Annotated in this window: 48 protein-coding genes and 1 pseudogene (1 of these 49 running past the window's edge); 33 read left to right on the top strand and 16 right to left on the bottom strand. The window is 65.1% G+C overall.

The genetic code is table 11. From position 1 onward, the window contains the following. Positions 1 to 1,105 carry the final stretch of a non-ribosomal peptide synthetase gene (locus NA11_RS12210; protein WP_069161966.1) on the top strand. Its footprint begins 3,983 nt before the window's first position, so 1,105 of the gene's 5,088 nt are visible here — the last part of the coding sequence; its start codon lies beyond the left edge, outside the window; the stop codon is at positions 1,103 to 1,105. 127 nt (positions 1,106 to 1,232) lie between these two features. Here the strand turns inward: NA11_RS12210 and NA11_RS12205 are convergent, their stop codons facing one another. Together NA11_RS12205 and NA11_RS12200 are read right to left on the bottom strand one after the other, a co-directional pair. Continuing rightward, positions 1,233 to 2,603, bottom strand: coding sequence for a SagB family peptide dehydrogenase (locus tag NA11_RS12205; protein WP_069161965.1), 1,371 nt, complete (start codon positions 2,601 to 2,603; stop codon positions 1,233 to 1,235). Positions 2,604 to 2,630: 27 nt separating this feature from the next. Continuing rightward, complete coding sequence (locus NA11_RS12200) at positions 2,631 to 3,614, bottom strand: ABC transporter substrate-binding protein (protein WP_069161964.1); 984 nt, start codon at positions 3,612 to 3,614, stop codon at positions 2,631 to 2,633. A 172-nt stretch (positions 3,615 to 3,786) separates the two neighbouring features. On the opposite strand from NA11_RS12200, the gene NA11_RS12195 reads away from it, so the two are divergent. The 5 genes and pseudogenes from NA11_RS12195 to NA11_RS47160 all read left to right on the top strand — a co-directional run. Further along, positions 3,787 to 5,580: an MFS transporter gene (locus tag NA11_RS12195; RefSeq protein WP_084654548.1), complete on the top strand. Its 1,794-nt coding sequence runs from the start codon at positions 3,787 to 3,789 to the stop codon at positions 5,578 to 5,580. Positions 5,581 to 5,630: 50 nt separating this feature from the next. Beyond that, positions 5,631 to 6,695, top strand: coding sequence for an MAB_1171c family putative transporter (locus NA11_RS12190; RefSeq protein WP_069161963.1), 1,065 nt, complete (start codon positions 5,631 to 5,633; stop codon positions 6,693 to 6,695). A gap of 50 nt (positions 6,696 to 6,745) precedes the next feature. Beyond that, a complete protein-coding gene (locus NA11_RS12185) occupies positions 6,746 to 7,834 on the top strand; it encodes an MAB_1171c family putative transporter (RefSeq protein ID WP_069161962.1) in 1,089 nt (362 codons plus the stop codon). Then, entirely contained in the window at positions 7,831 to 8,949 is a 1,119-nt protein-coding gene (locus NA11_RS12180; protein WP_069161961.1) for an MAB_1171c family putative transporter, read from the top strand. The genes NA11_RS12185 and NA11_RS12180 overlap by 4 nt, the downstream gene beginning before the upstream one ends. After that, positions 8,949 to 9,764: pseudogene (locus NA11_RS47160) on the top strand (DUF6545 domain-containing protein); the annotation flags it as partial. The gene NA11_RS12180 and the pseudogene NA11_RS47160, both read left to right, overlap by 1 nt. 114 nt (positions 9,765 to 9,878) lie before the next feature. On the opposite strand, the gene NA11_RS12170 reads toward NA11_RS47160, so the two are convergent. Both NA11_RS12170 and NA11_RS12165 read right to left on the bottom strand, forming a co-directional pair. Continuing rightward, positions 9,879 to 10,808 (bottom strand): ABC transporter substrate-binding protein, encoded by a 930-nt coding sequence (locus tag NA11_RS12170; RefSeq protein WP_084654547.1) that lies wholly within the window; start codon positions 10,806 to 10,808, stop codon positions 9,879 to 9,881. A 49-nt stretch (positions 10,809 to 10,857) separates the two neighbouring features. Then, a complete protein-coding gene (locus NA11_RS12165; protein WP_069161958.1) occupies positions 10,858 to 11,298 on the bottom strand; it encodes a nuclear transport factor 2 family protein in 441 nt (146 codons plus the stop codon). Between the two features lie 199 nt (positions 11,299 to 11,497). Between NA11_RS12165 and NA11_RS12160 the strand changes: the two genes are divergently transcribed. Then, a complete protein-coding gene (locus NA11_RS12160) occupies positions 11,498 to 11,845 on the top strand; it encodes a type VII secretion target (protein WP_141717542.1) in 348 nt (115 codons plus the stop codon). Positions 11,846 to 11,871: 26 nt separating this feature from the next. Then, positions 11,872 to 13,371 (top strand): hypothetical protein, encoded by a 1,500-nt coding sequence (locus tag NA11_RS12155; protein WP_141717541.1) that lies wholly within the window; start codon positions 11,872 to 11,874, stop codon positions 13,369 to 13,371. Positions 13,372 to 13,419: 48 nt separating this feature from the next. On the opposite strand, the gene NA11_RS12150 is transcribed toward NA11_RS12155, so the two are convergent. Beyond that, a complete protein-coding gene (locus NA11_RS12150; protein WP_084654550.1) occupies positions 13,420 to 15,456 on the bottom strand; it encodes a M13 family metallopeptidase in 2,037 nt (678 codons plus the stop codon). A gap of 80 nt (positions 15,457 to 15,536) precedes the next feature. Continuing rightward, positions 15,537 to 17,588, bottom strand: a complete 2,052-nt coding sequence (locus NA11_RS12145; RefSeq protein ID WP_369691124.1) for a M13 family metallopeptidase — start codon at positions 17,586 to 17,588, stop codon at positions 15,537 to 15,539. A 311-nt stretch (positions 17,589 to 17,899) separates the two neighbouring features. Between NA11_RS12145 and rplN the strand changes: the two genes are divergently transcribed. The 8 genes from rplN to NA11_RS12105 all read left to right on the top strand — a co-directional run bounded on the left by rplN (position 17,900) and on the right by NA11_RS12105 (position 21,901). Next, positions 17,900 to 18,268, top strand: a complete 369-nt coding sequence (gene rplN / locus NA11_RS12140; RefSeq protein WP_069161981.1) for a 50S ribosomal protein L14 — start codon at positions 17,900 to 17,902, stop codon at positions 18,266 to 18,268. A 1-nt stretch (position 18,269) separates the two neighbouring features. Then, a complete protein-coding gene (rplX, locus tag NA11_RS12135; protein WP_069161954.1) occupies positions 18,270 to 18,587 on the top strand; it encodes a 50S ribosomal protein L24 in 318 nt (105 codons plus the stop codon). 1 nt (position 18,588) lies between these two features. Beyond that, positions 18,589 to 19,155 (top strand): 50S ribosomal protein L5, encoded by a 567-nt coding sequence (gene rplE, locus NA11_RS12130; RefSeq protein WP_069161953.1) that lies wholly within the window; start codon positions 18,589 to 18,591, stop codon positions 19,153 to 19,155. Between the two features lie 4 nt (positions 19,156 to 19,159). Further along, positions 19,160 to 19,345, top strand: a complete 186-nt coding sequence (locus NA11_RS12125) for a type Z 30S ribosomal protein S14 (RefSeq protein WP_014981705.1) — start codon at positions 19,160 to 19,162, stop codon at positions 19,343 to 19,345. Positions 19,346 to 19,604: 259 nt separating this feature from the next. Next, complete coding sequence (locus NA11_RS12120; protein WP_069161952.1) at positions 19,605 to 19,916, top strand: WXG100 family type VII secretion target; 312 nt, start codon at positions 19,605 to 19,607, stop codon at positions 19,914 to 19,916. Positions 19,917 to 19,926: 10 nt separating this feature from the next. Continuing rightward, a complete protein-coding gene (locus NA11_RS12115) occupies positions 19,927 to 20,229 on the top strand; it encodes a WXG100 family type VII secretion target (RefSeq protein ID WP_069161951.1) in 303 nt (100 codons plus the stop codon). Continuing rightward, on the top strand, positions 20,226 to 21,689 hold the full coding sequence (locus NA11_RS12110; protein WP_069161950.1) for an ADP-ribosyltransferase: 1,464 nt from the start codon (positions 20,226 to 20,228) through the stop codon (positions 21,687 to 21,689). Before NA11_RS12115 ends, NA11_RS12110 begins: the two co-directional genes overlap by 4 nt. Before the next feature lie 8 nt (positions 21,690 to 21,697). After that, a complete protein-coding gene (locus tag NA11_RS12105) occupies positions 21,698 to 21,901 on the top strand; it encodes a hypothetical protein (protein WP_069161949.1) in 204 nt (67 codons plus the stop codon). A gap of 276 nt (positions 21,902 to 22,177) precedes the next feature. Here NA11_RS12105 and NA11_RS12100 read toward each other — a convergent pair whose 3' ends face one another. Further along, on the bottom strand, positions 22,178 to 22,384 hold the full coding sequence (locus NA11_RS12100) for a hypothetical protein (protein WP_069161948.1): 207 nt from the start codon (positions 22,382 to 22,384) through the stop codon (positions 22,178 to 22,180). A gap of 704 nt (positions 22,385 to 23,088) precedes the next feature. Here NA11_RS12100 and rpsH point away from each other — a divergent pair. The 9 genes from rpsH to map all read left to right on the top strand — a co-directional run bounded on the left by rpsH (position 23,089) and on the right by map (position 28,650). Continuing rightward, a complete protein-coding gene (gene rpsH / locus NA11_RS12090; RefSeq protein WP_069161946.1) occupies positions 23,089 to 23,487 on the top strand; it encodes a 30S ribosomal protein S8 in 399 nt (132 codons plus the stop codon). Between the two features lie 15 nt (positions 23,488 to 23,502). Further along, positions 23,503 to 24,042 (top strand): 50S ribosomal protein L6, encoded by a 540-nt coding sequence (gene rplF / locus NA11_RS12085; protein WP_069161945.1) that lies wholly within the window; start codon positions 23,503 to 23,505, stop codon positions 24,040 to 24,042. 2 nt (positions 24,043 to 24,044) lie between these two features. Then, positions 24,045 to 24,452: a 50S ribosomal protein L18 gene (gene rplR / locus NA11_RS12080; RefSeq protein WP_069161944.1), complete on the top strand. Its 408-nt coding sequence runs from the start codon at positions 24,045 to 24,047 to the stop codon at positions 24,450 to 24,452. A gap of 31 nt (positions 24,453 to 24,483) precedes the next feature. Continuing rightward, a complete protein-coding gene (gene rpsE, locus NA11_RS12075) occupies positions 24,484 to 25,149 on the top strand; it encodes a 30S ribosomal protein S5 (protein WP_069161943.1) in 666 nt (221 codons plus the stop codon). Continuing rightward, positions 25,149 to 25,328, top strand: a complete 180-nt coding sequence (gene rpmD / locus NA11_RS12070; protein WP_014981721.1) for a 50S ribosomal protein L30 — start codon at positions 25,149 to 25,151, stop codon at positions 25,326 to 25,328. Before rpsE ends, rpmD begins: the two co-directional genes overlap by 1 nt. Before the next feature lies 1 nt (position 25,329). Beyond that, positions 25,330 to 25,773 carry a 50S ribosomal protein L15 gene (gene rplO, locus NA11_RS12065; protein ID WP_069161942.1) on the top strand — a complete coding sequence of 148 codons (444 nt, stop codon included), beginning with the start codon at positions 25,330 to 25,332 and terminating at the stop codon, positions 25,771 to 25,773. A gap of 179 nt (positions 25,774 to 25,952) precedes the next feature. Then, entirely contained in the window at positions 25,953 to 27,281 is a 1,329-nt protein-coding gene (secY, locus tag NA11_RS12060) for a preprotein translocase subunit SecY (RefSeq protein WP_069161941.1), read from the top strand. Further along, complete coding sequence (locus tag NA11_RS12055; RefSeq protein WP_069161940.1) at positions 27,278 to 27,823, top strand: adenylate kinase; 546 nt, start codon at positions 27,278 to 27,280, stop codon at positions 27,821 to 27,823. The genes secY and NA11_RS12055 overlap by 4 nt, the downstream gene beginning before the upstream one ends. Positions 27,824 to 27,852: 29 nt before the next feature. Next, positions 27,853 to 28,650 (top strand): type I methionyl aminopeptidase, encoded by a 798-nt coding sequence (gene map, locus NA11_RS12050; RefSeq protein WP_069161939.1) that lies wholly within the window; start codon positions 27,853 to 27,855, stop codon positions 28,648 to 28,650. A 547-nt stretch (positions 28,651 to 29,197) separates the two neighbouring features. Here the strand turns inward: map and NA11_RS12045 are convergent. The 4 genes from NA11_RS12045 to NA11_RS12030 form a co-directional block, all read right to left on the bottom strand. Then, positions 29,198 to 29,992, bottom strand: a complete 795-nt coding sequence (locus NA11_RS12045) for a class I SAM-dependent methyltransferase (protein WP_069161938.1) — start codon at positions 29,990 to 29,992, stop codon at positions 29,198 to 29,200. A gap of 40 nt (positions 29,993 to 30,032) precedes the next feature. Beyond that, positions 30,033 to 30,461 carry a DUF4254 domain-containing protein gene (locus NA11_RS12040; protein WP_069161937.1) on the bottom strand — a complete coding sequence of 143 codons (429 nt, stop codon included), beginning with the start codon at positions 30,459 to 30,461 and terminating at the stop codon, positions 30,033 to 30,035. Beyond that, a complete protein-coding gene (locus tag NA11_RS12035; RefSeq protein ID WP_069161936.1) occupies positions 30,458 to 30,916 on the bottom strand; it encodes a DNA-directed RNA polymerase subunit beta in 459 nt (152 codons plus the stop codon). The genes NA11_RS12040 and NA11_RS12035 overlap by 4 nt, the downstream gene beginning before the upstream one ends. A gap of 203 nt (positions 30,917 to 31,119) precedes the next feature. Next, complete coding sequence (locus tag NA11_RS12030; protein WP_245745838.1) at positions 31,120 to 32,646, bottom strand: hypothetical protein; 1,527 nt, start codon at positions 32,644 to 32,646, stop codon at positions 31,120 to 31,122. A 228-nt stretch (positions 32,647 to 32,874) separates the two neighbouring features. Between NA11_RS12030 and NA11_RS12025 the strand changes: the two genes are divergently transcribed. Both NA11_RS12025 and NA11_RS12020 read left to right on the top strand, forming a co-directional pair. Further along, positions 32,875 to 35,154, top strand: a complete 2,280-nt coding sequence (locus NA11_RS12025; RefSeq protein WP_141717539.1) for a WXG100-like domain-containing protein — start codon at positions 32,875 to 32,877, stop codon at positions 35,152 to 35,154. Positions 35,155 to 35,207: 53 nt separating this feature from the next. Next, positions 35,208 to 35,531, top strand: a complete 324-nt coding sequence (locus NA11_RS12020; RefSeq protein WP_069161933.1) for a hypothetical protein — start codon at positions 35,208 to 35,210, stop codon at positions 35,529 to 35,531. Positions 35,532 to 35,621: 90 nt separating this feature from the next. Here the strand turns inward: NA11_RS12020 and NA11_RS12015 are convergent, their stop codons facing one another. The 4 genes from NA11_RS12015 to NA11_RS12000 all read right to left on the bottom strand — a co-directional run bounded on the left by NA11_RS12015 (position 35,622) and on the right by NA11_RS12000 (position 48,313). Next, positions 35,622 to 35,936 (bottom strand): hypothetical protein, encoded by a 315-nt coding sequence (locus NA11_RS12015; RefSeq protein ID WP_069161932.1) that lies wholly within the window; start codon positions 35,934 to 35,936, stop codon positions 35,622 to 35,624. A 93-nt stretch (positions 35,937 to 36,029) separates the two neighbouring features. Then, a complete protein-coding gene (locus NA11_RS12010) occupies positions 36,030 to 36,812 on the bottom strand; it encodes a hypothetical protein (protein WP_069161931.1) in 783 nt (260 codons plus the stop codon). 46 nt (positions 36,813 to 36,858) lie between these two features. Next, a complete protein-coding gene (locus tag NA11_RS12005) occupies positions 36,859 to 47,799 on the bottom strand; it encodes a C2 family cysteine protease (RefSeq protein ID WP_069161930.1) in 10,941 nt (3,646 codons plus the stop codon). 10 nt (positions 47,800 to 47,809) lie between these two features. Further along, the gene (locus tag NA11_RS12000) at positions 47,810 to 48,313 is read right to left on the bottom strand and encodes a YbaB/EbfC family nucleoid-associated protein (RefSeq protein ID WP_069161929.1); all 504 of its coding nucleotides are present in this window, start codon (positions 48,311 to 48,313) and stop codon (positions 47,810 to 47,812) included. A gap of 349 nt (positions 48,314 to 48,662) precedes the next feature. Between NA11_RS12000 and NA11_RS11995 the strand changes: the two genes are divergently transcribed. Genes NA11_RS11995 through NA11_RS11985 form a run of 3 tightly spaced genes read left to right on the top strand, consistent with a single transcriptional unit; the run spans position 48,663 to position 52,506 of the window. Then, complete coding sequence (locus NA11_RS11995) at positions 48,663 to 50,408, top strand: hypothetical protein (RefSeq protein WP_069161928.1); 1,746 nt, start codon at positions 48,663 to 48,665, stop codon at positions 50,406 to 50,408. After that, positions 50,405 to 51,232, top strand: coding sequence for an ESX secretion-associated protein EspG (locus NA11_RS11990; protein ID WP_069161927.1), 828 nt, complete (start codon positions 50,405 to 50,407; stop codon positions 51,230 to 51,232). Before NA11_RS11995 ends, NA11_RS11990 begins: the two co-directional genes overlap by 4 nt. After that, a complete protein-coding gene (locus NA11_RS11985) occupies positions 51,226 to 52,506 on the top strand; it encodes a hypothetical protein (protein ID WP_069161926.1) in 1,281 nt (426 codons plus the stop codon). The genes NA11_RS11990 and NA11_RS11985 overlap by 7 nt, the downstream gene beginning before the upstream one ends. A 22-nt stretch (positions 52,507 to 52,528) precedes the next feature. Here NA11_RS11985 and dtd read toward each other — a convergent pair whose 3' ends face one another. Next, on the bottom strand, positions 52,529 to 52,960 hold the full coding sequence (gene dtd, locus NA11_RS11980) for a D-aminoacyl-tRNA deacylase (RefSeq protein ID WP_069161925.1): 432 nt from the start codon (positions 52,958 to 52,960) through the stop codon (positions 52,529 to 52,531). A gap of 76 nt (positions 52,961 to 53,036) precedes the next feature. Between dtd and NA11_RS45590 the strand changes: the two genes are divergently transcribed. The 3 genes from NA11_RS45590 to NA11_RS11960 all read left to right on the top strand — a co-directional run. After that, on the top strand, positions 53,037 to 54,983 hold the full coding sequence (locus NA11_RS45590) for a hypothetical protein (RefSeq protein WP_167837624.1): 1,947 nt from the start codon (positions 53,037 to 53,039) through the stop codon (positions 54,981 to 54,983). Then, positions 54,980 to 55,801: an ESX secretion-associated protein EspG gene (locus tag NA11_RS11965; RefSeq protein WP_069161922.1), complete on the top strand. Its 822-nt coding sequence runs from the start codon at positions 54,980 to 54,982 to the stop codon at positions 55,799 to 55,801. Before NA11_RS45590 ends, NA11_RS11965 begins: the two co-directional genes overlap by 4 nt. Before the next feature lie 137 nt (positions 55,802 to 55,938). Further along, positions 55,939 to 57,671, top strand: a 1,733-nt coding sequence (locus tag NA11_RS11960) for a WXG100-like domain-containing protein (RefSeq protein WP_141717536.1), incomplete at its 3' end; no start/stop codon positions are given.

Genomic DNA, 57,671 nt, shown 5'->3' with positions numbered 1-57,671 from the left:
CCGCAACGGCGAGAGCACCACTCGGGTTGTCCCCGCGGCTATCTGGCAGCTCGCCAAGGCGCGGGCGGAGGAGGCCGGTGCGACCGACTTCATGCTCTGCCAGGCCATGAGCGCCATCACCCTGCACCTACTCGGTGGCGGCGACGACTTGGCCATCGGCGCCGCCGTCGCCAACCGGCTCGACGAAACGACCAATGACCTCATCGGTCTTTTCGCCAACATGGTGGTGCTGCGCAACGACCTCTCCGGCGACCCGACACCACGCACCGTGCTCGGCAGGGTCAGGGACGCGGCGCTGGACGCGATCACCAGACAGGGCGTGCCGTTCGAGCGGTTGGTCGAGGCGCTCAATCCGCCGCGCACGCTGTCACGCAACCCGTTGTTCCAGGTGGTGATGCACTTCCGAGATCGGATGCGGCCCAACGAATTCAGTGCGGACGGCGCCACGATCGTGACCAGTATTGCCAAGCACTACGAGGTCTCGTTCATGGACTTCCACTTCGACTACACGGCGGAGGCCGACGGGAGCCTGACCACCCGCATCGTGGTGAACTCCGATCTCTACCGGCCCGCCACCGGTGCGGTGTTCGCCGACGTGCTCGCGCGGGTGATCGAGGCCGTCGCCACCGAGCCCGATCAGCTGGTCAGCGAGCTCGACGTGCTGCCTGCGGGCTGGGACACTGCTACCTCCGTTGTGCGACAAGCCGGTACGGATGCCGCGGCTGCCGCGGACAGCGAAATCGTCAGCGGACCACCGCAGACCGATACCGAACGCACCTTGGCGACGATCCTCGAAGAGTTGCTCGAGATCACCGACATCGATCGGGCGGACGGCTTCTTCGCGCTCGGCGGCGACAGCGTGATCGCGATCCAGTGGGCGACCAGGGCCGGCGAAGTCGGCTTGCCGATGGCTCCGCAACTGGTCTTCGAGCACTTCACCATCGCGGAATTGGCTGCCGCGGTGGACGATGCGATCGCGAATCCGCCTGCTGAGACGGAAGCGGACGAGGCGCGTGCCGACCGCCATCACGCACCGATGTCTGCGTCCGGGCTCGACGAGGACGCATTGGCGGCGCTGCGCGACTCCTGGTCGGCGCAACGCTGAATGATTGTGCCGTAAGGCATGATCGGCGGCCGGTCTCGGTTCCGGCCGCCACCACGAAACGAGGTCCCGACATGCGTCGGGACCTCGGTTTCGTGGTCTGCCTATGGGTTTTGCTGCCCGGATGGCCTCAGCCCGGTGCGGGTGCACCGAGGATCATGCTGCCGACGCTGCACTCCGCTAGCTCGTCGACACCGGCCGCGGTGGCGAAAGCTGCAGTGTCGCCGAACCCTTGGGCGCATGCGCCGAGGCCCATGGCGGTCGCCGCCAGGTAGATCGTCTGCATCAGGACACCGACGTGCTTGAGCATCGCGGCGTAGGCGACTTGTTCGTAGGTCCACATCACCCGGCCGGACCTGGCCGCCATCACGAGCAGCAGTTGCGGCTCGGCGCCGTCGCTCACGGTCGCCGACGTCGATTTCAGCAGGCGAACCACCGCAGACGAATCCGCTGCGGCGACGGGCCGAAGCACATGGTCGAACGAGTCGTAGTGGTACATCCCCGGTGGCAGGCCCGCGACATTGCGCACCACCGGGTAGAGCTCGAGCTCGTAGACGCTGCCGCCCGACGGGTAGGGCCGCGAGACCAGGACTTCGTCCTCGCCTGCGGGCCGGGTACTTCGGGTTCGTGCTGTGCGATAGAGCAATTCGGCCAGCTGATCGAGTGTCATCGGTCGGGCGTCGTCGAACGACCTGGTCGACACCCGGTCCTCGATGACGGTCGTCAACGTCGGGTCTGCGAGCCGTTTGGCCGCCAAGTCGGGCGTGGACAGCGCGACGGCCTCGCCCGGATAGTTCGCTTTGCGGGCGGGTGGCTGCGGGAACTGTCCCTTGCCCCACTTGGTCGGGCCGAAGTGCTCCCAGGTGACGATGCGTTCGCCGAGCGTGCTGCGGCGATGGAACCACAGATCCGGCGCGTTCCAGCTCCGCGTGCGGAAGGCCTGGTCCTCGGCGTCGACGGCCAGGAAGCCGCACCAGTAGAGGTCCGCGGCGAACTGCTCGACGATGCCGTCCGGTAGGGCAGTGCCGGCGAGTGGCCCGTCGAGCAGTGCGAGCAGTCGCGCATCGTGGATGCGCAGATCGCCCCAGCTCATCGGGTGTTCGAGCACGAAGCCCTCGGTATCACGATGCAGCACAGCGAATTTCGACAACGTTGCCGATGCGGGCAGCGGAGCAGGCGGTCGCGGCGTCGGCTGTCCGAACGGGCGGATGCTGTAGAGGTCACGCGCGCCGTCGCGCACCGTGACCGTCAGCCAGCCGCCGGTGGTGAGCCGGTCGATCAGGCCTGCGACGTCGGCGCCGCCTGCCGCCGTTGCCAGCTCTGGCAGCGTCGCTGGGCCGCGGTTCAGTGTTTTGAGCGCTTGGAGTTGCCCGGCGGCGAGGCCGGTCAGCTTCTCGTTGCGTGGCGGATTCAGCAGTACTGCGGCCACCGGTGTCGTCAAACAGGTGACATCGTCACGCAGCGCGAACCTGGTGTCGTCGGGATAAGTGACGGTGGGCAAACGACATACCTCCGCGTACCGTGTCGCCTACTTCGCCGCTGCGGCGAACGCGGGAGCGAGCTTGTCCAGGATGTAGACCGTCGACAGCGAGGTCGGCTGGTTGATCGCGGTGATCTCCTGCGTGGTGAGGAATACCACCGACCCCTTCTTCACCGCGGGCAGGTCGTTGTATCCCGGCAGCTGCTTGTACGCGTTCTCCAAGCCGGGGGAGTAGCCGGCCAACAGCAGGTCGGCGGTGAGCTGGTCGGCGCGCTCCGGCGAGAGCTGCAGCCTGCCACCGCTGGAGGGTTGGTCGGTGAGGTTCTTCGGGATGCCCATGCCCAGCTGGGTGAATACCTTTGCGGAGCCGTCGTTCACGTCGGTCAGCACCATCAGCATGGTGGGACCACCGAACCAGGTGCTCGCGAAGGTCTTGCCCTTCAGGCCGGGATTGGCTGCGGCGATCGCCTCGACCTTCTTGTCCACGTTCGCGATCACGGCGCTCGCGTCGGCCTCCTTGTGCAGCACCTTGCCGAGGGCGGTCACCTGGTCCTGCCATGGGTTGACGGCGGCTTTGCCGAGGCCGGGCACAGTCGGTGCGATCTTGGACAGATCGTCGTAGTTCTTGCCCTGGTCGCCGATGAAGGCGTCGACCAGAATGAGGTCAGGCTCGAGCGCGGCAACCTGTTCGGCGATATTGCCGGTGGCGCTCAGCACTTTCGCGGACTCGAGCGACTCCGGTTCCCAAGGCGGTGTGTTCTGCGAGACGATCGCGATGTTGTCGATGTAGCCGACCGGAGTCACGCCGAGCGCCAGTGACGCGTCGAGCCACTGGTTACCGAGCGTGACGATCTTCTTCGGGGTGCCGGAGATCGTGGTTTCCCCGCGCGCGTGCTTGATCACGACCGACTGGTCACCTGACCCCGCATCGTCACTCGACGATCCGCACGCGGTGACGCCGAGGGCGAGCGCGCCGGCCAGCACGGCAACGGCCGCGCGCGTCCAACTGCGGGATGCTCGAACACTCTTCATCGTTGAATCTCCTTCATCGGGGACCGACCCCGACTCGGCGCCCCTGCGAGCCGAACCTGGAATTTAGTCAGCCAAGGCTAACCTATTTTGTCCAGGCTGAGACCCCTCGGTCTTGATCGTTACATCAGCTAACTATATAGTTTGCGTAGATAACCATTCGCGAGGGGCTGCCGTGACGATTCCATCCACAGATCTCGATCTGGGCGAAGTGTCGACCATCCGCCGCAGGCTGCGGTACGACCGCGACCATCCGCACTACAAGTGGATCGTGCTGACCAACACCACACTCGGGGTGTTGCTCACCGCGATCAACTCGTCCATCGTGCTGATCTCGCTGCCCGCGATCTTCCGTGGCGTCGGACTGAACCCGCTCGAGTCGGGCAACGTCGGCTACCTGCTGTGGATGCTCATGGGGTACCTCCTCGCGACCGCCGTTCTCGTGGTGATGTTCGGCAGGCTCGGCGACATCTTCGGCCGGGTCCGCGTGTACAACATCGGCTTCACGGTGTTCGCGTTCTGCGCGCTCGCGCTGTCCTTCGATCCGTTCCACGGTGGCGCGGGCGCGATGTGGATCATCATCTGGCGGGTGATCCAGGGCGTCGGCGGCGCGATGCTCACCGCGAACTCGGCGGCCATCCTCACCGACGCATTCCCCGCGAAGCAGCGCGGCACCGCGCTCGGCATCAATATGGTTGCCGCCGTTGCCGGTTCGTTCCTCGGCCTGATCATCGGCGGCGTGCTCTCGGAATGGGATTGGCGCGCGGTGTTCTGGGTGAGCGTGCCGATCGGCATCATCGGCGCGATCTGGTCCTACCGCTCGCTGCACGAGGTCGGCATCCGGTCGGCGGGCAAGGTGGACTGGGCGGGGACCATCACCTTCGGGCTCGGCCTCACCGCGTTGCTCACCGGCATCACCTACGGCATCCAGCCCTACGGCGGGCATGCCACCGGATGGACCAGTCCGTTCGTGCTCGGCTCGGTAGTTGGCGGCCTCGCACTGCTGGTGGCGTTCTGTGTGGTCGAATCCAAGGTCGCCGACCCGATGTTCCACCTCGGCCTGTTCCGCAATCGCGCCTTCGGGTTCGGCAACTTCGCCAACCTGATGGTGTCCATCGGACGCGGCGGCATGCAGTTCATGCTGATCATCTGGCTGCAGGGCATCTGGTTGCCGTTGCACGGCTACAGCTTCGAATCGACACCGCTGTGGGCAGGCATCTATCTGCTCCCGCTGACCGTGGGATTCCTTGCCGCAGGACCACTTTCGGGGTGGCTGTCGGATCGCTACGGATCGCGGCCGTTCACCACCGGCGGCGCCGCGCTGGCCGGAGTCACCTTCGTGCTGCTGCTGATCCTGCCCGTGGACTTCAACTACTGGATCTTCGCGGCGATCATCGTGCTCAACGGCATCGGAAGCGGGCTGTTCTTCTCGCCGAACACCGCGGCCATTATGTCGAGCGTGCCCGCCGCGCAACGCGGCGCGGCCTCCGGCATGCGCGGCACGCTGTTCAACGGCGGCAACGCGTTGTCCATGGGCATCTTCTTCTCGCTGATGGTCGTCGGGCTCGCCGCGAGCCTGCCCTCGGCGCTTGACACCGGGCTGCGTGCCCAGGGCGTTTCCGCCAGCGCCGCGGGTGAGCTGGCCGGCATGCCACCGGTGGCCAGCATGTTCGCCGCCTTCCTCGGCTTCAACCCGATCAAGGAATTGCTCGGGCCCACCGGGGAATTGGACAAGCCAGGAGTGAACGCCGACACCCTGACCGGTCAGGAGTTCTTCCCGCACCTGCTCACCGGGCCGTTCCACGCCGGCCTCGTCGTCGTTTTCGTCGCGGCCGCGGTGATGATGTTCCTGGCTGCCGTCGCCTCCTACTTCGCGGGCGACAAGTACGTGCACGACGAGGGGGCCGAGCTCGCCGAGGCCGACGAGTTGGCTGCCGAGCGCAGGGGCGCGCCCGTTCCCGCAGGATGATCGCCGTCGGAGTTGATCGGCCATAGCCGTCGGCTTTACTGTCGACATCGATGACCGCAATTCCGTATTGGATCGTGATACCGGCCGTTGTCCTGGCCATCACGGTTGTCGTCGGACGTTGGGTTCTGGTCAACGACACGGCCATGGACCGTCGCATCAATCGTGGGCTGACCTGGTACGTCGTCGCGATGGTGCTGTATGGGTCGATCGCGGCACTCGACATGGACGATCTCGCGGAACGGTTGTTCCTCGGCTGCGGCGTGATGATCGGTGTCAATGTCGTCGGCTTCGCGCGCACGCTGAACGGCGGTGACGCGCACACCGAGCCGCGCGGGCAACGGTGGTACGACCTGATCGCCGCAGTGGTGGCGGTGACGGTGTTGGTCGGCCCCGCGTGGGTGTTCCCCACCGTGTGGGTGGCTTTCGAAGTGCTGATGGTCTTCTCGGCCGTATTGATCGCGCGCGCATGCATTCGGGACTTGCGGGTCGAGGGTGGCACGCCCGCCGAGAAAATGGCGTACTCCTGCCTGCTCATCGTGGTCATCTACTGGATGTGTTCCGGCACGCTCGTGATCGTGCGCGCGCTGTCCGGGATCGCACCGCAGGATCCGGGCATTGCTTGGGTGGTGATGGCCTCCGCGAGTTTTGTGGTCCTCGCCGCGCTGATCGCGGTTCCCGTGGTAATCGCCCTCGCGGCCAGGATGGGATGGGACCGGAACGGGCGTGCCTGTCGCAGGCTGAGACCGCTGTGGCTGGACCTGACCTCGGTGGTGCCGGAGGTGGTGCTGCGCCAGGAGCGACCCCGCGAGCCCGGCTCTCGCCTGTACCGCATGACGGTCGAGATCCGCGACGCCGTGCTCCACCTCAGCAGGCACCATCTCCCCGATCCCGGTGTCGGACATGACCTTCGAGCGATGACTGTCAGCGCCTACGCGCTCTGGCTCGCACACGCCGTACAGAGCAAAGCCGACGGCAATGCCGCGGTGGTCGATCCCGCGCGTGCCGTCCCGCTGCCCGACACGCGAGACCACACCACAGAACTGCGGAGTTTGCTCCGCCTAGCACGCGAGTGGCCGACCGCCCGCGCTCGCGCTGCGGCGCTCGCCACCCGCTGAACAACGCTTCTGCTTGGCGGGATTCTCGCCCGGTCCTATTGTCAGTGGCAATGAATTCCGCGCCATCGCTGCTCGTTGCGGCGTTCGTTGTCCTCGTTGGTCTCATCGTGGTCGGCCGATGGCTGTTCGTGCACGAGACCATTACCGACCACCTGATCAACCGCGCCTTGGCCTGGGATGCCGGTGCGCTGCTCCTGTTCTGCTGCTGCGCAGCCGTCGGCTACCGCGACCTCGGGCAGCGCCTGTTCCTCGGCGTCAGTGCGATGGCGCTGTCGAAATGCATCGGATGTGCGCGCTTGTTCGACGGCGCTGACCCGCGGCTGGTGGACGAACGCCAACGCAGATACGACGTCCGCGCCGCAGTGCTCGGCGTGTTCGTGATTCTCAGTGCCCTCGCCGAAGTGGCGGGCGTGCACATGCATCGCCTCATCGATTGGGAGGCGATCGTGTGGGCGATCACCGAAGTATTCATCTTCTGGATCGGACTGCTGCTGGTCCGATGCTGTCTGCGCGAGCTCCGCGCAGCGTCCCCGACACCCCGAGAAAGGTTGACCTACTCGGCCCTGCTCTTTCTCGGCTGTTACGACATCGTCTCCTCGGCCTACACCTTCATGGCGACCGCGACCGGCACCGCACCCGGGTATCCGGGGACGCTCATGGCCGTAGCCTCCCTTGTCGCCGTCGTGTTGTTGGTCTTGCTGCTCGCGGTACCGCTGTTCGAGGCCTTGCTGGTGCGCGCGCATCTGGACTTCGACGGTAGGCAGTGCCGCCGTTTGAATCCGCTGTGGCGTGACCTCACCGCAGCCGTCCCCGAGGTGGTGCTGCACACGGAACGGCCGCGTGGTTCGAGCTCGAGGCTGTACCGGATGACCGTCGAAATCCGTGACGCACTGCTGCATTTGAAGCAGTTCACCGCCGAAACGGGTGCGGTCCGCACCGATGACATCAGGGCCTATGCAGTGGACATCGCCGAGGCCGCACAGCGGCGGCGGCAGGGTATCCAGGTCCTCAACCCTGGCACGGTCATGCACCTGCGAGCTGATGATCGTGCGGACGAGCTCCGCAATCTTCTCGCGCTGTCTCGCGAGTGGCCGCGGGCCCGCGCCACCGTCACCGGCAGCGTCACCAGCCTGCGATGAATTCCGCGCCGCCACTGCTCACCGGGACGATCGTCCTCCTTGTCGGTTTCGTCGCCGTGGGTCGGTGGCTGCTGGTGAACGAGACTGCCGTCGACAAACTGATAAACCGCATGTTGGCATGGGATATCGGCGCTGTTGTCGTGTCTTTCGTCGCGGCAGGCTTCGACCATCCCGAACTCGGACAGCGACTGTTCTTGGGCATCGGTGCGCTCGCACTGTCGAACGGCTTCGGCTGCGCCGTCCTGCTCGATGGTGCCGATCGGCGGCCGGTCAACGTCCGTCAGCGCCGATACGACGCCCGCGCAGCGGTATTCGGCGTAGTTGTTGTGCTCTGTGCGCTCGGCGACGAACTCGGCCTGCACCTGGATCACCTCGTCGACTGGGTGGGAATCCTCTGGGCGACAACCGGGGTGTGCATGGTTTGGGCTGGTGCGCTTCTCGTACGAGCGTGTCTGCGTGAACTGTGCGCTGCGGGCATGGCGACCAGGGAAAAGCTGGCGTACTCGGCGCTGCTTTTCTTCGGCGTCTATGTTGTCGTCGCCTCGGCTGTCGGCTTCGTACGGATCGCGTCCGGCACTCCTCCCGGGGAGCCGGGGATCGTCGCGGCCATCGGCTCATTCATGGCCCTCGCGGTGCTCGCGTTGTTGGTGGCGATCCCTTTGGTCGAGGCGTTGATCGCCCGAGCACATCTGGATTTGGAGAGCAGACAGTGCCGGCGTTTGCGCCCACTCTGGCATGACCTGACCAGAATCGTCCCCGAGGTGGTGCTGCCCACCGATCGCCCGCGTGGTTCGAGCTCGAGGCTGTACCGGATGACCGTCGAAATCCGCGACGCGCTACTGCATCTCAAACATTTCACGCCCGACAATGGCGCGGCGTGCACCGACAACGCCCGCGTTTACGCACAACAGATCGCCGAGGCGCTGCAGCGGAAACAGCAGGGCATTCCGGTCTCGGCAAGGGACACCTCCGTCCCCTTTCCGGCCACCGACCAAACGAGTGAGTTGCGCAATCTGCTTGCGCTGTCTCGCGAGTGGCCGCGTGCCCGCGCCGCAGCGAGTCGGGCCAGCGCATCGCGTGGGCTGATCTCTGCTGATCGAGGGTGTGGTGAGTGATGAATTCCGCGCCGCCACTGCTTGCCGGGGCGGTCCTTCTGCTCGTAGGTCTGGTGACAGTCGGCAGATGGTTGCTTGTCGATACGACCGCTGCCGACAACCTGATCAATCGCGCGTTGACATGGAATCTGGGTGCGGCAGCCCTCTGCGCCGTCGCGGCTGTGCTCGATCGTCCCGACCTCGGACTACGACTGTATTTGAGCGTCGGTGTGCTGGCGCTGTCGAACGGCATCGGGTGCGCAATCCTGCTTGCCGGCGCCGATCCGCGGCTGACGCGGGTGCGCCAGCGCCGATACGACACGTGCGCTGCCCTATTCGGTGCAGTCGTCGCGATCTATGCGTTCGGCAACGAGATCGGCGTGACACTGCCGGTCGGCGCCGATTGGGACGCGATGCTCTGGTGGATCGTCGAGGTATTCATCGCCTGGTTCGGGCTGCTCTTCGTGCGGGCGGCCCTGGCCGAATTCCGTGCCGGAATGACCGCTGTGCGGGAGAAGCTGACATATTCTGCGCTGCTGTTTTTCGGCGCCTACTGCACCGTTTCCGCGGTGCGGATGGCAGTGGGCATCGTCGCAGGTGTTCGTCCTGGACAACCGGGGATCTTCTGGTCTGTGGGAACTTTCGTTGCGCTGGCCTTGATTGCGCTGCTGATCGCGATACCGATGTTCGAGGCGTTGCTGGCGCGGTTCGATATGGATCGGGAAGGTAGGCAGTGTCGTCGCCTGCAGCCGCTGTGGCGCGACCTGACCGCGGCCGTTCCTGAAGTGGTGTTGCCCATAGCGCATCCGGACCGGGGCGGATCGTCCTCCCGTCCGGCATGCCGCTTGCGTCCGTTGCACTTCCGGCCGTCGATCGATCAGCCGAGTTGCGTTACCTGCTCGCCCTGGCCCGCGAGTGGCCGCGCGCTCGCGCCGCCGCGGCGGACCGGATCACCGCATCGCAAGGGTGAGTGCGGGTTTCAGCTTTTCGAGGAGGTAAGGGGCGGACAGTGCTGTCGGCTGTTGGAGGGCGGCCAGTTCTTCGGTGGTGAGGAGGACGACGGATCCTTTGCGGGCTGCGGGGAGTTCGGTGTAGCCGGGGAGCGTGGGGTAAGTGTCGGCGAGTCCGGGGGAGTAGCCGAGGAGTAGGACGTCGGCGGAGAGTTCGTGGATCTGGTTCGGCGGGAGCGACATTCGCCCCTTGGTGGCAAGGGGTTCAGGAAGGTGCAGGCCGAGCCGGGGGAGCGTGCCGCCGAAGTCGTCGTTCGGGCCTGCCAGCACGAGGAGTTGGGTGTCGCTCGTCAGCCAGCTGGTGCAGTAGGTCGCGCCGTGCAGCTTCGGCACGGCTGCGACGATGTCGGCGAGGGCCTTGTCGAACTGGTTGACGAGCTTGTCGGCGGTTTGTTGCTTGCCGAGTATCCGGCCGAGAGTGGGTAGCTGTTCCTGCCAACCTCCGGTCAGTCCTGCGACTGTCGGTGCGATGCCTGCCAGATCGTCGTAGTTCTTCCGATCGGCGAACATGCCGTCGAGCAGGATCAGGTCGGGTTGCCGTGCCGCGATCTGCGCAATCACATTCCCTGCCGGATCGATCAGGCTCGGCGGCTCGAGCTTCGGTAACCAGGGCGGCGCGGTGCCGGGCAGCGGGGCGAATGCGCCGATCGGGGTCACCCCGAGCGCCAGTGTGTTCGCTGTCCACTGGTCGCCGAGGGTGACAACTTTTTTCGGCAGTCTGTCGATTGTGGTGGTGCCCATCGTGTGGTGCACCGTGATGGACTCGTAGCGATCTGCCACATCCCGGGTCGGCGAGGTGCAGGTAGCGGCGACGTACACCAGCGCGCCGATGCTCACCACCAGCGTCGCGACGCGGGCACCGGACCACACAGTCGACCCTCCTCGGTGAGGAATAGGGGTCAGCCTATGCCGAATCGTCCTATGCGAGCGGCGGCACGCAGATATTCGCGATGGCCGCGGTGTCCCAGTAGAAGGGATGTACCTCGGTGATCCGCTCGTCCTCGATCGAGATCGTTTGCAGGATGGGAAAAGTCAGCTCGCGGCCGGTCGCACGGGCTCGGGCGTGGACGCGCGTGTGCACTACCGCGGTGGCGCCGGTCGCGAGGAACGCCTGCTCGAGCAGGTCGAAAGTCGTCCAGGTCTCGGCCATCGAGAGGAAGAACTGTTCCATGCCTGCATGACCACGCCACGTGCCGCCATAGGGCAGACCGTCGGCTTGGTGCAGCACTACGTCGGTGGCGAAGAAGGGGGCGAGCAGGTCGAACGAGGCCTTGCCCGGCCCGCCCGCGGCCAGGTATTCGGCCTCGGCCGCGTACATGCCGGTCAGTACGGTCGTCGGGTCGGTGGTCGGTCGTGTCATGCGATCAAGTGTGTCCAGTGGCGCTAGGCCGGGACCGGCGGTAATCCGACGTGACGCTCTTTCGGAATGGTTGCCTCGAAACGGGCTTTGGCAGAGATCAGGCAGTCAGTGCGTATCGCACGGTTATGCCTGCTCTCTGTCCTGTTGCCAGACTTGACGGGTCGAGGCGGTCGGCTAGGCTGAGCCGCATCCTTCGGTCGTGGTATGGAGTTGCCGCGATCATCTGACAGGGAAATTCGGAGGGGGCTGGGGGATGCAAGTCAATCCCGATGAGCTGCGCGCGCTTGCCGCATCGATGGATCAAATCGGTGCGCAGATGAATGCGTTGACGGTGACCGCGAAAACCTCCGAAGCCGGTGCGGCGCTACCGGGTACGGCGATCGGCACCCAGGTCGTCAACGCAGGCGAGTATGCCGAGGCGGTCTGGAAGCAAATGGCGACGCGGTGTAAACGCGTCTCCAATATCGCCAAAGGCGGCGCAACGAATTACGAAGTCAGCGACGAGGATTTCCGGAGCGGTCTCGCGGCAATGGATGGTGGACAGTGAAAAGCGGTACCCCAACCCTGTCGCAGGTGCGCGATTCGTGGAAGCCGTGGCAGCTCGGCGAAGCCGGCGAGGAGATGAAACTCCGCAACACCGAGTTCGTCACCTACCTCGAGGCGATGGGCACGCAGATCCGCGACGCAGGCACCCATTGGAGCGGCGACGCCTACTGGTCGGCCTATGACCGAATCGCGGGCGACCGGGACGTCGGGAAGTCGGTGTCCAACGAAATCGGCGACCTGGCAACCGCATTGGTGACCGCGGGCAGCGACCTGACCAGCTACCGGCAGGTGGTGCTCGACAAGGTCTTTGCCGCAACCGAGGCCGGGCTCACGGTCAGCGACGACTGGAAAGTCACTGCGGCCGAAGGAAGTTCGGGCGGCGACGAGGACGCGTTCACCCATCAAACGGCCATCACCACCGCGTTGAACCAACTGCTGGACATCCAGACCCAGTCGGAAACCGCGATCCAAACCGCGGCATCCGAGGTGCAGACCCAGGGCGAGCGGATCGGCACGGGTGATCCGATCGACGAGACCACCAGCGACGATTCGCAGAGCTTGCTGCAAGGACAACCGAAGAGCACTGTGGCGACCGAGGAACAGCCTACGGAGACCACGCAGCAGAACACGGTGCCCGCGGCAACCCAGGTCAGTCAGACGGGTGAGCAGACCGGCGAGCAGAGCAAGCAGACGGGCGAGCAGAGCAAGCAGACCGGCGAACAGACCGGTGAACAGAGCAAGCAGACAGGCGAACAGAGCAAGCAGACAGGCGAACAGAGCAAGCAAACGGGCGAACAGACCGGCGAGCAGACTGAACCCGCAGAGGAAACCACCGCCAACACCGATAAAGGCACCGCAGGCGTATGGCGCCCCGGCGATATCTCGGATCTGGTCTCCGCGGCCAGCAAGATCACCGGGACGGTGCCCAACCTGATCACGTCGCTGACCGGCCTCGATGATGACCTCGACGACATCATCAAAGCGGGCGGCGAAGCGGTCAAGAGTGGTGCCGACGGGATAACGAGCGTGGTCAGCGCGGTCGACAAGGCTGTCGATTCGGTTCCGGGTGCTACGCCGGTCGACCAAACGGCAGCCGGGGATCCGTCAGCGGCGAAGCCCGCCGGGGACCCGTCAGCGGAGAAGCCTGCTGGGGACCCGTCCGCCGAGAAGCCTGCCGGAGAGCAACCGGCGCAGAAGCCGCAGACCGGAGAGCAATCGGCTGAAAAGCCGCCGACCGGAGATCAACCGACGCAGAAGCCGCACACCGGAGAACAGTCCGCGGAGAAGCCGCCCACTGGCGATCAGCCGGCTGCGAAGCCCGCCGAGGGAACACAAGCCTCGTCCGTCACTGCGCCGACCGACACCCCACCCACCGGTCCTCAGCTATCGACCATCAGCAACCCCGGCACACCCAATGGCGGTCTGATGGGCGCAATGCCAGCACCGCAGCGCTCCGAATCCGATTCCGAACACACCCGCACCGTGGACGTTTCCGCCGCGCAGATCAGCGAAACTCAGGAAGCCTGATAGCCGAACGGTCCGGTGGCACATCCACCACCGGACCGTCCCTGCCGATCAGAACGTGACGCGCTGGTCCTGCGCCATGAACAGCTTGTCGGTCTCCTTGACCCCGAAGGTGTCGTAGAACTCGGGGAGGTTGCGCACCACCTGATTGCACCGGAACTCTGCGGGGGAGTGCGTATCGGTGGCGAGATACCGCACCGTCAGCTCGGTGGTCTGCTTCTCCCGCCAGCTGCGCGCCCACGAAAGGAACATCGTCCGGTAGTCGGGATTGTCGATGCCGCGCCGCTTTTCGGACCTCCGGAACGCCGCCAGCGTGATCTGCAGCCCGCGCAGATCGGCGAGATTCTCGCCGACGGTGAGTTCGCCGTTGATGTGCTGGTTCGGCTCGAGCCCCTCGGGCACCAGCACGTTGTACTGGTCGATGAGCTGCTTGGTTTTGGCGTCGAAGGCCGCCCGGTCCTCGGCGGTCCACCAGTCGCGGCGATTGCCGTCCCCGTCGTATTTCGAGCCCTGGTCGTCGAATCCGTGCCCGATCTCGTGGCCGATGGTCGCGCCGACCGCGCCGAAGTTGACGGCGGGTTCGGCGTCCTTGTCGAAGAACGGCGCCTGCAGGTAGGCGGCGGGGAACACGATCTGATTGGTGGTCGCCTGGTAGTACGCGTTGACCGTCTGCGGCGACATGCTCCACTCGGTCTTGTCGACCGGGCCGCCGAGCCGGGCGAAGGCGCGCTTGACCTCGAAGTCGTTGATGGCAAGCAGTGATTCGATCAGCTTGCCCCTGGTGATCTTCAGCTTCGAGTAGTCGACCCACTTGTCCGGATAGCCGATCTTGGGGTCGATCTTGTCGAGTTTCGCGATGGACGCGGTCCTGGTCGCAGGCGACATCCACGACGAGTTGGTGAAGTTCTCGCGGTAGGCGGCGACCACATCGTCGAGCATTTCCTTCGCGCGCTGCTTGGCTTCAGGCGGAAAGTACCTGTCCACGTAGACTTTTCCGAGTTGCTCACCGAGCTTGTCGTCGACGATGCCGACGCCGTACTTCCAGCGCTCCGGCCGCTCCTCCTGACCGTTGAGCACCTTGCCCTTGAAGTCGAAGTTCGCGTCGTTGATGGCCTTCGGCAGGTACGGCGCGAAGTCGCGGAGCACGCTCAGCTTCAAATAGTCGCGCCACGTGGCGATGTCGACCTCGGTCCACAGCTGGCCCGCCGCCGTGACGAAGGACGGCTGGCCGACCACCATCGTCTCGAACAGCTGCTTGGGCCGGTCGGTGTTGCCCGCCAGCCACGGGTCCCAGTCGAATCCCGGTGCGAGAGCGGTCATATCGGCCCACTTGTACACGTTGTACGTGGCGTCGGCATCACGGTTGCGTACGTTGTCCCAGTGCGCGGGGGCGATGCGCTTCTCCAGGTCGAACACCCGCTGCGCCAGGCCCGCCGGATCGGGCAGACCGGCGCCCGCCGCGATGCGTTCGAGGAACACCCGGTACTGCGCGAGCGTCTCGGCGTGCTCCGGTTTCCGGTAGTACTGCTCGCCGAGCCCGAGCCCCGACTGGCCGATCGAGGGCACGTAGGCGTTCGAGTTCTTCCGATCGACGGTGATGCCGAGGCCGATCAGTCCGCCGATCGGCAACTCGGCCATCACCTTTGCCAGGTCGGCCTTGGTGGTGGCGGCGTCGACCTTGGCGAACATCGGGGCCAAGGGGGTCATCCCGAGTCGTTCGATCTCGTCCCAATCGACCCTGGCGTCGTACAGATCCCGGATCTGCTGCTCCTCGGAGCCGTCCTTCGGATCCTTGATGCTCTCGACGATTTCGCGCAGTTGCTGCTGGGTGCGCTCGAAGGCCTCGCTGGTCGACCCGAAGGCGACCTTGTCCGGCGGTAGCTGGTACTCGCGCAGCCACTTCCCGTTGACGTGCCGATACAGATCGTCCTGCGGCCGGATCGCCTGGTCGGCGCCGCCGAGATCGACTCCGGCCAGCTGCTTCGCCGTTTCGGTGTCGTTCGAGCAGGAAGCCAGCGCCGCGGCGGCGGGGACAAGGCCGAGCGCGATCAGAAAGGCACGACGGTCCAGCCGTCCGAGACGTGTCACGAAGATTCCTCTCTCGATGCGACTGCGCCGCATCCTCGTCGAGCAGAGTTTGTTCGCCCGAGGCTACCCGTTCGCGCAGATCAGAGGGTGACGCGTTGGTCGGTGGCGAGGAAGAGTCGATCGCCGTCCTTGACGCCGAATGTCGAGTAGAAATCAGCGATGTTGCGCACCACCTGGTTGGCGCGAAACTGGTTCGGCGCGTGCGGATCCCTGGCCAGCTGCAGCTCCTGGGTCTGGATGGTCGAGCGTTCCCGCCAGATCCTGGCCCAGGAAAAGAACACGGCCTGCAGGTCGGGTTGTTTGCCGTCGCGTTCGGCGGCGGCGCGGTATGCGGCCAGGGAGATCTGGAGTCCGCGCAGGTCGGCCAGGTTCTCGCCGACGGTGAGCGCGCCGTTCACGTGCTTGCTCGGGTCGAGCCCCTCGGGTACCAGCGCGTCGTACTGGGCGATCAGCTGTTTCGTTTTCGCCTCGAACGCGGCGTTGTCCTCGGGTGTCCACCAGTCGCGCCGGTTGCCGTCACCGTCGTATTTCGAGCCCTGATCGTCGAATCCGTGCCCGATCTCGTGGCCGATGACCGCGCCGATGCCGCCGAAGTTGACCGCGTCGGCGGCGTCCGCGTCGAAGAACGGCGCCTGCAGGATCGCGGCGGGGAAGGTGATCTGGTTGGCGGTCGGGTCGTACATGGCGTTCACCGTCTGCGGCGGGAAACCCCATTCGGTCCGGTCCACCGGTGTGCCGAGCTTGCCGAAGGCGCGCTTGTTCTCGAAAGTGCGGGTGGCACGCAGGGATTCGACCAGCTTGCCCTTGGTGATCGTGACGCTGGAGTAGTCGATCCAGTGGTCGGGGTAGCCGATCTTGGCGACGATCTTGTCGAGTTTGGCGATGGCGGCCGTCCTGGTCGGCGGCGACATCCAGGCCGAGTTGGTGAAATCCTGCCGGTACGCGGCCATCAGGTCGGCGACCAACGCCTGCGCCCGCTCCTTTGCCTGCCGCGGAAAGTGCTTGGCCACATAGAGTTTGCCGAACGGTTCGCCGAGCGCCTGGTTGACCGTCGCGAGCCCGTCGCGCCACGGCTCCTCGCGCTGGTCGCGACCCTGCAACGTCGTGTCGGCGAAGTCGAACGCGGCGTCCGCGATGGCTTTGGGTAGGTAGGGCGCGAATTCCTTGACCACGGCGACGCGCAGGTACTCGCGCCACTGGGCGATGTCGACCTCCGCCCACAGCTGACCCGCCGCGGTGACGAACGAGGGCTGCCGAACCACGACCTTGTCGAAGAGCTGCTTGGGCCGCTCGGTGTTGCCGGCAAGCCATGGATCCCAGTCGAATTGCGGTGCGAGACCGGTCAGTTCGGCCCAGCCGAGCAGGTTGTAGGTGGTGTCGGGGTCGCGGTCGCGGACGTTGTCCCAGTATCCGGCGGCGATCCGGGTCTCCAGGCCGAGCACTCGCTGCGCGGTGCCCGCCGGGTCAGGAAGGCCTGCGCCGGCGGCGATCCGCTCCACGTAGGTCCGGTAGGCCGTCAGCTGCTTCTCGTATTCGGGCTTGCGGTAGTACTGCTCGCCGAGGTTCGGGTCGATGCCGGACTGGCCGATGGTGGCGATGTACTTGTCCGAGTGCTGCTGGTCGACGACGACGCCGATCCCGATGAGCCCGCTGATCGGCAGTGCGCCCATCACCCGGGCCAGCTCCGGTTTGGTCGCTGCGCCATCGATCGCGGCGAACAGGTCGGCGAGCGGCGTCATCGCCAGGCGCTCGATCTGGTCGCGATCGAGGCGCGCGTCGTAGAGGTCGCGCACCTGCTGCTCGGTGGAGCCGGGCCGCGGATCCTTGATGCCCTCGACGATGCCGCGCAACTGCTGCTGAGTGCGGTCGTCGGCCTCGGTGAAGGATCCGTACGACGACTTGTCCGGTGGCAGTCGATAATCCCGCAGCCACGCGCCGTTGATATGTCGATAGAGGTCGTCCTGCGGTCGGATCGCCGGGTCCGCGCCACCCATGTCGACACCGGTGAGCTGGATGTTCGATCCTGCCGAGTCCTGCGCGCAGGAGGCGAGGGCCGCGACGGCAGGTACGGCGCCGATGGCGAGCAGGAAGGCGCGTCGATCGATGCGGGTCTGGCGAGCGGACGAGCTCAAGGGGTTCCCCTTTTCGGTGCGGTCGAACAGGGCGGGTGACATCTCCTTTTGATCTTGCTCAGTTCGAGGGTAGCGACGCGAAAAGACTCCGCCACTGGTCTGCCGCACCCCGATTTGGGAACGACCTGCGGATTCGCCTACACTAGACCGGTTGCCTGCGGGAGCTATGCCCGCAATCCGGCAGCGAACCCCCAGTGGTTGGGTCGCAAGATCCGTCGAACCGCTGGCAGGCGCGCGTCCGGAGGGCAGCGGACCATGCCCGTCGGGTCGGCAATCCGGCGTGCGTATACATCCAGGTCAAGGAGGCTGAAGTGATTCAGCAGGAGTCGCGACTGCGCGTCGCCGACAACACGGGTGCGAAGGAAATTCTCTGCATCCGCGTTCTCGGTGGTTCGTCACGTCGCTATGCCGGCATCGGCGACATCATCGTCGCCACCGTCAAGGACGCGGTCCCCGGCGGCAACGTCAAGAAGGGCGAGGTCGTCAAGGCGGTCATCGTGCGCACCGTCAAGGAGCGCCGCCGTCCGGACGGTTCCTACATCAAGTTCGATGAGAACGCTGCCGTGCTCATCAAGGCGGACAACGATCCGCGTGGCACCCGCATCTTCGGCCCGGTCGGCCGCGAGCTGCGTGAGAAGAAGTTCATGAAGATTGTTTCGCTGGCCCCGGAGGTGCTCTGACATGAAGGTGCACAAGGGCGACACCGTGCTCGTCATCTCGGGTAAGGACAAGGGCGCCAAGGGCAAGGTCATTCAGGCCTACCCGGACCGCAACCGCATCCTGGTCGAGGGCGTGAACCGGATCAAGAAGCACGTCGCGAACTCCGCCAACCAGCGCGGCGCCTCCTCGGGCGGCATCGTGACCCAGGAAGCTCCGATCCACGTGTCCAACGTGATGATCGTCGACTCCGACGGCAAGCCGACCCGCGTCGGCTACCGGACGGACGAGGAGAGCGGCAAGCGGGTCCGGATCTCCCGTAACAACGGGAAGGACATCTGACATGACGACTACAGAGAACAAGGTTCAGCCTCGGCTGAAGGAGCGCTACCGCGCCGAGATCAAGGACGCGCTCAACAGCGAGTTCAACTACGACAACGTGATGCAGATCCCCGGCGTCGTCAAGGTTGTCGTCAACATGGGTGTCGGTGACGCCGCCCGCGACGCCAAGCTGATCAACGGCGCCGTCAAGGACCTCGAGCTGATCACCGGTCAGAAGCCCGAGATCCGCAAGGCCACCAAGTCGATCGCGCAGTTCAAGCTGCGTGAGGGCATGCCCATCGGTGCGAAGGTCACCCTGCGTGGCGATCGCATGTGGGAGTTCCTCGACCGCCTGGTCTCCATCGCACTGCCGCGTATCCGCGACTTCCGCGGCCTGTCGCCGAAGCAGTTCGACGGCAACGGCAACTACACGTTCGGCCTCAGCGAGCAGTCGATGTTCCACGAGATCGACGTGGACTCCATCGACCGCCCGCGCGGTATGGACATCACCGTGGTGACCACGGCCACCAACAACGAAGAAGGCCGCGCGTTGCTCAAGCACCTCGGCTTCCCGTTCAAGGAGAACTGAGCATATGGCCAAGAAAGCACTGGTCAACAAGGCCAACGCCAAGCCGAAGTTCGCGGTCCGCGCCTACACCCGCTGCCAGCGGTGCGGTCGTCCGCACGCCGTCTACCGCAAGTTCGGCCTCTGCCGCGTGTGCCTGCGCGAAATGGCGCACCGCGGTGAGCTCCCGGGTGTGCACAAGAGCTCCTGGTGAGCATGCGCTCCTCGTGAGCGCACCCAACTGAACACCGCACGAAGGCACGGACTCCGCCGAGTCCGTGCCTTCGTGCGTCTCCAGCAGCTGGACGGATGATCACCGGGAACTGGTGGCGGGAAAACGCGAGAGGCTCCCGCCACCAGTTCCCACTTTGGGTCCTCGGGCGTGAATCCACTGGAACCAGAGTGGGGTCCGGTGCGTCATAGTAGGGACGGAGGAGGCTGCGACTTGGCCATGACCGAGGAGGTTGTTGACTATGGGAGACCCGTCATCACTCGCGGTTGATCCCGAGGAAGTCAAAGCGTTGGGTCGCTTGGCGTACCAGATAGCCGAGGAGTGCAAGTCCGGGTACGCGTCGCTGGTGACCGATACGAAAGTGACCATCGAGAGCTGGGCTGGGAACAACGCCGGCGCATTCACCGCGGCATGGGATGAGTTCCACCAGGGCGCAGACCAGGTGTGGGATGCGTTGCTCGAGCTGGCCGAAAAGTTGGGCGTCACTGCGGAAACGCTGCACGACTCCGATCAGTCCCGTGCGTCTGGGATCAGCTCTTTGGATCTGCCGTGAGGAGGAGCTGATGTCCGCTGACACACCGGCCTTCTCGGTCGACCTCGACCAACTCGAGCAGTTGGCTGCTCGGATGCGCGGATACAAAGCGGCGGTTGCCGATCGGCTGGCCGAACTCGAAGCGAAAGCCAAAGAGGTCGAGGGTGTTTGGGTCGGCTCCGCCGCAGTGGCCTACAGCGACGCACACCGCGAGTGGGCCGCCGGGGTCACCGATATGCAGGACGGGCTTGCGGCGCTGGAGGATGCGTTGAAGAAGGCGCACGAAAGCTACACCAACGCCGCGTCCCAAGCCCGACGGATCCTTGGCATATGAGCGAGACGCTTGAGGTAGATCCCAAGGTCTACTACCAGGCCGCGACCAACTGCTTCGATGCAGCCGTCGCTCTGAACGACAGCTTCAAGTACGTTTTCGGCGAACTCAATAGCTGCGGGCAGATGGCAGGACGAGACGAAGACGGCCGTGCATGGGCGACCTCCTATGACGAATCGGCCCGCGACGCCGTAGCGTTCTTCGACCAGACTTTCTCGACTCTGCGTGCCTACGGTACTGCCCTAAACGATCTCGGTTTTGAACACGCCAAGTCCGATGCCGTGCTGAAAGGCACAACCCAACCGGAGAGGCCGCAGGACCCGGCCTCGACAGTCACCTTCGGGCCTTACGCACTCCCGGCGTCAGCAGCCGGAGGAACCCCGCAAGGCTTGGCAAAAGCGTCCATCGAAGTACTCGATGCCATCAACTGCCCACTCCCAGACGGCAACACCGACACCCTGACCAAGGCAGCGGACGCCTGGGATCGGCTGGGCACGATCTATCAGAACACCAATGCCAAAGACAAAATCACCATCGCTGCAAGCCTTTTCGATGGTGTGAAGTCTGACGACGCGATGCAGGTTCGGGAAGACCTGAAGACCCTAGAGACCTCCATCGGTGCGCTGCTCAATACCTGCAAGCAGATCAGCAAAACCTGCCTCGACTACAAGGAATCGATCGAGGAGCTCCGCAACGAGATCAAGGGCTTCATCGACGCCATCATTCAGGAAGCGGCAATCGATATGGCAGTCATGGTTATTGCCACCTGCCTCACCGGCGTCGGTGGTTTGATCGCTGGTGCCAAGGCTGTCGAGTCGGCGCGGCGCTGGGCCGTGAAGATCAAAGGAGCCGTCACAGCGTGGCGGGCCCGCAAAATCCTACAGCTCAAGGGGTTGGCCGACGATGCGAAGGTTGCGCTGGCAAAGGGCAAACAGGCCATCAAGGATCTATATGAGCGATTGCGCGGCAAAACGGATAGTAGTGTCAAGACCCGACCTGGGGCGACCCTTTCGCAGAAGGATCTCGATGCACTGGCCGACTACACTGGGCCTGGGTATTGGGATCTCAACCAAGCACTGAGGAACGGTACATTGGATGCATCGCAGGAGGCGAGGGTTAGGGCCATCGAAGAAGCGCTGTCGAAGTTGCCCAACCACAACGGCACCGTGTACCGAGGTACTGACCTTCCAGCAAGTGTTCTGGACGACTATAAACCGGGTGAGATGGTGACTGAGCACGCGTTCACGAGCACGTCATCTTCACCTTCGACGGCGTTTCCAGGAAATACGCAATTCACCATTATTTCGAAGACTGGCAAAGATGTATCTCAATACTCTTCAACTGAAGCTGCGGGGATCGTTGAGAGTGAGGTTCTGTTTCCGCCAGGTGTCAGATTCCAAGTGGTGAGCAAAACCTTTGACCCCGGTACCGGTAAGACATTTATAGAGTTGATCGAAAGGTAGCGTGCCAGATGAGCAAGGAGATAGCCGGCAAAAAATTCTCGTCGCTGGAAGAGGAGGGGTTAGAGCCGCTGAGCGACGAGGAATTAGAGCGAGCCAAGCAGATGTTTGCTGAAGCTCGCGCAAAGATAGCTGCAGTTCCGCCCGAGGAGCAGAGGCAAGCGTCGCGGAAGTTCTACGATGATACGAGTGGCACAGAGTTCGAACAGCGGTGAAACTGGTGTGAATCGCTGGACGCGAATCCCGCACGGGCCAAATGGGTTCGGGTGTGCGATCGGCCAGTTGCCTTGTCGGGGCGGCGGAGCTGGTCTCGCCGGAAACGACGTGCGTGTTGTGCCGCTCTGATGCCGATCTGAGAACTCGCCCCGCTGCTGAACCGACGGGGTGCAGTCCGGCGGGGCAGGCGGGCAGCCGCCTGGTGCGGTGTTGGGCGCGGCTCGGTGGGGGTGATACTGCTGGCGCCCTGCTGGTTTGGGGCGGGGCGCCGGGGGTTAGTTCTGGTGGCCGAGCAGTTCGAGGGAGCGTTGGTGGGCGCTGAGGGCGAGGGCGGTTTCCCTTGCGGCGTCGGAACCACCTTGTTCGGCGAGGTAGGTGTGGAGGTTGGCTTTGGCCTCGTACCAGGCGGCGCGCTCGATGTCGCCGGCCTCGGCGGTGGGGCGGCTCAGGGTCAGGGCGGTCATCTCGACCAGGACGTTCACTCGCGATCCTTCCTCGGCAATGTTTCCGGGCGGTACACCGTGATCGGCGTTCGGAGTGTTACGCCTGCACGCGTACCCCACGAAGTATGGGCAGCACCAACCCCCGCGCAATAGAGGTCACGTGACATTCGCTGAGGTGTCCTCTCAGGGTTGCTGGGTCGTGCCGACCCAGCGATCGCAGGTCACAGGCCACCCGCATACAGCCGCATTGCGCTGTCGTTGCGTCCAATAAGCTGCACGATTGCCAATCAGGCAGGTCTGTGCGCGTCCCGCGAACCTGGACGGATGATCACTGGGCACTGGTGGCGGCAAATCGCGAGAAGCCACCTACACCAGTACCCCCTCGACGCTCTCGAGCATGAATGCGATGCCGGGCGACGACCGGCCAGAGGCGGTCGAGTACGTCGGCAGGCAGGCGGCCGGTGAACCGAGCGGCGGGAGCGCGCGGGGCCCGGATTTGGGTCCGAGCTGGGGGTTGTCTACACTAGACCGGTTGCTCGGGCACCTCTGTGTCCGCATGTCTTGGCGCAGTGACTGCGCCCACATGTGGGACGGCCCGGGTACCGAGAACTCTCACGAGAACTCAATCCGGTCGACAAGTGTCGGCCGGACCGCCGAATTGCTATAGGCCCACGGTTGACGTGCTGTTGAAGCGCGTCGGCGTTGTATGGGAACCGTAGCGAGAAAGGTGTCAAGGTCGAACTATGACCATGACTGATCCGATCGCAGACTTCCTGACGCGTCTGCGCAACGCCAACTCGGCGTACCACGATCAGGTGAAGGCTCCGCACTCGAAGCTCAAGGCGAACATCGCCGAGATCTTGAAGCGCGAGGGTTACATCGCCGACTACCGGACCGAAGATGCGACCGTTGGCAAGGCCCTCGTCGTCGATCTGAAGTACGGCCCGAGCCGTGAGCGCAGCCTGCAGGGCCTGCGCCGCGTTTCGAAGCCGGGTCTGCGTGTGTACGCGAAGTCCACCAACCTGCCCAAGGTCCTGGGCGGCCTCGGCGTGGCGATCATCTCCACGTCGACCGGTCTGCTCACCGATCGCCAGGCGGCCAAGCAAGGTGTAGGCGGGGAAGTCCTCGCCTACGTCTGGTAAGGGGAGGTAGGACAAATGTCGCGTATTGGCAAGAAGCCCATCGCAATTCCGGCCGGTGTCGAGGTTTCCATCGAGGGCCAGCAGGTCTCGGTGAAGGGGCCGAAGGGCACCCTGTCGCACACGGTCGCTGAGCCGATCACCATCGCCAAGGGCGAGGACGGTCAGCTCGAGGTTGTTCGCCCGAACGACGAGCGCCAGAACCGCTCGCTGCACGGCCTGACCCGCACCCTGGTCGCCAACATGATCGAAGGCGTCACCAAGGGCTACGAGAAGAAGATGGAAATCTTCGGCGTCGGTTACCGCGTGCAGGCCAAGGGTTCGAACCTCGAGTTCGCGCTCGGCTACAGCCACCCGGTGCCGATCGAGGCGCCCGCTGGCATCACCTTCGCGGTGGAATCGCCCACCAAGTTCTCTGTGTCCGGTATCGACAAGCAGGCGGTCGGTCAGATCTCCGCCGTCATTCACGGACTGCGTAAGCCCGACCCGTACAAGGGCAAGGGCATCCGCTACGCCGGCGAGGTCGTTCGCCGCAAGGTCGGAAAGACGGGTAAGTGATCATGGCGCAAACCGAAAACCAGATCGCCAAGCGCAAGCCGCGCGGCAAGGACGCGTCCACGACGCGTCGGCTGTCGAAGACCCGCCGTCACTTCCGTCTCCGCAAGAAGGTCGAAGGCACCACCGAGCGTCCGCGCCTGGTGGTCAACCGCTCTTCGCGGCACCTGCACGCGCAGCTGGTGGACGACTCGGTCGGCAAGACCATCGCTGCCGCGTCCTCCATCGAGGCGGACGTGCGCGCGCTGGACGGCGACAAGTCGGCCAAGAGCAAGAAGGTCGGCGAACTGCTGGCCGAGCGTGCCAAGGCCGCAGGCATCGAGACTGTCGTGTTCGACCGTGGTGGCCACGATTACCACGGCCGGATCGCGGCGCTCGCCGATGCCGCTCGCGAAGCGGGGTTGAAGTTCTGATGACTGCAAACATGAATGAAGGGAACGTCTGATGCCGGGACGTCAACGGCGTGACGGCGGCAACGGACCCGCCGGACAGAATGGTGCCGCCGGTGGCGGCGACAACCGCGACAACCGTGGCGGTGGCCGCGACCGTCGTGGCGGTGGCGACAACCGTCGCGACAACGCCGCAGAGAAGAACCAGCTCGAGCGCGTCGTCGCGATCAACCGCGTCTCCAAGGTCGTGAAGGGTGGTCGTCGCTTCAGCTTCACCGCCCTCGTGATCGTCGGTGACGGCAACGGTCTGGTCGGCGTCGGCTACGGCAAGGCCAAGGAAGTTCCCGCGGCCATCCAGAAGGGTGTCGAGGAGGCTCGCAAGAGCTTCTTCCGCGTCCCGATGATCGGCAGCACCATCGTCCACCCGGTTCAGGGTGAGGCGGCGGCCGGTGTCGTCATGCTGCGCCCGGCCTCGCCGGGTACCGGTGTGATCGCCGGTGGTGCGGCTCGTGCCGTGCTGGAATGCGCTGGCATCCATGACATCCTGGCGAAGTCGCTCGGTAGCGACAACGCCATCAACGTCGTGCACGCGACGGTCGCCGCACTCAAGATGCTGCAGCGCCCGGAAGAGGTTGCGGCTCGCCGTGGTCTCTCGCTCGAAGACGTTGCCCCTGCGGGCATGCTGCGTGCGCGCGCCCAGGCTGTGGGAGGTGCCAGGTAATGGCAGATCTCAAGGTGACCCAGATCAAGAGCACGATCGGCGCGAAGCAGAACCAGCGTGACAGCATGCGCACGCTCGGGCTCCGCAAGATCCGGCAGACCGTGGTTCGCGAGGACACCCCGCAGAACCGTGGCCTGATCAACGTCGTGCGCCACCTCGTGACAGTTGAGGAGGTCTGACATGACCATCAAGTTGCATCACCTGCGTCCCGCGCCCGGTAGCAAGACCGAGAAGACTCGGGTCGGCCGTGGTGAGGGTTCCAAGGGTAAGACCGCGGGCCGTGGTACCAAGGGCACCAAGGCTCGCAAGAACGTCCCGGCTGCCTTCGAGGGTGGGCAGATGCCGCTGCACATGCGGCTGCCCAAGCTCAAGGGCTTCACGAACCGGTTCCGCACGGAATACCAGGTCGTGAATGTCGGCGCTATCGCCAAGCTGTTCCCCGAGGGCGGTGAGATCGGCAAGGCCGAGCTCGTCGCGGCCGGCGCGGTTCGCAAGAACCAGCTGGTGAAGGTCCTCGGCGACGGTGAGATCGGTGTCGCGGTCCAGGTGACCGTCGACAAGGTCACCGGCGCAGCGAAGGAAAAGATCACCGCGGCCGGTGGCACCGTCACCGAGCTGGGCTGACGGTACTCTGAACATCAGTGGCACCGGATGAGTGAAGGCTCGTCCGGTGCCACTGTTAGAGTTCCATTGTTGTCTGCCAAGCCTCGTCATGGTTTTCAGCGTCCCCCTGTGCCGAATCAGGGAAACTGGACATTGCTGAAATATCCATGTCCTGACCATGTCGTTCGCCAGGAGGATCTGTGCTTTCCGCCTTCGTATCGGCCTTCCGGACTCCGGACTTACGGCGGAAGATTCTCTTCACGCTGGGGTTGATCGCGCTGTACCGTCTGGGTGCCGCGCTGCCGTCCCCCGGTGTCGATTACCAGGCCGTCCAGGACTGCATCAAAGAGGTGTCCGGCGGTGAGTCCGGCGGCATCTATCAGCTGATCAACCTGTTCTCAGGTGGTGCGCTGCTGCAGCTCTCGGTGTTCGCGATCGGCATCATGCCGTACATCACGGCGAGCATCATCATCCAGCTGCTGACTGTCGTCATCCCGCGGTTCGAGGAACTGCGCAAGGAAGGCCAATCCGGCCAGACCAAGATGACGCAGTACACCAGGTATCTGTCGATCGCTCTGGCGATCCTGCAGGCCACCGGTCTGGTCGCGCTGGCTTCGCGCGGTCAGCTGCTGCAGGGCTGCAAGAACCAGGACAAGATCCTCGCCGACAACGGCATCTTCGCGATGATCATCATCGTGCTGGTGATGACCGCCGGTGCGGCCCTTGTCATGTGGTTCGGTGAGCAGATCACCGAGCGTGGTGTCGGCAACGGTATGTCGCTGCTGATCTTCGCCGGTATCGCCGCGCGTATCCCGACCGAGGGCAAGTCCATCCTGGACAGCCGCGGCGGCATCGTGTTCGGCCTGGTATGTGTCGCGGCCTTCGCGATCATCGTCGCCGTCGTCTTCGTCGAGCAGGGCCAGCGCCGCATCCCGGTGCAGTACGCCAAACGCGTGGTCGGCCGGAAGATGTACGGCGGCTCTTCGACCTACCTGCCGCTGAAGGTCAACCAGGCCGGTGTCATCCCGGTGATCTTCGCGTCCTCGCTGCTGTACCTGCCGAACCTGATCTCGCAGCTCACCTCCTCGCGGACCAATCCGGATCAGAGTTGGTGGCAGGAGATCATTTCGAAGTACCTGGTGAACCCGGGCAACCCGGTCTACATCGCGATCTACTTCGGCATGATCGTCTTCTTCACCTACTTCTACGTCGCGATCACCTTCAACCCGGAGGAACGCGCGGACGAGATGAAGAAGTTCGGTGGCTTCATTCCGGGCTACCGCCCCGGCAAGCCCACCGCCGATTACCTGAACTATGTCCTGAGCCGCATCACCCTCCCCGGCTCGATCTACCTCGGTCTCGTAGCTGTCCTGCCGAATCTGTTCCTCGACATCGGCGCTTCCGGTGGTGGCCAGAACCTCCCGTTCGGTGGCACCGCGGTGCTCATCATGGTGAGCGTCGGCCTCGACACGGTGAAGCAGATCGAAAGTCAGCTGATGAATCGTAATTACGAAGGGTTCCTCAAGTGAGAGTTGTACTGCTCGGTCCGCCGGGTGCAGGCAAGGGCACCCAGGCTGTGCTGCTGTCGGAGAAGCTTGGCGTCCCGCACATCTCCACCGGGGATCTCTTTCGTGCGAACATCAGCCAGCAGACGCTGCTCGGCCGCGAAGCGCAGAAGTACATGGACGCAGGCGATCTCGTGCCGAGCGATGTCACCAACCGCATGGTCGAGGCCAGGGTGGCCGAGCCCGATGCCGTGAACGGTTTTGTCCTGGACGGTTACCCGCGCACGGTCGATCAGGCCGACGCGTTGGAGCGGATCCTCAAGGACATGGACACCAAGCTCGACGCGGTGTTGTGTTTTGTGGTGGCCGAGGACACGGTGGTCGAGCGGATGCTCGCCCGTGGCCGCGACGATGACAACGAAGGCGTGATCCGTAACCGGCTCCGGGTGTACCGCGAGGAGACCGAGCCGCTGCTGGATCACTACGACGGCCTTGTCGTCTCGGTGGACGGTATCGGCGAGGTCGACGAGGTCAACGCGCGCGCACTGCGCGCGCTGGGCCACTGATGCCCCACTTGACGGAGCGCTGAGGCCGAATGGTCTTCAATCGGAAGAAGAAGGTCGTGCCGTTCCGCACGGCGGGCGAGCTCGACGCGATGGCGGCGGCGGGCGCGATTGTCGGTCGCGCCCTTGTCGCGGTGCGCGCGGCCGCCAAGCCTGGCGTGTCGACGCTCGAGCTCGACGAGGTCGCCGAGCAGGTCATTCGGGATGCGGGCGCGGTGCCGTCCTTCAAGGGCTACCACGGTTTTCCGGGTTCGATCTGTGCGTCGGTGAATGATCGTGTGGTGCACGGTATTCCGACCGCCGCCGAGATCTTGACCGAAGGCGACCTCGTTTCCATCGACTGTGGCGCCATTCTCGAAGGCTGGCACGGTGATTCGGCGTGGACGTTCGGCGTCGGCAACATCATCGACGCGGACCGGTTGCTGAGCGAGGCCACCAAACTGTCGATGGAGGCGGGTATCGCGGCCATGCTGCCCGGTAATCGGCTCTCCGACGTCTCGCACGCCATCGAGCTCGGCACGCGGGCGGCGGAGAAGGAACACGGTCGCGCCTACGGCATCGTCGACGGTTACGGCGGCCACGCCATCGGCCGCGAGATGCACCTCGATCCGTTCCTCGCCAACGAGGGCGACCCGGGCAAGGGCCCGAAGCTCGTGGTGGGATCGGTCCTCGCGATCGAGCCGATGCTGACGCTCGGCACCACTCAGACACAGGTGCTCGAGGACGACTGGACGGTCGTCACCATCGACGGAACCCGCGCCGCCCACTGGGAGCACACGGTCGCCGTCACCGAGGACAGACCCCGCATCCTCACTCTGCGCCCGGAGTAGTCGCCCGCGCAGGCGATTCCACCCATTCCATGCGACGATTGGCATGGAATACCTTCGTGTCCAACACCTTTGGTTGGAGCGTCGACGTGCGTGGGACGTTCCCGTCTTCCTGCGGACGACGCACTGATCGGAAGGCGCCGTTGCCTGGAAGGTGTAGCGGCACAACGTTGTCCGCGACACTGTGGTCCCGCGACGCGCGTGACGAGGAGTCGATACGCACCGACGCCTGCGAAGTGTCCCTCCGCTGGACGATCTCGCCTCGGTGATTCTCCGGCACGGTTATGCCGGTGTGAACCATGGACGATACCCAGCTGCATCGCTGGATCGGTGTCGTCGTTCCTTGCGCCCGCTGCGCCTGACCGTGACATTTGCTGACTCTGTGATCAGCGTATGTCCGGGCGGGAGCAGCGGGCGCGAGTAGGCAACTACTCGAATCCGCTTGGCGCACCACGCGGTTCGTGACCGAGGTGCCCTCGGCTCGATATCGGGGTGTGCCGGGAAAAGCGGCGCTGGCGTGCGAGTTCGATGGCGGACAGGTACCCGCGGATCAGCCCGTGCGCAGTCGGGTGCGTAGCACCAAAGTCACCAGGGGCAGGTCGAATTCACCCTCTGCGGTCTCCGGCCTGCTGCGCAGATACTCGGTGATGCGCCTGAGCACCTCGGCCCGCTGTTGCTCGGACACCACCAGCGTGTGCGAGTGCGTGCCGATGGTCGCCGCCAACGACTCGGCGGTACGCCGCTGCACGTGCGGGAACTCGGACCGCTCGAAGGCCTCGAACAACGGATGGGCGGGCAGCCGCGCCTCGCCGGGTTCCGGCGGCGGCGTCGACGCCACCGAGCGGGCGACCTCGGCCAGTCCGGCGACCCAGTCGACCCGCATGTCGTCGGTGTTCCACAGTGCGGCGAAGCGCCCGCCGCGCCGCAGTACCCGCGCGAACTCGGGGAAGGCGCGATCCTGGTCGAACCAGTGGAAGGCCTGCCCGGCCACGATCGCGTCCACCGATCCGTCCGCCAGCGGAATCGCTTCCGCCGCACCCTCGTACGCGCGCACGCCGGGCAGTCGTCGCATCAACTCGATGCGCATCCCGTCGTCGGGTTCCACCGCGATCACGGTGGCGCCTGCGGCGAGCAGCCCCTCTGTGAGCTTTCCGGTGCCCGCGCCGAGGTCGAGTACCACCGGCGCGGGCGCGGCCGGGAGAATGGATTCCAGCGCCCATTGGATGGCCGCCATCGGATAGTCCGGTCTGTGCTCGGCGTAGGCGGTCGCATGAGCGCCGAAGGAGCTGGCCCGCCGGGCACGTAGGGCACGTTTATCCGCATCTCGATTCGTCGTATTGCCCACACGCCCACCCTAGATCCGAGCTACCGCCCCGCGTGCGAAATTACGATGCGCCGGGGAGTCGGCGTACGCCTGCACACACCTCCGCAGCCAAATCGTCGTAGCCGACGGCCAGTTCCGCGAGGCGCTGCCACGCATCCCACAGGTCCCACTCCGAGTTGCTCGCCAATGCCGCGTAGGCATTGGCGGTGAACTGCGCGAGGCGGTCGATCACCGCGCCGACGGTTTCGGTGTGCACATGCGCGGCACCGTGCGCGGGCGGCAACTGGACGGTGATCCAGCGGTCGATGTCGCGCACCAGACTCGCACGCAGAGCGTCGATCTCGTCGAGCTCCTCGCGCCGGGCGCACAGTCTGCGCTCGTGCAGAGTGGTCAGCTCGTGCGCGCACCGCAGCAGCGGATTGCCCACCGGATGCTCACCTCGGCATGCCTGCAGCACTTGATGTTTCGCGGGCAGTTGACTCGTCGTCATCGCAGCCCTGCGTTGCGGCACACCCGCACGGTGTCCACGATGGCAACGCCGGAGGGGCGAAAGGTGTTCTGCGGCGGAATGATCCACTCGCGCAGGCCCGCGTGCACGTCGGCAGGGGACGGCAAGGCGATCTCCCCGCCGATCGGCACGATCGATACGTTGAGCCGGAACAGCTCGGCGAAGAGCCGGACATCGTCGGGTAGGTCGGGGCGGATCAAGTAGGTCCAACGCTTCGATCGGACGTGAGAGATGATCGGGCCCAATGGATTTCGGTGGTGTATCAAATCGTCGTGGACCTGCTGACCCAGCGGCGCGGGCATGGTGATCGCGCCGACGAATCCGGCGCGGACGATGATCCGGCCGATCGCCGGATGGAATCCGGCGGGGAGGTCGCAGGTGTGGCGGTAATAGGCGCATCGGGCGGCTGGGGTTTCCGCCAACGCCACTTGGTCCATGGGGAGCCTCGACTAGCATCGTGTGTCTGGTGAAGCCGCCCGAACCGATAGTCTCGGGTGCTCAGCGTGACCCACGACACCGTTCGAACGCGATCTCAGTAGAGCACCCGGTGGACCGGCGGCGCCGGTTGCGTTCAATTAGTTCTCGAGAAGTTTGTTTCAGTGCCGGTTAACAGAAGGCGAGGTAACCGGCGGGCGCTGCGCTACGGCGTGGTGCGGAAGAACAGCGCGCGGTCGCCGTGCTCGGCGAGCGGGGTGGTCGCGCAAATCTGTCGCAAGCCGTTGGACGGCAGATAGGTCAGATTCGCGAACACCTGTGTGTTGCCGAACGCGGAGCGCAGCTTCGACTCGGGTACGCGGTCCGCGTTCAGGTCGGCAAGCATCTTGAAGTCCAAAGGTGCCAGCGGTTTGTCCAGAGGCGCCTGCCCGGCGGGCCTGCCGAGCGCGGCGTACTGGGTCGCCGCGCCGTGCTCGTACCAGCACAGCTCGTAGGCGATGTGCTCGGTCACTGTGATCGCGGCCACCGGCCAGTCCTGGGACAGCCGCCGCGCCAGCGGATGCTTGCCGACCGGCGTCAGCTCCCAGTTCAGGCTCATCACCGTGACCCAGCCGCCGTACGGCTGATCGATCAGGACGACGTCATCGCTGAGCGTTTCCGCGGTATTCACCTCGGCCTCGACGATCTTCCAATGTTCTTCGTGCGTACCGAGATAACTGACCCGATCCAGCGGGTAGGCGTCGTCGGTGGCGTAGGCGCCGATGATCGCGGCGCGGATCTGCGCGACCGCGTCAGGGGTCGGACAGTAGACGCTCAGTGCGCCGAAGCTGGTGCCGATCTGCACCGGCATCGACGGCGGATCGGGTTCCTGGCCGGGCAGAAGGGGACGCAGGCCGACGAGGGCCAGCTTCCAGTTGAGCTCCTCGACGGTCGACAGGTCGCCGGAGGACTTGAACAGGATCTGCTGCTGGGTCAGCCGCCCTGCCTGCTCCAGGGTGCGGCATCCGAGCTCGGCGAGCGCCTTGTACGACTTAGGCGTGAGATCGAGGTCTTGAATCCCGCACGCGCGCAGTCGGATCGACATCCCCGTCGAGGTGAACGCGGAATACCGCTCGCGATACATCGAGAGGGCCTGCTTGCGCGACCGGCCGACCATGAGCGTGCGCAGTAACGTGCTCAAGCTCGCGAGGTATTTGCCGGAAAGCTCCGGATTCGCCGCGGCCAGCTTGCTGCGAATGCGGGCCGCTTCCTCGGTCGCCGCGACCGCAGCGTCCTGATCGAGGCGGCCGAGCCAGACGCCGCACTTGGACAGGCCGTCCGCGCAGAGCCCGGCGACCTCCGGATGTATCTGCGCCACTTGGCGATAGGCGTCGCAGGCGCGGCGGACGGTGGTGGTGGCGAGTTCCCTGCGGCCGCTGTGCCGTGCCGCGAGCTCGACCGAGCGAAGCACCTCGTTCAGCTCGCCGGCCAGTTTGGCGTCGAGCACCACCGCGCCGGTGGCGAGCAGGCGCAGCCGGATGCCGACCGCCTCCTCGGCAGGGGCCAGCCCCTCCCTGGTGCGATCCCGGACCGACCCGTTGGTCTTGGTGGCGATGAAGGCCTTCGCGAGCTCACCGAGCGAGGTGGCGAGCCGAAGGTCCGCGGCAACCGATCGATCGAGCGCCGCATACCGATCGGCGGCGACCTGACGCTCCGCCGCGTCCAGATCCATCGAGACCCTCGTTTCAGGCATGTTCCTCCGCCGACGCGCGGTGCCCGCACACCGCTTTTCTTGGCTCCGAGTCTGTCACGGTTGCCGAGGCGGCGCATCTGTTGATTCGCCCAACCTGTGGATCGATGGGGGAGCGGGCGCGCCGGACGGTCGGCGCTCGGCACTGATCATTTGATGACCAGATGATGACAGCCTCTGGTGTGCAATTATTCTGCGCGACACCGGGTGTTCACCCTAGGTCTGCGCCGAATGCGTGATCGGGATTGGTGGTGCCAGCGTGGGTGTGAAGACATCGCCGTGGTGTGCGCCGGTGGCGCGATGAGCCTGTATCTGCCCGAGGAACTGCGCTGGCTCGGCTGGATCGCAGGCGCGGCATGGCCGGATGGCGACGAAGACAAGATGTTCGAGCTGGCGCGAGCCTGGGAGCGCGCGAGCACCAAGGTGCGGCCACTGACGGATCAGGTGCTGGTGGCGCGCCGAGCCGCCGAGCGCTCCTGGGAAGGCGAGGGCGGTCGGGCGCTCGCCGCGGCCTATGACGCACTCCTGCATGGCGATCAGTCGCTGGAGCGGCTTGCCGAACATCTGCAGCAGGTGTCGAAAGCGGTCTTCAACACCGGAACCGAACTGGAAGCGACCAAGCTGACGATCATCGTCTCGCTGCTCGCGCTTGCTGTCGAAATCGCTTGGGCGTGGATGTTTCCGCCGACTGCGCCTGCGGCCGAGGCGGCTGCTGTCGCCGTGACGCGAAGCTTTCTGCGGAAGTTGGAGGATGAACTAGCGAAGAAGGTCGTCGCGCTCGCCAGCCAACTCGCCCAGAAGGTGGGTGTGCGAACCAGCCTGGTCAAGAACCTCGGCCTCTACGCGATGAAAATCCCGGAGAGCATGTTGATTTCGGGCGGCCTCGATCTCATCGTGCAAGCCACCCAAATGGGCAGGGGGACTCGCCGAGAGTTCAACTGGAAGCAGTCGCTCAGCTCCATGGCCGCCTCCGGCTTGGGGACCTACCCCGGTATCAAGTCCGCGCGCCACGTCGGTCGAGGTTTCGACCGGCTGGCCGGAAAGACCTTCACACCGAAGGTCGGTGACAGTGCTCGCTGGGCAACGGTCAAGCCGATGGCTGGCGACATGCTGAAAGGCACTGCCAGCGGTGTTGTTTCGGGTGCCGTCGGTACCTTCTTCGGGAACCTTGTCCTTCTGCAGCCCTTCGGCGCCAGCGCGATGACCTCGGCGGAAAGCTGGGTCGGTGGCATGGCGCGCGGCGGGATGGTCGGTGCGGCGCGTGGTGGGTTCGGGGTGAAGATGGCGCCGGCCGACGGGAAGCTCGGTCCATTCTCTCGCGTGTTCGACCCGAGCATGACGCCGGTGCGTGACGGTGCGGTGCCGCAGACGTCGCGTGATACGCACGAACTGCAGCCGATGGGCAGTTCGGCGACATCGTCGGATGCCACATCACTGCCGACGCAAGGTCCACGGCCGGACAGCCCTCAGGTGCCGACATCTGTTGGGACCGTGGCACATTCAAGCGCCGATGCGCCGCGCGCGAGTGATGCGAGCGTGCGTGATTCGTCACCGACACCAGCCAGTCGCGCGGCGGCGGAACCGTCGGTCACCGGTGGATCCGATGCCACGCCGGCCCCAATGCACAGCTCGCAGGGTGGGCCGAATGCGAATCCGCATGTAACCGGGGCAGATTCACGCCCCGCGACGTCATCCAGTTCTGCCAGTTCGCCGGATGCGGGCCGGGCTGCCGCGCAAGCAACTGGAGGGAGGGGAGGTTCGACGCCGACTGGGACGACGACACCGACTGGGACGACGACGCCGACTGGGACGACGACGCCGACTGGGACGACGACGCCGACCGGGACGACGACGCCGACCGGGACGACGACGCCCACTGGGACAACGACATCCGGGACAACGACACACGCCGGGACGTCTCCCGCAGGGGCGCGAGCCGTCGAGGGCGGCCCGCAATCGTCGGTCGCGGCCGACACCAACGTGCAACCGGTTAACGCGGGGCCGCCGGCGACGGCGCAGACCCCGCACTCGCCGGTCGCGGAATCTCCGTCCCACGCCGCACCGCCTGCGCGCGATGAGACGGCCCGACCGGTCGACCATGGTCATGGTGACAGCCCGGATTCGGCGCCGCGCAATCCAGCACACAGCAACCCGAGCGGCCTCACGTCGTCCGATGGACCGGAGCAGACAAGTACTCGTCCGCCATCACTGAGCGAAGACACGCATCCTGTTCCGGTGCCCCCGCCGGTTTCGGACGGGACTCCACCGCAGGCTCCGGTGCGCACTGTCCTGCCGGACGGCAAGGCGCAGGTCGTTCGCACGGACGGCTCGGTGTGGGTGATCGACTACGACGGCACCGCGCACAAGATCACCCCAGGCGGCGAGAACGAGACGAAGTCGACAACGCTGGCGGGCGGTGAGCTGAAAGGAAAGACACGGCCCAAGAAATGGCCGGACGATGTGCCGATGCCTGAACCGTATCGCTGGTCCGGCAAGCCAGGCGCCGGGTAGCCGCTACCGGTCGACTCGGTACTCCGGCAGGCGAAGAGTAGGAGAAACAGACGATGGCATCCAGTATTTACGTCAACCCGGAAGGGCTACGAACCCAGGTTGTGCCGATCACCAAGGAGATGCGTGACTCGGTGCGAGGGATTCTGCAGGAACTGTGCGGTGCGCTCGATGCCGCCGGACAGCCTTGGGGCACCGACAAATTCGGCAAGGAGTTCGCCGAGGGCGAGCACGGATACCTGCGCGTGGCGGCGACGCTCCGGGGCACCGTGGACGATCTGTCCAAGGCGCTCAGCGACTTCACCTTCGGAATCACAAAGGCCGCCTACATGATGGATGGACAGGACACCGGCTCAGCCATCGGCTTCGGGGCAAAATGACTCGAGCATCGCCTCGGTCGTGTCGTAAACCAGTTGCGGTGTCGGGTAATTCCGGCGCCGCAGACACCGGCGCTGCGGCGCTGGTGTCTGCTATGTGAACGATTTGGTGTTGGTCTGCTCCGAGGACGTGAGGGCCTTTACCGCCTTGCCCATCTCCGTCGCTTGTTCGGACATCCGCTTCGTATTGGTGTCCAGCGAGCCGATTTGGGCGTCGCGGCCCGCGAGGTAGCCCTTCGGGCCGTCGGCGAAATCGTGGCCCGCTTTGTCGTCGCCCCAACACACCCCGCGGCTTTCCATGGCGGAGCGCAAGCGGTTCGTGATGGACTCCGTCCTCTTGGCGCATGCCTCGAAACCGGCTGCGCCCGTGCGGAACCCATCGACGTCGAACCTGACGATCTTTCCCATGGTCTTCTCTCCTAGCTGGTGGATCGGATGGTGAACACGTCGCTGATCGGGTCGTCGTCCTCGTCGACTTCCGAATGGCCGGTATTTCCGGACTCAGTGTTGCGCGCGGTCGCGCAGGGTTGCCAGGTCCGGTGCGGTGCGCAGTTCGGCGTTCGAGTCGACCGAGCCTGCGAGCGAATCGGGCGGGTAGGTCCTGACCTGACGCAACGCCTCCGTTGCAGGCAGGCCCGCACCGTAGGCGTCGCCGAGGCGCATGCGCCACAATCCCGCGGCCACCCTGCCGCCATCGCCTGCCGCGGCCGCGGGCAGGTAGTCCGCCGCGTCGCCGGTGCTCGCCGCCCACAGGTAGCCGAGCGTCGCGTCGCCCTTGACGACCGGCAGAAACTGGACTGGCGTATCGGTTTCCGTGGCGTATGTCGGCGGCGGCGGCGCGCTGACCAACGGGCCCCAGCCTTGGGCACGATCGGCAGGCGTGCCGTCGGGGAACATGCCGTCCTGGACCATGGGACCAGGGCCGAGCGGCGGGCCGTCCGGGTTCAGGTCGTTCCAGATCGCCGCCAAACTCGGTGCCGCGGTCGGCGTGGCATCGGCGGCGATCCCGCCGTACTCGGGTTCCTCGGGTTGGCCGATCCAGCGTTCGATTGCGGCGGCCGGGGCCAGCCCCTCGTCCGAGGCCTCGGACAGCCTGCGCTCCCAGGCGAACAGGCAGGTGAGGTTGTCGCCCGCGACCGAAAGCCTGCGCTCGAAGCCCGCGGCGTTGCCTGACTGTGAGGCCCACAGATAGCCGATCAGCGTGCCGCCCTGGGTGACCGGGAGATAGACGACCGGCAAGCGGGTCCACTTGTCGTAGTTGCCGGATAAAGAGCTGGTACTCATCGGGCTGGATTCTTTCATCTGGGATCGACCGGCGCTGGTTGGTCGGCTACGGGTGGGTCGCTGGCGTGGCTGGCGGTACGTAGACCACCGGGGTGTTGAGTTCGACTCGTCCTCGGATCAAGTACTGCACACCGGCGTAGCGGGGGTCCTGCGGATTCTGGATCACCTCGGTGACGAGGTAGCGGGTGCCGCGCGGCAGGATCAGTTCGCGCTGGTCGGGGTACGCGCTGCGGACTCCCATCCAGAGGCCGCTGGCTCCCGGCGGCAGCTCGAGTTCCATCCGGATGGCGCCGTCGAAGTGGGCCGGTGGTGTGGCGCCGAGGCTGGTCGACATGTAGCCGGGCTCGATTTGGACGGTGCCGAGCAGGGTGCGTGGGTCGCCGGTGCCGAGAACCGCGCCGTTGACGCGCAGGAACGACACGTCACGCATGCCACGGACGACTTCCACCGGCTCGGGAAGGTGGTGGGCCACCGCTTGGTCGAGCCACGTTACGTGAGCGTTCATGTTGTCGACGGTGACCGGGCCGCCGATCCAGTTGGACACGGTCCAATGTGTTTCCGCGGTGGTCCTGACCTCCGCGAGTCGCCGGTCCGGTGCCGGGTCTCGGAGGATATCGACAATGGCCTGGTCCTGTTCCGGAGTCAAGGTGCGTCGACCGTTGGCGGCCTCGGTGTAGGCCTGATACAGGCTGTAGTGTGTCGGCTCGCTGTTGTCCACTGTGAACAGGGTGTCGTATCGCGCCCGTTCGTTGCTCAGGTTGGTCACCCAGTGCCCGAGGTCGCCGGTGCGCAACGGGTAGTTGACCCAGGAGTTCACGGTATAGCGGTGTGCCTCACCGAATTCCGCTGGAGGCAGGCTGTCTCGGATCGGGCCGAGAGTGTGCTCGCCATAGGCTTCGCCTTGGTCGTTGGACGGGAAGCGAACGACTTCGCTGAACAGATGCGGTAATCCCAGATCATCCGTGGTGTCGAACAGTGTGTCGACATCCGTCCTCGGTTCGTCGAAAAGCCCACGGAGCACTTCGTTTTCGGGTCCGTCGAACAGTGTGTGGACGTCTGTTCTCGGTTCGTGGAAGAGTCTGCCGAGTACTTCGTTTTCGAGTCCGTCCAGGGGTGGGTCGGTGCGGGTTGTCGGTTCGTCGAAAAGCCTGCGGAATACTTCGTTTTCGGGCCCGTCGAACAGCGTGTCGACGTCCGCCCGAGGTCCGTCGATGGCCTCGCCGAGCATTCGGTTCTCGGGTCCGTCGGGCAATCCGTTTCTGGTGGCGCCGCCGGTGAGCGATGCGGTGGGGTTGGTATCGGTTGTGAGTAGTGGGTGGTTGGGGCCGATGGTGGCTGGGGTGTTGTCGGGGTTGGTGGCGAGGTGGTAGTGGCCGCCGTTGGCGTTTTCGCGGTAGAGGATGGTGAAGGGTTGGTCGGGTGTTTGTCCGTGGGCTAGGCGGGTGATGTGGCCGTCGGGGTGGAGGATGAGGAGGTTGAGTTGGAGGACTTGGGCGGCGACGGGTAGGAGGAAGTTTCCTGCGTGGTGCCGGTATTCCCCCTGGTTGAGCAGGCTTTCGATTTGTCTGGTGTATTCGGTGTCGACGTGGTGGGGGTTGTTCCATTGGCCGGGTTGTTCGATGTCGAGTCGGCGTTGGAATTCGGTGAGGAAGTGTCGGCGGTTGAGGTGGAGTTCGTCGGCGAGGCGGGCGCGGAGGTCGGTGTGGCCGTCGGTGCCCATGCCCATACTTTCGGAGAGGGCGTGGAAGAGGCAGTCGCCTTCGCCTGGCATGGATTTCCACTGGCCTACCGGCGGACGAATACCATCGAGCTGATCGACGAACGGACCGGTCGATGCGAGCTCGTCGACCGCGGCAGGCGTGGGAACCGTTGTAGACGCGCCGTTTTCGGCGATCAGGCCGGGGTGCGCCGTGGTATTTGGGCCGAGCCAGGCGCCGATCAGGTGGCGGGTTCCGTTCACGTGCACAGCGACGAGCCGGAGGGCAGATCCGCCGTGAAACTTGATCTCGTCGGGGTCGTCGCTGGAGCGCAGGAAGCTGTTCCCGCTGACGTAGTCGAGCCCGGGGTGGTCGCCGAGCCAGGTGCCTTCGGGTACGTCGCGACCGGTGACGCCATCGCGGACGACGAACTCGAGGGTGACAGCGGTGTGGTCTGCCACGTAGTTCTCGGCGGACTCACGGATGCGATGGGTGTAGAACCCGCTGCCGAGAGCGCCACCGCCCCAAGCATTTTGTACGGTTCGGATACCGGTCGTGGCGATATTGCGCGCTGCGTCGGCGCTGGTCGCGTGGTACACGATGCTGCCTGAGGCCAGCTGGTGCTGTTGCCAACTGCCGACGTCCAGGTTCGGGCCGGAGGTCGGCTCGATACCCAGATCGGTGAGATCGGTGGCGGCTCGTGCCGGATCGGTGGCGCCGCCCGCGAGGTCGGGCAGTGACGCCGTCGCCGGTCGCAGGGTGTCCGGTGCGGCGGTGGGGACGACCCGGCCCTTGATGAGGTACTGCACACCGTCATAGCGTTCGCCCGCAGGGGTTTTGACGACATCGGTGATGAGATACCTGGTCCCGCGCGGCAGGATCAGTTCCCGCTCTTTCGGATACGCGCTGCGTGGACCCATCCAGAGGGCGGTGGATTTGTCCGGAACCTCGAGCTCGAGGCGGATGGCGCCGTGGAAGCCGGTGGGCGGGGTGGCGCCCAGGCTGGTCGACATGTAGCCGGTCTCGATCTGGACCGTACCCTTCAGCAGCATGGGGTCGCCCGCACCGAGCAGCCCGTCGCCGAGGCGCATGTACTTCGCGCTGGTCACGCCGCGGACGACGACCACCGGCTCTGGCAGGCTGCGCGAGAGCGCGCGGTCGAGGGCATCCCGATGTTCGGTGAGATTCGCCGCGGTCGGCGGCCGGTCGTTGAGCCAGCGGGTGAGCTGTTCGTGCTTATCGGAGTTCTTCTTGGCCTGGTCGATTCGGCGGTCCGGGTTGCCGTCCTCGAACATCACCCTGATCGAGTCCTGCTGCGCGTCGGTCAGCGCTGGCCGCAGTCCTGAGATCGCTTCCTCTCTGATGGCGAAAAGCTTTGCCGCCGAGGGCTCGTCGGTCAGACTCAACAGCGTCGTGTAGTGGCGGTGGTCGTCGGTGATGTCCTTGACCCACTGGTGGATGTCGCCGGTGCGCAGGGGATGATTGATCCACGAGTCCACGGTGTAGCGGTGGGCCTCGTCGAAGTCGCGCGCGGGCACGCTGTCGCGGATCGGGCCGAGTACCTTTTCGCCGTATTGGTCGCCTGCGTCGTTGGTGTCGAAGTGCAGGGCAACGGGTTCCAAGGCGAGATGCGTTCCCGCGGGTTCGTTGACGTTGGCGATGGTCGACTCATGAACTGCGGCTGGGTTCGGGTCGGTGTGGTCGATGACGGTGTGCTCGGCATCGGAATGCGGTGTGGCGGGATGCGGCGCGTTGGGATGCGCGGACCCTGACGTCGTTGGTGAGGCGTTGGTGTGGCCTGCGGCAGCAGAGGGCGGGTTCGGTCCGTACAAGCCGTGCGCCCCGGCGCCATGCATGCTGATGTACTGGAACTTCGGCAGATGCGTCAGATCGACTGCGACCAATCCCCTGCGGGTCTCTACGGTTGGGTCCGGGCCGATCTCACTCTGAGTGCCGTCCTCGGAATAGGTGCCGTCTGGATCTCGCCGGGATGTGTCCCCGTTCGGCTCGATCCAGGTTTTCGTGCCGTCCGGGTCTTCGCGGAACCGCTGACCGTCGGGGAATGTCGTGTGCTGTGTGCCATCACTGTCCTTGCGGTACCGTGTGCCGTCCGCCTTCGCCCAATAGGTGGATCCTTCTGGGTACGTTCGATATTCGATGCCTGGGATGGGTGGCGGGTATTCTCCATTGTCATTCCAGGGGTTTTCCAGAAGTACCCGGCTCGGCCGTCCGTTGGCGTCATGCTCGATGCCGACGACTGAATAGGCGTGACCGCCGACCAAACCTGGGACTATGCGGGTGTTTTCGCGGCCGTCGCCGAATTGGTGGGTGGAAAGCGATACTGTGGTACCGCGGTTCAATGCGTACTGGATACGGTCGGCGATCGACTCGGCAAGTACAGTGAAGTCGCCCATGTTTCGGTTATCGCTGTCGCCGGTGAGCGCGGTGTGCACGAATTCCTCGACACGGTCCTTTTCAGCGGACCACCGATCGCCGAACTGCTTGTCGAGATAGCTTCGAAGGCCCTCGGGCGTAGCAAGATCCTTGGTACTGAGGAAAATATCGTACTCACGGTCGACGGTATCGTCATCGTTTGGATACAACTGCTCCAGTTTGTCCCAGGTGTCGTCGCGAAGTTTGTCCCTGCTGAGGATCCAGTCGTCATAGGACGCGACGAACTGGCGGGAGAATTCGAGATCGCCGCCGATCTGTTGGTGCAGGGTATCGACGTCGAACCTCATCGGATGCAGGAATTTGCCGTCGTCGATCGTGCGTACCGGCTGCGGGAATCCGCCGCCCGGGCTCCGGTAGAAACCCTTGCCGAGCTGCCCAGCTGTTTCGCCGGCAAAGCCACCGTCGATGCCGTGGAATCCCAGCCCGTTGCCGAAGTGCTGCGCGTAGGCCTTCTCGATCATCGCGGGCCACAGCGGATCACCGGGTGCGTGTCCCGCGAACCATCCGTGCTCGTTGTCCGGGTCGACGTAGATTCGCTTTTCTACCCGAACCCATTCTGGTCGTGGCGGTTCGCCCGGTGTTTCTTCGGTGAAGAATCGGACGCTGACGGTGCCGTCACCGTGGTCGTGGATGATCTCGGCGATCGAGTCGGGGTTGTGGGCGGCGAGGTTCTTCAGATCGGCGAGGAGATAGCAGTCGCCGCTTTCGCCTTGCCGCACGTCCTCTGGCTTCGGACCCTGTGCACCGAACAGCGGATCGTTGTGCCGCACGGCGACGATCGGCATGCCGAGCACATCATCAGCGTCATCGATGAGATGCCACGCGGATTCCTTCGGGTTCTTGATCCACTTCAGCGTTCCTGTCTCGGGTGTCGCGATGTAGGTTGCGTCGTTCGGCAGGTGCACGACCGCGTTCGTGTTCTGGTCGATGAATCGGGTTCCGCCGCCGGGTACCCGCCAACTGAGGAATCCCGAGGGGCCCCCGGCGTCGGGCTGGAAAGTGAAGTCGTGCAGTAGTTCCGCCGGCAGCAACGCCTGCTGCCCGTTCGGCAGATCCACATCGTAGAAGTGCTGTGCGCCTTCGTACTTCGACTCGGCGGGCATCGTGGCGTCGTTCGGTAGGCGGACGGACCAGCCGTCTGCGTCGATCAGCGTGAGCTTGTCACCGGTCAGGTCAACAGCAACGAAAGGGAGATTCTCCTCCCGGTCTGTGGGCGCGAGGTTGTGCCAGAGCTCCGCGTCCGACAGGGTCGGCGGTAGTAGTCCCTCCTCGGAGAAGGTCGTTCGTTGTGGATCGGTAGTGCCGGTCTGTTCCGATCCCAACTTCGCGAGCAGGTCCGCGCCGAAGTAGGTTTCGCCGAGTTCGGGGTACGTCGGTCCGGTGGGCTGGGCGGGGTTCTCCTGGCCGTCGCCGGGTCTGCTCTGCGATCCGTCGCCGGGGTGTGTCGTTGGGGCGCTGTGGGTTTCGCTCGTCGACGACGCGTGGATGTAGCCTGCGGCGATCTGTGAGCCAGCGGGGGCCAGGCCCGGTCCGTACAGGCCGTGCGCCCCGGCGCCGTGCATGCTGAACCACTGGAACTTCGGCAGATGCTTCAGATCGACGGCGACTATTCCACGACGGGTGGGCGCGGTCGGGTCCGTTCGATATTCGATGCCTTGGATGGGTTGCGGGGGGCGTTGTCCATTGTGATTCCAGGGGTTTTCCAGAAGCACCCGGATCGGTCGTCCGTTGGCATCACGTTCGATGCCGACGACCGAATAGGCATGAGTGCCGACCAAACCTGGGACTATTGTGGTGTTTTCGCGGCCGTCCCCGAATTGGTGCGTGCTGAGCGACACGGTGGTGCCGCGGTCCAGTGCGTATTGGATGCGGTCGGCGATCGACTCGGCCAGGACGGTGAAGCCGCTCATGTGCCGATTCTGGCTGTCGCCGATGAGGGCGGTGAGCATGAATTCCCTGAGACGGTTCGTTTCAGCGGGCCACCGACTACCGAACCGTTCGTCGAGGTAGCCACGAAAGCCTTCCGGCGTATGGAGATCCTCGGTGCTCAGGAATGCCATGAACTCGCTTGTGGCGGTAGATACATCGTTCGGATGCAACTGATTCAGTTCCCGCCAGGTGTCAGCGCGCAGCTCGTCCCTGCGGAGGACCCAGTCGTCACGGGATGCTACGAACTGGCGGGAGAATTCGACATCGCCGCCGATCTGTTCGTACAGGGTATCGACGTCGAAACTCATCGGATGCAGGAATTCGGTGTCGTCGATCGCGCGTACCGGCTGCTGGAATCCGTCGCCAGAGCCCTGGTAGAAACTCTTGCCGAGCTTCCCGGCAGTGGCACCGGGCAGACCACCGTTGATGCCGTGGAATCCCAGGCCCTTGCCGAAGTGCAGCGCGTAGGCCTTCTCGATCATCGCGGGCCACAGTGGACCACCGGGTTCGTGTCCCGCGAACTTGGCGCGTCCGGTGACCGGATCGACGTAGATCTGCTTTTCCACCCGAACCCATACCGGCCGCGGCGGCCGGCCCGGTGCTTCCTCGGTGGAGAACCGGACACTCACGGTGCCGTCGCCGTGGTCGTGGATGATCTCGGTGATCGAGTCCGGGTTGTGGGTGGCGAGGTTCTTCAGGTCGGCGAGGAGATAGCAGTCGCCGGAAGTGCCCTGGCGCACGTCTTCCGGCTTCGGCCCCTTGGCGCCGAACAATGGATCGTCGTGCCGCATGGCGGTGGCCGGCATGGGCAGCATGCCAGCACGGTCGTCGATGAGATGCCACGAGGTTGTCCCTGGGTGCTTGATCCACTTCCGCGTTCCCGTTTCGGGTATCGCGACATACGTGGCGTCGTTCGGCAGGTGCACAAGCGTGTTCGTGTTTGCATCGATGAATCGAGTTGCGCCGCCGGGTACCTGCCAACCGAGGACTCCGGGGTACCCCACGGCGCCGGGCTGGAATGTGAAGCCGTGCAGAAGTTGCGCAGGCAGCCGCACCCACTGCCCGCCCGGTCCGGAGGTCGGCAGATGGATATCGTAGAAGTGTTGTGTGCCTTGGTAATTCGGGATGGCGTAGATCCAGGCGTGGTTGAGCAGGTGTACGGACCGGCCGTGTGCGTCGATCAGCGTGAGCAGGTCACCCTGCGGGCGAACAGCAACAGGAGGGTGGTGGAGTGCCGCCCGGTCCGCGGGTGCGAGGTTGGGCAAGAGCTCCGCATCCCGGAGGGTCGGTGGTCGAAGTCCGTCCTCGGAGAACGATGTTCGTTGCGGATCGGTAGTGCCGGTCGGTTCCGCTCCGAGCTTCGCGAGCAGGTCCGCGCCGAAGTAGGTTTCGCCGAATTCGGGGTCGGTCGGACCGGTGGGCTGGGTGATCTGTTGGGGGCGGGGACGTGTTGCATCGAAGATCGGCACCGCGTCGCGGCGTCCGAGTTTGCTGGTATCCGGTTCCTGGCCCGCAGCGATCTTGGCGAAGGAGTCCAGCGACGCCGTTGGCTGCTTGCTGTCGGCGTCGTGGAAGTCGTAGTAGCGTGCGTGCGGCCCTAACGGGTTGGCGGAATGCCAGCCCGACGGGTACCCGGTGTGCAGGCGCGCGGCGCCGAACCCCTGGGTGGAAGGGTCGATACCAAGGCCTGCGAGGGGGATCAGGTTGCGGAAGCCCTGCCTGCCGGTGCCGAGTTGGGTGAACACATCCCATGCCGAAGACACCACGTAGACCTTGTTGTCGCGGAGGCCGAAGTCGCTCGCATACCTCTGCGGGCCCGTGCCGGGCGAGCCGAGCAGCGTGATGGCGCCGACTTCGTGTCGAAGGCGACCGCCCTCGCCCGCGTAGGAAGTGACGGTGCTGCCGTAGCTGTGGGCGAACAGATAATTCTTGTGCTCCGCCGGAGTGCCTGCCCCCCTGGCATTTCCGCGAACCGCATTGAAGGTGGCGATGTCGCGGGCGAGTAGTTCACCACCCTTCTTGGCCAGTCCCGATGTGGCGATATCGTGCAGGCTGCCGAAGATCTTGCCCATCTTGGGCAGTTGCGGGTGTTCATAACCGAGCCAGACCACCGACGCCGCAGACTGGCCAGATTCGAGATGCCGGACGGTCTGCAGGTAATGGTTGGCCGCCTGGCCGAGTTTCCTGCCGAGTTTGAGCACGTTGTTGCCGACGCCGCCGACATGCCAGGACACCGAGTGCGCGGTGTCGACATCGCCGATGCTGATCACAGCCCGGCCAAGTCCATTGAAAGCTGTTGCGTCGTAATGTAGTACGTGGACCTTCGGCGGGGTACCCGACTCCTTGGTCACCATGCTCCGCGCAATCTCATCGAACTCCGTCAGGCGTTGCGCGGTGTCCTCGAGGTTGCGTAACTGCTGCTTCTCGAGGCCGGTGAGCCGGTCCTTGGCACGTAGCTCATCGAGTTGACGGGAGATCACCAAACGGTTCGCGCGGTCCCGGTCGGTTGCCGGGATCCCTTGGCTGTCGCCGACGGCCCGTGACAGCTGCTCGATGAGCGCATTCTGCTGCTGTGCCGACAACTTCTTCCACTCGTTCGCGACCGTGACCGCCTGCCGCTTCGAGGCGGAGATCGTCTGTGCGGGTGGGCCTTCCAGCAGCGGGCGCCAGTGTTCGACGAGTGCGGTGATGTCCGCGTCGGTCAGCGGGAGGTGCGCTGTCGGAGGGAACGACGTCGGGTCGTTGTGTGTCGCGGTGGTTTCGTGGGTAGTGCCCGGCGCCTCGGTGTGCACCGGATTCAGGGAAGCCGAGCTTGGCTGGAGGTTCGTGTGTGGTCGCGGGAAACTACCGTCGCCCACCGTATGCGAGGGCGGAATGGGATCTGTCGTGGTCAGTGCGAAGGGGACGTCGGAGTCGCCAGGTGTTGAGGGAACGGGTTTGTGGAGGTCGGGCGGCGTTGGGGGGAGGGGTTTGTTGAGGTGGGCGGGTGTTGTGGGGAGCCGTGACGGGCTGCGCACCGGCTGCGTGGTGCGGTCGCCGGTGCGGCCGTGCAGCACGGCGGCGTTGTCCGGTGTTGGCATCGAACGATCCGGTGCGCGGCTGGATCCCGCGAGTTCGCCGGATGGAGCGACCTTGCGGGTCGATCCGTCGTTGGGTGGTGTTGTGGTCCGAGCTGGTGGATCGGGTGTCGCATGACCCGCCCCCGGTAGGCCGGGGCGGGTTTCGCCAGGTGGGGACGCCGAGTGCGGGACAGGTCCGGTTGACGGTGAATTGCCTTGGACCACCGATCGTTCGGTGTCGGACCGGATCGGTGTCGGTGCCTCGGTCGTCGACCTTGCCGTGAGCGGGGCGGTGCGGTCGCCGGGGGTGTGCACGTCGGCACCGATGCCCGCGCGCGTTGGTGTCGTGCCGGACCTAGCTGGCTCGCCAGGCAGACCCGTCCGCGGTCCGGTCGTCGACGGTGCGGGTGTTCTGGTTTCGGGCGTGGTGCCGGCCGGACGGGCGCCGGTCCCGGTGTCGGACGCAAGGCTTGTTTGGCGGGTTCCGGTGTCGGACAAGGCTGTTTGGCGGGCTGGGGGCCCTGTGTCAGCGCTGGCAGGCCTGGCGTCGTGGGCGGTAGGTGTGATCGGCCTGCCGGTATCGATGCTGTGTGTCGCGGGGGCGGTGGTCGTCGTGGTGGTGTGGTGCGCCGACACCGGAGTAGTCGTCGCCGAACCGGAAGGCACTGTGCTGTGCGGGCTTTGGTTGCCCGAGTTCGGGTGGCTCGACGATCCATCGCCGAGCGGCGTTGGAGGGGTGGCCGCGCGGTGCTCGCCGGCGGGCGATGTCGGCGTGCTCGACGCAGGGTTCGGCCTCGCACCGGCGGGCGGAGTGGTATCCGAACCTGGTGCGGTCATGACGGATTGGTGCGACAGCGGCGGTGCTTCGTGGGACGGTGGTGGCTCTCGCAAAGCGAGGGATAGCGGGATCGGGGGATTGCCGTTCAGCCCACGAGTAGCGCTGCGGAATTCGGTGACACCGGAGACCGAACCGGAGAGGGCGCCGCCGATCGCGCCGCCGAGCATGCGTGGATCGAACTGCCATTCGCCGGTGAGGATCCCGCCCGCGACGAAGCCGCCGCCGACGCCAGCCAGGCCTGCGGGGACCGCGGCGGCCGCCGCGCGTAATCCAGCGCCCCACATGCTCTTCTGTGGGCCCGCCCACTTGTTGATGAGCGTGCCTGCCCGGTGGGCGACGGGGAACGCAACGGCCGAACCCGCCGCTGAGGTGGCCGCGGCGATGCCGACCTGTTTCCAGTCGATGTTGTCGCGGCGGCCGCGACCGACCTGATACGCCTGGATCCCTAGTTCCTGTCCGAGGCCGATGGCGGTCTCGACGACGACCGTGATCCCGAGTTTCTTCATGAACGATTGGCCGACGAATCTGGTACCTAGCCGCAGGATCGCGTCGAGCATCCGCTGGAAGATGGTGCGGGTAGCGATCTGTGCCGCCGTCTGGATCGCGGGGACCGCGGCCGAACCGAAGAGAGTGCTCAGCGCCCAAGCGATTTCGGCGGCGGTGATGGCCAGGGTGGTGATGATCTGCAGCTTCGAGTACTCGATCTGGGTGCCGCAGTTCCTGACGTAGTCCCCGAGGTCGGCGAGACCCTTAGCGAGCGATTCGATGGAAGTATCGCCCTTGAAGTAGGTGTCGAAGTCCGCGCGCATCGCGTCGGCGCCGTCGCCGTCGTAGGACAGCAGGGTGATGTCGGCGGCCTTCTTCAGGTCGGGGATGATCGCGCGCAGTTCACTGCTGGCGCGCTTCCAGTCGTCGCCGAGGCCGAAGAGCTGATCCTCGTCGCCTTTCGGCCACTCCGAACCCGCCAGGTAGCTGACCCACTCCAGCCACGGCGGCATGGTGATAGTCATCGGTGCGTGACTACCAGCTGTCGTCGGCGAGTGCGGGGCGTGGTGTCCAAGCCCGGAGCTGCTCGACGTTCTCGAATTCCGTGGCGGTTTCGACTATCTGGCGATCCTCGGCATTCGGCGGCGAGGTCGGGGCGGGCACCGGTTTGGGGGTCAGCTCCGGCAGATCAGCCATCCCCGGGATGATCTCGGACAAGGTGGGCAGCCGTGTGCGGCTGCGTTGCAAGGGCTTGAAGAGTTCCTCGGCCTTGAGCTTGACCTCCGCCGCTGCGGCCTGCGCTGCCTCGGTCATCGCCTCGGCGATCTCGTCGTAGCTGAGATCGCCGATGTCGTCGGCGAATCGGGTCTGGATCAGTACCCCATCGGCGTTGACCGTCACCTCGATCCGCTTCTCGCAGGCGGTGGCACTGGCGGTGAGCAGCGCTCGTCGCTGGTGGGCATCGCCGATCGAGCGCAGGTGCGTCTGGACGTTGTCCAAGAGGTCGGCGAGATTCGCCTTCGCCGCTTCGTTGGCCATGTCAATCCTCCATGACAGCGAGGGCCATTACGGCGAGGTCGGCTTCCTGGTCTCGGAAGGTTACCTGTGTCCTCCCCTCGGGCGGGAGCTTCGAGAACCGTTGGCGTGCGGGGGGTTTCCTGGGGATATGCGATTTCATGACGGGTTGCTGATGCGCGGATGATGCCAGGGTCGCATGATTTCGCCGTGGCGGGACTCTTCCGACGGGGCATGAGCTTTCGATGATCCGCGGGTGATCCTCGGGTGATCGACTGTGGTGTTGAATCCGAGTGCGCGACATCTGAACTGCGGCGGTGTGGGTGTCCGGGATTCAGGATCGACGGCGCCGCAACGGTATCGGAGGGCTGACGTGGGTGGTTCCTATAGGCTCAAGCTGGAAATAGGCGTGGCGCGGGAATTGGCCGCTGCCTGCGCGGCGCTGATCACCCAGTTCGACGCGATTCGGCGATATGTGGATTCGGTAGACAGGGTCGACGGCATCGGCAATCTGGCCTCCGGTAACCAGTTGGAGGACAAGTTCAAAGAGAAGCTGAAACAGCTCAGCACCAGACTGGGTGAACACATCGCATTCGTTACCAGTTTGGGGGACAGGTTCATTGCTGCCGGTAAGACGTACGCGGAAACGGACTACGTCTCGGCGAGCGATCTGAAAGCCCTCACCGATATTTCGCTCGTGCCTGATCGATCGAAATCTATTACGCTGGAGTGGAAGCAGGGCCTTATCGGGGAAGGCGCGACCCCGACGCGCCCGACGATTCTGGCGCCGAATGACCGCTACGAAATGGACGGTCCAACTATTTCCCCGGAGAATGGCGCCAAATTTTCGTGGGATGATCTGGTCAGGTATCAAGTGGCCAGCGATATGAACCCGATGATGACGGTGAGCGAAGTCTTCGCCAACGTCAAGGACCGGACCGTCAAGGAGGTCGAAACGCTGCAACGGAAGATCATCAGCACCCAGGTGAAAGATAGATGGGTAGGCGAAGGCGCAGACGCGGCCCGCAAGCTTACCAGCGAATATTCCGAAGAGGTGGTGCAGAAGGACCTGGCGGACAGCCTGAATATGCTGAGCGCCAACGCAAAGTACACCGCGGATTGGGTCGGTTACCTGAAGGTGGCGCTGGCACCGATGCTCACGATTACGGACCCCCTCGTTCAGGAGAAGCTGCTTCTGACATATCGCGAAAAATTCGCTGACACATATGTCCCCGGAATCACGACGTCCGACAAATCGTTCCGCCGGGTTCCGCCGGCGCCAGGAGCGAGCGGTACCGGAACTTCGAGCACCGATGGCAGTAAGAGCAGCGCCACCGACGGCACCAAAGATGACAAGAAGGACGACGGCACCAAAAGCGAACCCAGTAAGGGCGGGGGAGGATCCAGCGACGGCGAAAAGGGTGGTGCCAGTACGGAGGGCGGCCCCGGCCCCGGTCCGAAAGGCGGCGCCGGTTCAGAGAAGGGTGGTCCGGGCCCTGGCGAGGGCAGCAAGCCTGATCCTGCGAAACCTGACCCGTCGAAACCCAAGCCGGAGGTTCCGAAACCGGACCCGACTCAGCCCAAGCCGGAGGTTCCGAAACCCGGGCTTCCCGGGCAGCCGAACCCTAATGTTCCTGGTGGCAATGTCCCAGGACTAGGTCCCCAAGTCCCGAATCTGATCGCGCCGTTGCTCACCGCGCTCGGTCAGGGCGTGCAGATGTTCGGCCAGATGGTCCAGGCCGGCGTCCAGGCTGACGCCGCGTTGAAGGCCGCACTGCCCGCCCTCAAACTTCCCGAGGGTGTCGGACCCGGTCCTGGCGAGCCCCCCAAGGAAAGCAGCCCGAATGGCAAGGGCACGCCCCCGGCGAAGCCCGGTCTGATGGAGCTGAAGGCGAAAGCCTTTCCCAGAGCGTCGATTCCGGGCAGGGCCGGTGAAGTGCTCATGCCGCCGATGCCTTTCGGGCCGGGCGCGGGTATGCCCGTCATGCCGCCGGGCGGTGCAGGCCACAACTCGTCGGTGCAGGCACAGGGCGCCAAGCCGACGAAGTTCCTCGACGAACCGTTCCTCGAGGAGTTCGGGATCGAGCCCGATGCCGTCCGACCGGTGATCGAGTCATGACGACGTGGTCGTTCACCGATCTGGAATTCGCGGTGCTGTGGGAGCGGCACTCCGAGTACCCATTTCCCGTTCCGTTCACCTACACCTCCCGAACCCCGCTGCACGACGACTATGTGGCGGAAAAGCGGCAGACCTGGGAAAGGATGCGCGGCGAAGTTACTGCCGAAGTCGTCGGCGCGATGGAAACCGTCTGCAGTCCTGACGTTTTCGTGAGTGTGCGCGGTTGGTGCGATCAGGACATGGACGATCCGGAGAAACGGATCAGGATATTCGCCGCGCGGACCGGCGTTCGCGCCTACGTGGTGACGCAATCGCCGGGCGAAACCGTGTGGTACAGCAGCGGTTACACGGTCAGCGAGTGTCATCCACGCGGTCTTGCCGCGGATCTGGTCGGGCGACTGCCCGACGTCGAGGCAGGCAAACGCAAGAACACCGTGGTGGTCCCCGAAGTAAAGAACCTCAACGACGCGGCCTGGGGTGTGGCAGTGGCCGACGACGGGCAGGCGACGCTCGCCGTCCGCAGCAAGAAGTTCTTCGCCATCGAGGCCACCACCACCGGTGAGATCGTCATACGGCAGGGCCGATCGAAGTACGGTCCGCGCGGAATTCGTCAGCAGGTATTGCAATGGCGCGATCTTCCGGACGACGGACGCTATGTGATCGGGCCGGACGAACCGCCGGTGGCCATCGGCACCGGAAAGCGGCGCCTTATCGGCCTCATCGACGCAGGCATTGAACTGATGGTTGACCGACTCGAAACACATTGGGAATCAGAGGAGTTCACGGTGGGATCGACGCAGCGAGGGCAGGAGCCGGCGTGGTGAATCAATCGATTCAGGGACGTCGAGAGCAGCTCGACTCGGACGATTTGGGCGACTCCGCGCCCGACGTGGCTTTCACGTTGGCGTTCGGCGGCGATGCCGACCCGGTCGGCGCCGAGGCCATCGAGTCAGTCGAACCAGGTGCGGGCCCGGCCGACTCCGGTGTTGACGGAGCTCCCGATCTTTCAGAGCTGGCGATGCACTCGGAGGACTTGCTTCGCAGAATCGCCATGGAATTCGTGAACGAGGGTCCGGCTGACTGGCAGCACCTCGATGTGTTGCTCGTCCTCACCGTCGCGGGCGGAACGGCGCTGGCCTACTTCACCGGTGCCGACGAGACCATGGTGCAGGCCCAGCCGCCGACGCCGGTGATCGAGCTGGCACACGAGCATCGCACGGTGTCGGCGGAGCTGACGGGCCGACCGTGGTGGCGATTGATGGTGCGGTTCACTGCTGCCGCTGAGCTATTCGTCGACTACGACTACGGCGATGAGCCGATTCCCGCCGACGATCGGCTGCCCGCGGAAGCGTATGAGGCGGATCTGCAAGCCTTTCCGCGCGAGCGGGTGCCGGTGTGGCTCGGGGCGTATCTCGATCAGACCGGTAGGCAGCTGCGCTCGCCGGAGGAGGCGGCCGAATACGCCATGGCCGAGCGAGGCAGGTGTGCGCGCACAGACGAGTTGCCGCCACTGCCGGAGCTGTGGGCACGCTGGGCGGTGATCTCGGCAGCGTTCGTTGCCGCTGGCTCCGGGTGGGGTCCGCGAATGCTGTTGGCAACAGGCTGGTTCGAGGGCAGCACGCACGGCGGCAGCACGCTGCATGTGCTGCCCGGTGGCCGGGCGGTCCTGTCTGGTGGCACTGCCAACGCGGCGGCGTTGGACGCGGCGTACAACGATGGGCGCGACTTTCCCGAACTGTATGGGGGAGCGCCGGATTGGGTCGCGGACCCGGTCTTGAACGTGCGAGCGCAGCAGGGACTCCTGTCCTTCTGCTACTGGTGGGACGGCGACGGCTGGCAGCACAGCGGGTCGCCGATCGCGGCACAGATCAGCGATGCGGTGCCAGGTATCTGGACTGCCGACACCGTGATTGATGTGGTGTCGACCGCGCTCGCGGCGGAGCGCGGACAGGTCGCGGCGCTGCTCGATGCGGCCGAAAGCGGCGCTGTCACCCGCGAGCTGCTGACGAAGGTGCTCGGCGACGATGACCGGTTCGCCTTCGCCAAGGCCTGGTATCAGCTTTCGCTCGCCGGTGTGATCAGTCGCGATGCGGCTTAGCGATGACCGCGCGGATACCTGGTCACGACTCGAGCATCAGCGTGACAGGGCCGTCGTTGACGAGCTCGACGCGCATATGAGCGCCGAAGCGGCCGGTGCCGACGGTCGCGCCCAATTCGCGCAGGGCACTGGCGAATTGGTCGACCAGCGGCTCGGCCAGCCGTCCTGGTGCGGCGGCAGACCAGGACGGTCGACGACCTTTGCTGGTGTCGGCGTACAGCGTGAACTGGCTGACCACGAGTATTGGGGCTTCGAGATCCGCGGCGGAACGTTCGCCGTCCAGGATGCGCAGCCGCCAGAGCTTGTCCGCCAACGTCTTTGCGGTGGTTTCGGTGTCGCCCACGGTGACGCCGACAAGGGCGACCAGACCCTGGGTAGCGGGGTCGATCCGGCCGACGACCTCGTCGCCGACGGTCACCCGCGCCGCCGTGACCCGCTGCACAAGTACTCGCATGTCGCGAGTGTGTCATCTGGTAGCCGCGGCGGATGCGCGGGGCTGGCGCACGTACGGGGATCGAAGGAGCGTCGAGATGGCCGCTGAGAATCCGCCCAAGGAACCACCGAAGTCGGACCTGAGCCTTCCCGAGCTCAAGAGGCAGGCCAAGCTTGGGCTGCTCAGGGTTGACCCCACGGTCGCCAAGGAGTGCGCGGAGGCCGCGAACATTGCGATCGGCAATATCTTGGCCATTCTCAAGGTGGTGGAGAGTAAGGCGTCCAGCCTGCCTGCGCTCGGTAACCTGAAATCATCTAGCGTACTGCAGGACGCATTCAACGACAGGGCCAAATCTCTCGCCAAGGTCTTGAACTCGCATGTCAAACTTCTGACCGATCTCGCGCAGGGTTTCCTCGACGCCGGTAAGGCGTACGTGGAGATCGACGAGTCGAACGCGGATGCGCTCAAGAACCTCAACATCGCAATAAACAAGTCACCTGGAAATCTCCCTGAACCTGATCTTACGAAACACAAGGGTCCTGAAACGAAGGTTCCGGATAAGCCGCCGGCGTCGGGTGGAGAAGTTGCTACCGTCTATCCGGAAACTAGTAATAGTCTGAATTGGGATCAGTTATATGGTCTGGGTGTAGCACTCGGCGGACCGCGGAAGGTAAAAACCACACTTACTTGGAAAAAGAGTGGTACGGACACGGACAAAACCGCACTGGTGACGGAGAGCGCTATTGCGAACAAAGTGGCGGAAGTCGGCTCTATCTGGGGATGGGCAGCTGACAAGGTGTTCTACACCGGAGATGATCTGGATAAGGCCTTGAGGAAGGCAACCGAAGAAAAGTGGCGGGGCGAGGGAGCCAAGGCTGCTGCTGAGGCGGTACTTCGGTACAAGAACATTACCGACGATCTGTCCAAGCCCATGAAAACAATGGAGTCTAATCTCGGCTACACGGCACAGTGGCTGCATTCCACCATGAATGCTATGCCGCAGGCCCCTGCTGCCACCGACCCTCGTGCGAGCTGTGACCTGGAGAAATATCAAAACGAGTACAAAAGTCATTATGTCGATGGGGTGAACCACAGTGCGACATTGTTCGTCAAATTAGGCGATCCCATGGTTGGGCAGGGCGGTGGCGGTACCTCGCCCGCCGGACCTGGCGGCGGCAAGAAGCCCAACGACGGCAGCGGTGGCAGTCCCGGCACGGGAGGGCCGGGGACCGGCAGCACCGCCGATGACTTCTATAAGAGCCTGCTCGACAAGATGAAAGGGGAAGGCGGCGGCCCCGGCGGTGGTCTCGGCGGCGGGCCGGGCCCGGGCCTCGGGGCAGGGCCCGGTGGCGGACTCGGCAAAGGCGGCGGGCCTGGTGGCGGCGCGCCACCGCCGAAGGTGGGCGTGCCGAAGCCGCCGTCGCTCGGTCCCGGCCCAGGAATCGGGGGCCCACCGGTGCCGAAACCACCGGTCCTCCCCCCTGGCGGGTTGCCTCCGGGTGTTCCTCTCCCGGATGGGAATTCGCCCTTCGACCCTGGCCAGCAGGGCGGTATCGGCGCGGGTGCCGACGGCCTCGACGCAGCGGCCCGAGCTGCGGCGCAAGGTCTCCCGGGTACGCAAGCGCTCAATGCGATGGCGCAGGCGGACAAGGCGCGCTCGGATCTGGCGGCCAAGTCGGCGGCGGAAAGGGAGAAGGCTGCAAAGACGCTCGCGGGTCTGCCCGGCATGTCCGGCGGACGTGCGGGTGGTGGCGCCGGTGTGTCGAGCAGCAGTCCGCTTGCGGCGAATCAGAATTCGAAGCTGTTTCCTCGGGTCGCGTTGCCAGGCGTCGCCGGGGCAACGGTGTCCGCGGTGCCAGGATCCCCGATGGCGGGCATGGCAGGCCCGGGTATGGCGCCCGGCGCGCCGATGGGCGCGGCAGGGCAGGGGAAGGACGCTGGTCAGCACAAGCGCGCCAAGTACCTCGACTCCAAGAAACATCTGGAGGAGGGATTCGGTAAGTTGCCGACCGGGATGAAGGCAGTGATCGAGCCCGAACAATGAACGCCACCATCACCATTACGGACCTGGAGTTCAAGGTCCTGTGGGAGCGCTACACCGGTGAGCTGATGCCGGAACCGCTCAGTTTCATGAGTCGTACGGAGTACCACAACGACTACGAACGCGAGAAGGTGCAGGTGTGGGAGCGGATCCGCACCGACAGCTTCCTGGGGAAGGTCATCGAAACCCTGCATGTGCCTGACGTTTACGTCATCGCGCACGGGTGGGACGACGCGGACATGGCGAATCCGAAGAAGCGCATCCGCGTACGCGCCGCGCGGGCGGGCGCCCGCGGCTATGTGGTGACCCAGCTGCCCGGCGAAACCCTGTCGCACAGTGGCGGTTTCACCATCACTGACTGCGGCGCCCGCGGTATCCCCGCAGCGGTCGTTGCGACGCTGCCTGACGTCAAGGCCGGGCAGCGCGGCAGCGTGCCGATCGTCGTCGAGGCCACGCGCGCCGGTGACAGTTACTGGCAGTCGAGATCCATGGTGGCCGATGCCGTCGATTCGGCACAGGAACACAGCATGGAGTTCCTCGGTTTGCCTGCCACGACCAGCGGTGTGATCACGATTCATCAGGGCAAATCGAAGTTCGGACGGCGCGGCATCCTCGAGCAGGCCATGCTGTGGCGAGACATGCCCGACGACGGTCGCTATGTGATTCCACTCGGTGAGAATCCGGTCGCCATTCCGATCGGTACGCGACGGCTGATCGGCCGGATCGAGGACGCGATCGAGGTCATGGTCGAACGCCTCGAAACACATTGGGAGACCGGCGATTCGGAATCGATGCAGCATCGACGCCGATCGTTCCGATGAGCACCGGGGATCGATGATCGTGCGCTGATGCCGAACTGACGCATCTCGACGCCGAATTCCGTTCGGAGACACCGCGAGTTCACCCGCGTGCGGTGTGGTTGAGCACGTCGTAGCGGCAGGCGGACGGGTGGGATCGCATGGGGCTGGAGCTTCCGGAGGGACTGCGCTGGCTCGGTTGGGTGGCAGGCTCGTCGTGGCCGGACGGCGACGAGACCAAGATGTGGGAGATCTCGAACGCATGGCGTACGGCGGCCGGCGAACTGGAAGCGCTGCTTACCGAGATCGATGCGGCGAAGCGCGCCACCATGGAGGCGTATCTCGCGGGAGCGGGTCGTGCCGCGATGGGCGCCAGGTTCGATCAGCTGCGCACCGGAGACCAGTCGGTGGAGTCGTTGGCGGCGCTGTTCGAGACGATCGGGGATTCCGCCTTCGATGCCGGGACCGAGCTGGAAGCCACCAAGCTCAACATCATCATTTCGCTGACCTGGCTGGCGTTGGAACTGCTGTGGGCGTGGGTATTCCCGCCGACCGCGCCTGCGGCGGAGAAGGCGGCGATCCTGACAACCCGGTCCATCCTGCGGGTGCTGGAGGACCGGTTGACCACCCAAATCATCAATCTGGCAAAGCGTTTGGGTGCGGCAAGCGACAAGCGCTACTTCTTCGAGGCGTTGTCGCTCGGCAAGCTGGTGTTGCCGACCGCCAAGGGCATCGGTGTGTACAGCGTGAAGTTCCTGGAGACCGCGCTCACCTCGATGGCGCTGGACGGAAGTGTGCAACTCGGTCAGATGGCCGCCGGGCATCGCAGGCATTTCGACGGCAGACAGCTCGGAGTCTCGGCCTTCGCCTCGCTGGCAGGCGCGCTGCCATCGCGAGAGTTTGCGCGATACCTGGGTTTCGGGCTGGACAAGGCGCTGAAGAAGGCGCCAACGCAGGTCGCCGGGATGTGGGGCGTGCCGACCGCGCGCGGCGCCTTCATCGGTGCGGCGTCGGGTGTCGTCGGCTCGGCCGTCGGCAATGTCGCGGTGGGTGTTGCCACGGGATCGTGGGATTCGTTCGGTTCGCCGACCGGGTGGGTGGGTGGCATAGCCAGGGGCGGTCTGGTGGGCGGTGCGCGCGGTGCGGCATCGATGGGCACGATTTCCGAGAAGGACCCGAGACGGTTTTTCTGGGCTGCCAAGCCGCCGGAGAAACCACCTGCGGTGGTGGAGACGCCTGTGGCGGTCACACCTTCGGCTCCAGTCAGCCCGGCAAGAGTTCCTGGCACGCCCGATGGGTCCGCCGCGGCGCCGCCCAGCGCGAGTGCGATGCCGCCGAGCTCGACATCGGACGGATCACAGCCGCAACAGACTCTGCGCAGCGTGCCGTCGGCCACTGGTAATGGGCACGTGGCCCCTGGCGGATCGCCGGGCCCAGCGGCCACAAGGTCGTCCGCCAGCCCACAGAGTTCCGATGACCGGTCCTTCGCGGCCCGCAGCGAGGTCCCCGGCTCGACGACGCCACGCGTGACCACACCGCCGACCTCGGTGGACGGCGGCTCGCCTCCATCCACCTCGGGCAGTCGTGTGCCAGCGAGTGGAGTACCGACGCCTACTGGCACCGCGACGCCGCCGCCGAGTGCGACTGGGCCCACGCCGACGTCGAGCACCGTAGGCAGACAGCCGACTTCGGTGGTACCGCCCTCTGGTCCGGCGTCGCCGAGCGGTGCAGCCCCGGTCGGTGGTGGTCCGAATGCGCCACAGGCCGGTTCCCGTGGCGAAGTGAGTTCGCCGCCGTCGCAGGTTGGTTCCCGTGGTGAAGCGGGTTCGCCGCCGTCGCAGGTTGGTTCCCGTGGCGAGACGACTGTGCCGCCGTCACAGGCCAGCCCCCGCGT

The sequence above is a fragment of the Nocardia altamirensis NBRC 108246 genome (assembly GCF_001612685.1).
In the GTDB taxonomy this organism is placed as follows: Bacteria; Actinomycetota; Actinomycetes; order Mycobacteriales; family Mycobacteriaceae; genus Nocardia; species Nocardia altamirensis.
Note: the sequence above shows the minus strand (reverse complement) of the source record. Positions and strands in the feature narration are given on the sequence as shown.

Excerpts from the sequence above, each read along its gene's own strand:
- NA11_RS12025 (WP_141717539.1), top strand. The coding sequence starts at position 32,875 with ATGCGTGATCGGGATTGGTGGTGCCAGCGTGGGTGTGAAGACATCGCC.
- rpsE (WP_069161943.1), top strand. The coding sequence starts at position 24,484 with ATGCCGGGACGTCAACGGCGTGACGGCGGCAACGGACCCGCCGGACAG.
- rplF (WP_069161945.1), top strand. The coding sequence starts at position 23,503 with ATGTCGCGTATTGGCAAGAAGCCCATCGCAATTCCGGCCGGTGTCGAG.
- NA11_RS12185 (WP_069161962.1), top strand. The coding sequence starts at position 6,746 with ATGAATTCCGCGCCATCGCTGCTCGTTGCGGCGTTCGTTGTCCTCGTT.
- NA11_RS12125 (WP_014981705.1), top strand. The coding sequence starts at position 19,160 with ATGGCCAAGAAAGCACTGGTCAACAAGGCCAACGCCAAGCCGAAGTTC.
- NA11_RS12200 (WP_069161964.1), bottom strand. The coding sequence starts at position 3,614 with ATGAAGAGTGTTCGAGCATCCCGCAGTTGGACGCGCGCGGCCGTTGCC.
- NA11_RS12120 (WP_069161952.1), top strand. The coding sequence starts at position 19,605 with ATGGGAGACCCGTCATCACTCGCGGTTGATCCCGAGGAAGTCAAAGCG.
- NA11_RS12040 (WP_069161937.1), bottom strand. The coding sequence starts at position 30,461 with ATGACGACGAGTCAACTGCCCGCGAAACATCAAGTGCTGCAGGCATGC.
- NA11_RS12115 (WP_069161951.1), top strand. The coding sequence starts at position 19,927 with ATGTCCGCTGACACACCGGCCTTCTCGGTCGACCTCGACCAACTCGAG.
- NA11_RS12165 (WP_069161958.1), bottom strand. The coding sequence starts at position 11,298 with ATGACACGACCGACCACCGACCCGACGACCGTACTGACCGGCATGTAC.
- rplO (WP_069161942.1), top strand. The coding sequence starts at position 25,330 with ATGACCATCAAGTTGCATCACCTGCGTCCCGCGCCCGGTAGCAAGACC.
- NA11_RS12010 (WP_069161931.1), bottom strand. The coding sequence starts at position 36,812 with ATGAGTACCAGCTCTTTATCCGGCAACTACGACAAGTGGACCCGCTTG.
- dtd (WP_069161925.1), bottom strand. The coding sequence starts at position 52,960 with ATGCGAGTACTTGTGCAGCGGGTCACGGCGGCGCGGGTGACCGTCGGC.
- rplX (WP_069161954.1), top strand. The coding sequence starts at position 18,270 with ATGAAGGTGCACAAGGGCGACACCGTGCTCGTCATCTCGGGTAAGGAC.
- NA11_RS12015 (WP_069161932.1), bottom strand. The coding sequence starts at position 35,936 with ATGGGAAAGATCGTCAGGTTCGACGTCGATGGGTTCCGCACGGGCGCA.
- rpsH (WP_069161946.1), top strand. The coding sequence starts at position 23,089 with ATGACCATGACTGATCCGATCGCAGACTTCCTGACGCGTCTGCGCAAC.
- NA11_RS12020 (WP_069161933.1), top strand. The coding sequence starts at position 35,208 with ATGGCATCCAGTATTTACGTCAACCCGGAAGGGCTACGAACCCAGGTT.
- NA11_RS11965 (WP_069161922.1), top strand. The coding sequence starts at position 54,980 with ATGAACGCCACCATCACCATTACGGACCTGGAGTTCAAGGTCCTGTGG.
- NA11_RS45590 (WP_167837624.1), top strand. The coding sequence starts at position 53,037 with ATGGCCGCTGAGAATCCGCCCAAGGAACCACCGAAGTCGGACCTGAGC.
- NA11_RS12035 (WP_069161936.1), bottom strand. The coding sequence starts at position 30,916 with ATGGACCAAGTGGCGTTGGCGGAAACCCCAGCCGCCCGATGCGCCTAT.
- NA11_RS11990 (WP_069161927.1), top strand. The coding sequence starts at position 50,405 with ATGACGACGTGGTCGTTCACCGATCTGGAATTCGCGGTGCTGTGGGAG.
- NA11_RS12105 (WP_069161949.1), top strand. The coding sequence starts at position 21,698 with ATGAGCAAGGAGATAGCCGGCAAAAAATTCTCGTCGCTGGAAGAGGAG.
- NA11_RS12000 (WP_069161929.1), bottom strand. The coding sequence starts at position 48,313 with ATGGCCAACGAAGCGGCGAAGGCGAATCTCGCCGACCTCTTGGACAAC.
- NA11_RS12190 (WP_069161963.1), top strand. The coding sequence starts at position 5,631 with ATGACCGCAATTCCGTATTGGATCGTGATACCGGCCGTTGTCCTGGCC.
- rpmD (WP_014981721.1), top strand. The coding sequence starts at position 25,149 with ATGGCAGATCTCAAGGTGACCCAGATCAAGAGCACGATCGGCGCGAAG.
- NA11_RS12005 (WP_069161930.1), bottom strand. The coding sequence starts at position 47,799 with ATGACTATCACCATGCCGCCGTGGCTGGAGTGGGTCAGCTACCTGGCG.
- NA11_RS12180 (WP_069161961.1), top strand. The coding sequence starts at position 7,831 with ATGAATTCCGCGCCGCCACTGCTCACCGGGACGATCGTCCTCCTTGTC.
- map (WP_069161939.1), top strand. The coding sequence starts at position 27,853 with ATGGTCTTCAATCGGAAGAAGAAGGTCGTGCCGTTCCGCACGGCGGGC.
- rplE (WP_069161953.1), top strand. The coding sequence starts at position 18,589 with ATGACGACTACAGAGAACAAGGTTCAGCCTCGGCTGAAGGAGCGCTAC.
- NA11_RS12110 (WP_069161950.1), top strand. The coding sequence starts at position 20,226 with ATGAGCGAGACGCTTGAGGTAGATCCCAAGGTCTACTACCAGGCCGCG.
- rplR (WP_069161944.1), top strand. The coding sequence starts at position 24,045 with ATGGCGCAAACCGAAAACCAGATCGCCAAGCGCAAGCCGCGCGGCAAG.
- NA11_RS12030 (WP_245745838.1), bottom strand. The coding sequence starts at position 32,646 with ATGCCTGAAACGAGGGTCTCGATGGATCTGGACGCGGCGGAGCGTCAG.